The sequence below is a fragment of the Sorangium sp. So ce176 genome, from assembly GCF_051519835.1.
GTDB classification, from domain to species: Bacteria; Myxococcota_A; Polyangia; order Polyangiales; family Polyangiaceae; genus Sorangium; species Sorangium cellulosum_G.
On the sequence record NZ_CP150371.1, the window covers coordinates 2803868 to 2861538 of the forward strand.

At 71.0% G+C, this 57671-nt stretch carries 44 protein-coding genes and 2 pseudogenes (2 of these 46 running past the window's edge); 19 read left to right on the forward strand and 27 right to left on the reverse strand.

The window, feature by feature from the left end:
- A protein-coding gene (locus tag WMF42_RS10820) for an STAS domain-containing protein (RefSeq protein ID WP_437691838.1) crosses the window boundary here: on the forward strand, positions 1-434 show its 3' portion. Its footprint begins 427 nt before the window's first position; only the last 434 of its 861 coding nucleotides appear in the window; its start codon lies off the left edge, out of view; it ends in the stop codon at positions 432-434.
- Between the two features lie 202 nt (positions 435-636).
- A complete protein-coding gene (locus WMF42_RS10825) occupies positions 637-1488 on the forward strand; it encodes an STAS domain-containing protein (RefSeq protein ID WP_437691839.1) in 852 nt (283 codons plus the stop codon).
- 19 nt (positions 1489-1507) lie between these two features.
- Here WMF42_RS10825 and WMF42_RS10830 read toward each other — a convergent pair whose 3' ends face one another.
- Positions 1508-3028: a L,D-transpeptidase gene (locus WMF42_RS10830; RefSeq protein WP_437691840.1), complete on the reverse strand. Its 1521-nt coding sequence runs from the start codon at positions 3026-3028 to the stop codon at positions 1508-1510.
- Between the two features lie 232 nt (positions 3029-3260).
- On the opposite strand from WMF42_RS10830, the gene WMF42_RS10835 reads away from it, so the two are divergent.
- Genes WMF42_RS10835 through WMF42_RS10845 form a run of 3 tightly spaced genes read left to right on the forward strand, consistent with a single transcriptional unit; the run spans position 3261 to position 4485 of the window.
- Complete coding sequence (locus WMF42_RS10835; protein WP_267888043.1) at positions 3261-3392, forward strand: hypothetical protein; 132 nt, start codon at positions 3261-3263, stop codon at positions 3390-3392.
- 48 nt (positions 3393-3440) lie between these two features.
- Positions 3441-3947 carry an RNA polymerase sigma factor gene (locus WMF42_RS10840; RefSeq protein WP_437691841.1) on the forward strand — a complete coding sequence of 169 codons (507 nt, stop codon included), beginning with the start codon at positions 3441-3443 and terminating at the stop codon, positions 3945-3947.
- A complete protein-coding gene (locus WMF42_RS10845) occupies positions 3937-4485 on the forward strand; it encodes a hypothetical protein (protein WP_437691842.1) in 549 nt (182 codons plus the stop codon). Before WMF42_RS10840 ends, WMF42_RS10845 begins: the two co-directional genes overlap by 11 nt.
- Before the next feature lie 15 nt (positions 4486-4500).
- Here WMF42_RS10845 and WMF42_RS10850 read toward each other — a convergent pair whose 3' ends face one another.
- Both WMF42_RS10850 and WMF42_RS10855 read right to left on the reverse strand, forming a co-directional pair.
- On the reverse strand, positions 4501-5739 hold the full coding sequence (locus WMF42_RS10850; protein WP_437691843.1) for a CotH kinase family protein: 1239 nt from the start codon (positions 5737-5739) through the stop codon (positions 4501-4503).
- Between the two features lie 64 nt (positions 5740-5803).
- Positions 5804-6487 carry a hypothetical protein gene (locus tag WMF42_RS10855; RefSeq protein ID WP_437691844.1) on the reverse strand — a complete coding sequence of 228 codons (684 nt, stop codon included), beginning with the start codon at positions 6485-6487 and terminating at the stop codon, positions 5804-5806.
- On the opposite strand from WMF42_RS10855, the gene WMF42_RS10860 reads away from it, so the two are divergent.
- Complete coding sequence (locus tag WMF42_RS10860) at positions 6486-6818, forward strand: hypothetical protein (protein WP_437691845.1); 333 nt, start codon at positions 6486-6488, stop codon at positions 6816-6818. The genes WMF42_RS10855 and WMF42_RS10860 overlap by 2 nt on opposite strands.
- Positions 6819-6952: 134 nt before the next feature.
- Here WMF42_RS10860 and WMF42_RS10865 read toward each other — a convergent pair whose 3' ends face one another.
- The 7 genes from WMF42_RS10865 to WMF42_RS10895 form a co-directional block, all read right to left on the reverse strand.
- Positions 6953-7432, reverse strand: coding sequence for a hypothetical protein (locus WMF42_RS10865; protein ID WP_434046742.1), 480 nt, complete (start codon positions 7430-7432; stop codon positions 6953-6955).
- Positions 7429-9492 (reverse strand): PEP/pyruvate-binding domain-containing protein, encoded by a 2064-nt coding sequence (locus WMF42_RS10870; RefSeq protein ID WP_061605596.1) that lies wholly within the window; start codon positions 9490-9492, stop codon positions 7429-7431. Before WMF42_RS10870 ends, WMF42_RS10865 begins: the two co-directional genes overlap by 4 nt.
- Before the next feature lie 56 nt (positions 9493-9548).
- A complete protein-coding gene (locus WMF42_RS10875; RefSeq protein ID WP_437691846.1) occupies positions 9549-10598 on the reverse strand; it encodes a hypothetical protein in 1050 nt (349 codons plus the stop codon).
- Positions 10599-10660: 62 nt separating this feature from the next.
- Entirely contained in the window at positions 10661-11641 is a 981-nt protein-coding gene (locus tag WMF42_RS10880; protein WP_437691847.1) for a hypothetical protein, read from the reverse strand.
- A 188-nt stretch (positions 11642-11829) separates the two neighbouring features.
- On the reverse strand, positions 11830-12888 hold the full coding sequence (locus WMF42_RS10885; RefSeq protein ID WP_437691848.1) for a tetratricopeptide repeat protein: 1059 nt from the start codon (positions 12886-12888) through the stop codon (positions 11830-11832).
- A complete protein-coding gene (locus WMF42_RS10890; protein ID WP_233562493.1) occupies positions 12885-13493 on the reverse strand; it encodes an RNA polymerase sigma factor in 609 nt (202 codons plus the stop codon). The genes WMF42_RS10885 and WMF42_RS10890 overlap by 4 nt, the downstream gene beginning before the upstream one ends.
- Positions 13494-13640: 147 nt before the next feature.
- Positions 13641-15017, reverse strand: a complete 1377-nt coding sequence (locus WMF42_RS10895) for a hypothetical protein (protein ID WP_437691849.1) — start codon at positions 15015-15017, stop codon at positions 13641-13643.
- 246 nt (positions 15018-15263) lie between these two features.
- On the opposite strand from WMF42_RS10895, the gene WMF42_RS10900 reads away from it, so the two are divergent.
- Both WMF42_RS10900 and WMF42_RS10905 read left to right on the forward strand, forming a co-directional pair.
- Entirely contained in the window at positions 15264-15656 is a 393-nt protein-coding gene (locus tag WMF42_RS10900) for a DUF2809 domain-containing protein (RefSeq protein WP_437691850.1), read from the forward strand.
- Positions 15657-15770: 114 nt separating this feature from the next.
- Positions 15771-16187 carry a GFA family protein gene (locus WMF42_RS10905; RefSeq protein ID WP_437691851.1) on the forward strand — a complete coding sequence of 139 codons (417 nt, stop codon included), beginning with the start codon at positions 15771-15773 and terminating at the stop codon, positions 16185-16187.
- 69 nt (positions 16188-16256) lie between these two features.
- Here the strand turns inward: WMF42_RS10905 and trxA are convergent, their stop codons facing one another.
- Both trxA and WMF42_RS10915 read right to left on the reverse strand, forming a co-directional pair.
- Positions 16257-16667, reverse strand: coding sequence for a thioredoxin (trxA, locus tag WMF42_RS10910; RefSeq protein WP_061607770.1), 411 nt, complete (start codon positions 16665-16667; stop codon positions 16257-16259).
- 224 nt (positions 16668-16891) lie between these two features.
- Complete coding sequence (locus tag WMF42_RS10915; protein ID WP_437691852.1) at positions 16892-19483, reverse strand: DUF2169 family type VI secretion system accessory protein; 2592 nt, start codon at positions 19481-19483, stop codon at positions 16892-16894.
- Positions 19484-19842: 359 nt separating this feature from the next.
- Here WMF42_RS10915 and WMF42_RS10920 point away from each other — a divergent pair.
- From WMF42_RS10920 to WMF42_RS10935, 4 genes and pseudogenes are all read left to right on the forward strand, one after another.
- Positions 19843-20377 (forward strand): annotated as a pseudogene (locus WMF42_RS10920) (helix-turn-helix transcriptional regulator).
- Positions 20378-20425: 48 nt separating this feature from the next.
- Positions 20426-20662 (forward strand): annotated as a pseudogene (locus tag WMF42_RS10925) (hydroxylase); the annotation flags it as partial.
- A gap of 292 nt (positions 20663-20954) precedes the next feature.
- The gene (locus tag WMF42_RS10930) at positions 20955-22445 is read left to right on the forward strand and encodes a S8 family serine peptidase (RefSeq protein WP_437691853.1); all 1491 of its coding nucleotides are present in this window, start codon (positions 20955-20957) and stop codon (positions 22443-22445) included.
- A 139-nt stretch (positions 22446-22584) separates the two neighbouring features.
- On the forward strand, positions 22585-23763 hold the full coding sequence (locus WMF42_RS10935; protein WP_437691854.1) for a S8 family serine peptidase: 1179 nt from the start codon (positions 22585-22587) through the stop codon (positions 23761-23763).
- Between the two features lie 237 nt (positions 23764-24000).
- On the opposite strand, the gene WMF42_RS10940 is transcribed toward WMF42_RS10935, so the two are convergent.
- The 8 genes from WMF42_RS10940 to WMF42_RS10975 all read right to left on the reverse strand — a co-directional run bounded on the left by WMF42_RS10940 (position 24001) and on the right by WMF42_RS10975 (position 35782).
- Positions 24001-24774 (reverse strand): hypothetical protein, encoded by a 774-nt coding sequence (locus tag WMF42_RS10940; protein WP_437691855.1) that lies wholly within the window; start codon positions 24772-24774, stop codon positions 24001-24003.
- 15 nt (positions 24775-24789) lie between these two features.
- Positions 24790-25155 (reverse strand): hypothetical protein, encoded by a 366-nt coding sequence (locus WMF42_RS10945; RefSeq protein ID WP_437691856.1) that lies wholly within the window; start codon positions 25153-25155, stop codon positions 24790-24792.
- The gene (locus tag WMF42_RS10950; RefSeq protein WP_437691857.1) at positions 25152-29297 is read right to left on the reverse strand and encodes a serine/threonine-protein kinase; all 4146 of its coding nucleotides are present in this window, start codon (positions 29295-29297) and stop codon (positions 25152-25154) included. The genes WMF42_RS10945 and WMF42_RS10950 overlap by 4 nt, the downstream gene beginning before the upstream one ends.
- Positions 29298-29488: 191 nt before the next feature.
- Entirely contained in the window at positions 29489-29974 is a 486-nt protein-coding gene (locus WMF42_RS10955) for a hypothetical protein (RefSeq protein ID WP_437691858.1), read from the reverse strand.
- Positions 29975-30461: 487 nt separating this feature from the next.
- Positions 30462-32027: an AbgT family transporter gene (locus tag WMF42_RS10960; protein ID WP_437691859.1), complete on the reverse strand. Its 1566-nt coding sequence runs from the start codon at positions 32025-32027 to the stop codon at positions 30462-30464.
- A gap of 137 nt (positions 32028-32164) precedes the next feature.
- On the reverse strand, positions 32165-33298 hold the full coding sequence (gene sfnG / locus WMF42_RS10965) for a dimethylsulfone monooxygenase SfnG (RefSeq protein WP_437691860.1): 1134 nt from the start codon (positions 33296-33298) through the stop codon (positions 32165-32167).
- A 32-nt stretch (positions 33299-33330) separates the two neighbouring features.
- Positions 33331-34518: an acyl-CoA dehydrogenase family protein gene (locus WMF42_RS10970; protein ID WP_437694249.1), complete on the reverse strand. Its 1188-nt coding sequence runs from the start codon at positions 34516-34518 to the stop codon at positions 33331-33333.
- A 55-nt stretch (positions 34519-34573) separates the two neighbouring features.
- Positions 34574-35782 carry an acyl-CoA dehydrogenase family protein gene (locus WMF42_RS10975; RefSeq protein ID WP_437691861.1) on the reverse strand — a complete coding sequence of 403 codons (1209 nt, stop codon included), beginning with the start codon at positions 35780-35782 and terminating at the stop codon, positions 34574-34576.
- 363 nt (positions 35783-36145) lie between these two features.
- Here WMF42_RS10975 and ssuD point away from each other — a divergent pair, with 363 nt between their 5' ends.
- Positions 36146-37285, forward strand: coding sequence for an FMNH2-dependent alkanesulfonate monooxygenase (gene ssuD, locus WMF42_RS10980; protein WP_437691862.1), 1140 nt, complete (start codon positions 36146-36148; stop codon positions 37283-37285).
- A 146-nt stretch (positions 37286-37431) separates the two neighbouring features.
- Here ssuD and WMF42_RS10985 read toward each other — a convergent pair whose 3' ends face one another.
- Both WMF42_RS10985 and ssuE read right to left on the reverse strand, forming a co-directional pair.
- Positions 37432-38553 (reverse strand): sigma 54-interacting transcriptional regulator, encoded by a 1122-nt coding sequence (locus WMF42_RS10985; protein WP_437691863.1) that lies wholly within the window; start codon positions 38551-38553, stop codon positions 37432-37434.
- 95 nt (positions 38554-38648) lie between these two features.
- On the reverse strand, positions 38649-39215 hold the full coding sequence (gene ssuE / locus WMF42_RS10990; protein ID WP_437691864.1) for an NADPH-dependent FMN reductase: 567 nt from the start codon (positions 39213-39215) through the stop codon (positions 38649-38651).
- A 974-nt stretch (positions 39216-40189) separates the two neighbouring features.
- On the opposite strand from ssuE, the gene WMF42_RS10995 reads away from it, so the two are divergent.
- Both WMF42_RS10995 and WMF42_RS11000 read left to right on the forward strand, forming a co-directional pair.
- Entirely contained in the window at positions 40190-41185 is a 996-nt protein-coding gene (locus WMF42_RS10995) for a hypothetical protein (protein WP_437691865.1), read from the forward strand.
- 1002 nt (positions 41186-42187) lie between these two features.
- Positions 42188-45958, forward strand: a complete 3771-nt coding sequence (locus WMF42_RS11000) for an SIR2 family protein (RefSeq protein WP_437691866.1) — start codon at positions 42188-42190, stop codon at positions 45956-45958.
- A 294-nt stretch (positions 45959-46252) separates the two neighbouring features.
- Here WMF42_RS11000 and WMF42_RS11005 read toward each other — a convergent pair whose 3' ends face one another.
- The gene (locus WMF42_RS11005) at positions 46253-46843 is read right to left on the reverse strand and encodes a Uma2 family endonuclease (protein ID WP_437691867.1); all 591 of its coding nucleotides are present in this window, start codon (positions 46841-46843) and stop codon (positions 46253-46255) included.
- 517 nt (positions 46844-47360) lie between these two features.
- Positions 47361-47708 carry a hypothetical protein gene (locus WMF42_RS11010; protein ID WP_437691868.1) on the reverse strand — a complete coding sequence of 116 codons (348 nt, stop codon included), beginning with the start codon at positions 47706-47708 and terminating at the stop codon, positions 47361-47363.
- Between the two features lie 409 nt (positions 47709-48117).
- Between WMF42_RS11010 and WMF42_RS11015 the strand changes: the two genes are divergently transcribed.
- The 4 genes from WMF42_RS11015 (at position 48118) to WMF42_RS11030 (ending at position 52666) form a co-directional block, all read left to right on the forward strand.
- Positions 48118-49557, forward strand: a complete 1440-nt coding sequence (locus WMF42_RS11015) for a serine hydrolase domain-containing protein (RefSeq protein ID WP_437691869.1) — start codon at positions 48118-48120, stop codon at positions 49555-49557.
- A gap of 301 nt (positions 49558-49858) precedes the next feature.
- Entirely contained in the window at positions 49859-50827 is a 969-nt protein-coding gene (locus WMF42_RS11020; RefSeq protein WP_437694251.1) for a LysR family transcriptional regulator, read from the forward strand.
- Between the two features lie 14 nt (positions 50828-50841).
- Positions 50842-51471 carry a class I SAM-dependent methyltransferase gene (locus WMF42_RS11025; protein WP_437691870.1) on the forward strand — a complete coding sequence of 210 codons (630 nt, stop codon included), beginning with the start codon at positions 50842-50844 and terminating at the stop codon, positions 51469-51471.
- Positions 51472-51955: 484 nt separating this feature from the next.
- Positions 51956-52666, forward strand: coding sequence for a glycoside hydrolase family 11 protein (locus WMF42_RS11030; protein WP_437691871.1), 711 nt, complete (start codon positions 51956-51958; stop codon positions 52664-52666).
- 109 nt (positions 52667-52775) lie between these two features.
- Here the strand turns inward: WMF42_RS11030 and WMF42_RS11035 are convergent, their stop codons facing one another.
- The 3 genes in view from WMF42_RS11035 to WMF42_RS11045 are tightly spaced (at most 32 nt apart) and all read right to left on the reverse strand, a layout consistent with a single transcriptional unit that may run on beyond the window.
- Positions 52776-54740: a M36 family metallopeptidase gene (locus WMF42_RS11035; protein ID WP_437691872.1), complete on the reverse strand. Its 1965-nt coding sequence runs from the start codon at positions 54738-54740 to the stop codon at positions 52776-52778.
- A gap of 32 nt (positions 54741-54772) precedes the next feature.
- Complete coding sequence (locus tag WMF42_RS11040; RefSeq protein ID WP_437691873.1) at positions 54773-56689, reverse strand: S9 family peptidase; 1917 nt, start codon at positions 56687-56689, stop codon at positions 54773-54775.
- A gap of 8 nt (positions 56690-56697) precedes the next feature.
- A protein-coding gene (locus WMF42_RS11045; protein ID WP_437691874.1) for an alpha-keto acid decarboxylase family protein crosses the window boundary here: on the reverse strand, positions 56698-57671 show its 3' portion. It continues 844 nt past the right edge of the window; the window shows 974 of its 1818 coding nt (coding positions 845-1818); its start codon lies off the right edge, out of view — the gene reads right to left on this strand; it ends in the stop codon at positions 56698-56700.

Below are 57671 nucleotides of genomic sequence, written 5' to 3' on the forward strand. Positions count from 1 at the left end.
TGGAGCTGATCGAGAAGCAGCAGCGGGTCATCCGCGACCTGTCGACGCCGATCATCGAGGTATGGGACAAGGTGCTGACGCTGCCGATGGTGGGGGTGGTGGACAGCCTGCGGATCTCCGAGGTGATGGACAACCTGCTCAACGCGGTCGTGAACAAGGACGCTCGGTTCGCGATCCTCGATCTCACCGGCGTGGACGCTGTCGACACGCGGACGGCCGGGTACCTGATCGAGATGATCAACGCGATCCGTCTGCTGGGGGCGGAGGGGATCATCACGGGGATCCGGTCGAACGTGGCGCAGACGATGATCGCGCTGGGGCTCGACCTGTCCGGCGTGACGACGGTGGGCAACCTGCGCGCCGGCCTGAAGCTCTGCATGCGGCGCATGGCCGCGGCGGGCGAGGGCGGCGGCGTCGCGCCGGCGGCGAAATAGGCGATCGCACAGCTCCTCTGCCAGGGGCGGAGACCCGAGGGGCCGAGGCGTCGGGAGATGGCGAGTGTGCCGCCTGCCGCGGGGAGGCGCCAGACGGGCTCAGCCATGCTGTGGGGTATTATCCTCAGTGGGCTCACGAGATCTCCCGGCGGAGGGCGTCGAGCCCTCGACGAGCAGCACGCGCGCGCGGTAGAAGGCTTCCATGATGGGGGCAGGGAAGCCGTCGACGGGCGCGGAGATCGAGAATGAGCCCGAGGCGAAGCTCGGAGAGGCAGAGCTGCTCCTCCGGGCCCTCCTCGACAACCTGCCGGTCGCGGTGTGCAGGTACGATCGCGAGGGCATCTTCAGGTTCCACGACGGCAAGGGGCTGGAGGTCTCCGGCATCAAGCCGGGGGAGCACCTTGGCAAGAGCGTCCACGAGCTCTACGCGGGCGTGCCGGAGGCGGTGCAGGCCGTTCGGCAGGCGATCGAGGGGGAGGCGTCGCACACGGTCACCGAGGCGCACGGCGTCACCTGGGAGACATGGGTCATCCCCGTGCGCCACGGCGGGGAGCCCGGCGCTGTCAGCGTCACCCTGGACGCCACCGCGGCGAGGCTGCGAGAGCAGGAGCTCCGGAACAAGCTGGAGCTGATCGAGAAGCAGCAGCGGGTCATCCGCGACCTGTCGACGCCGATCATCGAGGTATGGGACAAGGTGCTGACGCTGCCGATGGTGGGGGTGGTGGACAGCCTGCGGATCTCCGAGGTGATGGACAACCTGCTCAACGCGGTCGTGAACAAGGACGCTCGGTTCGCGATCCTCGATCTCACCGGCGTGGACGCTGTCGACACGCGGACGGCCGGGTACCTGATCGAGATGATCAACGCGATCCGTCTGCTGGGGGCGGAGGGGATCATCACGGGGATCCGGTCGAACGTGGCGCAGACGATGGTCGCGCTGGGGCTCGACCTGTCCGGCGTGACGACGGTGGGCAACCTGCGCGCGGGCCTGAAGCTCTGCATGCGGCGCATGGCCGCGGCGGGCGAGGGCGGCGGCGCGCCGGCGGCGAAATAGGCGGTCGTACGGCCGCGGATCAGCGGTGGATCACGAGGCGGGTCGACGGGTCCTTGCGCGTGACCTGGACGGCGTACCACCCCTCGGGTACGGCCGGCTCGGTCCAGTGGAATAGCCACTTCGCGTCCACCGGCGAGAGGTTCACGCACCCACCGCTCTGCCCGTCGCCCCAGTTGTTGTGCCAGTACGCGGCGTGCAGGAGGTACTTGCTGAAGAAGTGCTGGCTCCACGGCACCTCCGCCTCGATCCAGTCGTCGGCGTCGACGTGGGGCGTGATCAGCGTCTTCGTGACCCACTTGCGGTTGATGCTGTACTGGCCGAGCGGGGTCGTCGAGGGCGGCACGAACGGCTCGGCCTCCTCGGTCCTCTCCGGATCCTCGGCCCCGTTGCGCCCGGCCGAGATCAGCGTCGCGAAGACGGGCCGGTCGCCCTCGTAGGCGATGAGCCAGCCCTCGAGCGCGGCGATCTCGATCCACGTGCTCCTCGGCCCCTCAGCCACCGCCTCGGGCGCGCCGCCGCCGAGCTGGATGGGACGCCCCCACGGGTTCCGCGATTTCCGCGGCTTCACGACCACCGCGTCGCGATCGAGCACCCAGTGCCCGTCGTCGCGGGTCTCGAGGTAGGTGCGCTTGCCGACCTGCCTCGATTTGCCCGTCAGCCCGACCCTGTCGAGGCGCTCCCACACGGCGTCCGTCTTCTCGAGCTGGTTCTCCTCGGTGAGGCGGTACTTGGGGCGCGGCTTGCGACGGAAGAACGCGATGGGGAGGCGCACCTCGGAGGTGAGGTGCACGCCCTGGAAGGTGGCGGCCTCGTACGGCTTGACCTTGTCCTTCGGCACGAACGTGAGATCGGACGCCCAGAGCCACGTCGCCCCGCCAGCCTCGACCTCCCTCGTCCACGCGACCGACGACCGCGGGCGGACCTGCATGTGCCGCTTGTCGTGCATCCCCGAGGGCCACTCCGGGGTCTCGATGCCCTCCACCTTGAAGAGGCGCTTGAGCCCGAGCGACTCGCCGTAGCGGTACGGCAACGGCTGATCCGCGAGCGGGGCGTGGGCGGCCAGCGTCTGGAGCATGGGATCGGCCGCGTCGAGCGTGGCGCGCTCGCCGTCGACGCAGACGTAGCCGCGCGGCTCGACGGCGTAGAACGCCGGGCAGTCGCCCGCGCCCCGGAGGGGCTCGGCGCTCTTCAGCCGGACCGAGCTGCCGATCGTGAGCTGGCCGATCCACTGGGACTTCGGCCGCGGGGCCGCCCGGATCATCACCTCGCGGCTCTTCGAGTACACGCGGGCGGCCGCCGCCGGCGCCGCCGGCTCCCCTGCGGCCACGGCGGGCACGGCGGCGGCGGCCGGAGCCGCCGGCGAGGGCGCCCGAGCGACAGCCGGCGCGACGGCGCCGGCCGGGCGCGCGCCCTCCGGCTCCGCGACCGCCACGCCGGCGCTCCCCGCCGGGCCGGCGCTCGATCCGGCGTCGCGTCGCGACGGCGTGCACCCGACGAGCCACAGGACGCCGAGGGCAGCGGTACACAGGCGGCCGGACATAGGCGCGTCACCCTAGCACGTTCAGCGTGTCTGGCGGAATGACCTGCAAAGCTGGAACCGGGCGTCGGGGCGCGTGCGGGCGCGAGCCGGGCACGACAGGGCTGCGACGACCGGCGCCCCGGGATTTCGATCGCCGAGGGTGTCACGCTCGGCCCTGCTCGCGCCTAGAGCCGAGGAAGGCAGGCGACGACAGCCGGCCGGACCGGAACAAGAGAAGAAAAGGAGAACGCCCATGCGTCGTTGGCTCAAGGTGACCCTGATCGCAGCCGTCCTCGGAATCCCCACGGCGGCCTACGCGGGTACGCAGCTCGCGGGCGGCTGTCCGTGCGCGGATTGCCCCTGCCCGGACTGCCCCTGCGGCTGAGGACCATCGCCGTTGGAACCGCGCGCGCGATCGCTGCTCAACGCGTCGATGAGACGCCTGGCTGACGGCGATCGCGCGGCGTTCGATCCCGTCTATACGGCCCTGTGGCCGGCGATCAGCGCGTTTTGCCGCCGCATGCTCGGGGGCGAGGCGGACGCCGAGGACGCGGCGCAGCTGGCGTGCCTCAAGGTCTTCGACCGCGCCAGCTCGTTCGATCCCGAGGCGGACGCGCTCACCTGGGCGCTCGCGATCGCGGCGTGGGAGTGCCGCACGGCGCGGCGGCGGCGGTCGCGGTCCAGGGAAGCGCCGGACGAGCTCTTCCCGTCGATCGCGGCCGACGCGCCCACGCCCGAGGACGCGGCGATCGCCCGCGATCTCGACGACGCGGCGCGCGAGGTGCTCGGCACGCTGGCCGAGGCGGATCGCGAGACGCTGCGGGCGACCGTGCTGGAGGGCGATCGCGACCCCTCGCTGTCGGGCGCGGCGTTCCGCAAGCGTCGCGAGCGCGCATTTGCCCGCCTCCGGGAGGCGTGGAGGAGGATCTATGGAACCTGAGGCGCTCGTGGGCCTGAAGGAGAGGGCCTATCGCGCGTACGAGCGCGGGAAGGCGCGACAGGCCGCCTGGGCGGCGTCCCCGACGATCGCGATCGCGCTCGTGGCGGCGCTGATGAGCGACCGTCCGCTCACCACCGCGATCATCGGCGCGGTGCTCTACGTCGCGGCGGCGCTGCTCTCCTGGCGAGGGCGGCAGCTCGGGCGGGGCGTGCTCCCGGGCGTCGCGGCGGGGCTCGTGCCGTTCGCGGCGGCGCACGCGGCGCGCGTCTACGGTCACCTGTGCACGCCGGAAGGGTGCGTGTCGATCTGCGTCCCCGCGTGCCTGGCGGGCGGCGTCGCCGCGGGCGTGCTGCTCGCGCGCGCGCTGCGCCGGTCCGAGCGGCTCGGGGCCTCGTGGGCGTCGGCGTGCGGCGTCGCCGCCCTGACGGGCGCGCTCGGCTGCGCCTGCGTCGGCTTCGGCGGCGTGGTCGCGCTCGCGGCCGGGCTGCTCGCCGGCACCGCGCCGCTCGCGCTCCGCCCCGCGCGCGGCGGCGCGTGACGTCGCCGTCTCCGATCACGGCTCGATGCGGCACCTCGCGCTGCACCCGTCGCCGCCCGTCGTGTTGCCGTCGTCGCACGTCTCGAGCCCCCCGACGTCGCCGTCGCCGCACTCGACAGCGGGATCGATCAACGTGCGGCGCAGCTTCAGGTCGTCGCGCAGGGCGTTCACGTTCGCGGTGAACTCGCTCAGGTCCGCCCGGGTCGCCTCGCCCGCGCTGGCGTTGCCGATCACCCGCGCCGCCTGATCGACGACAGCGAGCAAGGCGGCCTCGTCCCAGGCCTCGCTCGCGAGGCGGGCGAGCTCCGCGCGGAAGCGCTCGTCGAGCGCCGGGATCGCGCGGATCCGGCCCGGGAGCACGGCGACGGGCGCCGTCTCGGTGTCGAACCACGGGTCTTCCAGGATTCGATCCATCCCGTGGGGCATGAACACGAAGCGCCCGTCGATCGGGTTCTCGTAAAGATAGTAGTTGTTCGCCCTGTACGCGTAGCCGTCCCAGTGGCCCATCAGCGCCTCGAGGGCGTAGGTCGTGATGTACCGATCCAGGTCGAGGTGCCGGCTCGCCTGCGCGGCGAGCTGCTCGTCCGGCGCGCCCCGGATGACGTCGGCGAGCGCGCTGAGCTCGGCCGCGCCGTCGTCGTCCCCCCCGTCGAGCTCCACGGCGTCGATGTCCTCGACGAAGTCGCCGCAGCACGGGCCCTCGTAGAGCGCGCCCTCGTCGTTCACCTCGCCGAAATGGCGCCTCAGGAACCGCTTGTCGATCGCCTCGGTGACGACGTAGATCCCCTTGTCGACGCCGTTCAGCGTCACCACCGCGTGCACGCTGCGCGCCGAGGGCAACCCGGCGCGGGCGTGCAGCTCCTCGCCGACCTGCTCGCGCATGAACGTCGGGTCCTGCTTGGCGTTGTTCAGCAGGAGCTTCTTGAGCCCGTGCAGGTCCGCCTTCTCGTCGAACTCGTCGAACTTGAGGCTGAAGCTCGGCTTCTTCGAGAGCTCCACGAGCGCGTTGCCCTTCTGCCGGATGCCGGCGCCGGTGACGACCTCGCCGTCGTAGGTCACGGTGCACGGCACGCGCTCGTCGAGGTCCGTCGCGAGCTGGTTCAGGTGCGCGTCGTCGACAGCGATCTCGACCCTGTGGAGCACCGACCGGTCGAACACCACCGCGGATTTGGCCCCCTCGTCGACCGGACAGCCGCTCTGGCTCGCCACGACGAGGGGAAGGGAGAGGAGGGGGAGAGCGCCACGGTTTCTCATGCTTCCCGGCTTACCAGGCGGCCTCTGTCGGCGCCACGCGCGGAGGGACGCCTGCGTCAGGGCGTCAGGGCGTCAGGGCGAAGCAGTAGATCCCGCCGTAGCCGCCGCCGGATCCCACGCCGGTCGCGCCCTGCGCCGGTCCCCCCGCGTCCACGAGGTTGACGCTCGGCGAGCACCCCGCCGCGTCGTGGGCCGATATCCAGTGGGCCATGTTGAAGTCGCCCCCGCCGCCGCCGAAGTTCCTCGGCCACGAGTGGCCGAGGCGCGGCTTCCCGGAGCTCCTGTCGCCTGACGCGCTCGTCCAGTCGTTGCACGTCGCCGTCGGGCCGGACAGCCGGCCTTGCTGGTTGCTCCCGGTCATGGTGTCGTGGTTGTCGACCTTGGGCTGGCTCGGATCGGGCTGCTGGTTCGGGACGCCGTCCTCGTTCGGCAGATCATCGCCGATCGCCTCGTCCGCCCCGCTGGGACGCTCGCCGATCAGCTCGTCCTTGTTGCTGGCGACCAGCCGCCCGAGCCTGTCGTACCAGGGCCCCTCGCCGATCCGGTCGATCGCGTCGACCTGCTTGCCGTCCTCTCCTGCCGCGGCGCTCAGGAACGCGCGCCACGTCTTGCTCCCCGCGCCCGGCATGCTCTTCTCGGCGATCGTCGCGCAGATCTTGTCCGCACCGCGGAGACCGGCGCCCTGGCCCGTCTCGCCGAAGCGGAGATCGCCCCCGAAGCCGTCCTGGGAGCCCGACAGCTCCCGCATGGCCGCGAGGCTGGTCACGAAGAAGCTGAACGGCTCCGTCGTCCCGCCGCCGGTGGAGCTGCTGCTGGCTGTCGCGGAGCCGCCGCCGGAGGTCGCGGAGCCGCCGCTTGTCGCGGAGCCGCCGCTTGTCGCGGAGCCGCCGCTTGTCGCGGAGCCGCCGCTTGTCGCGGAGCCGCCGCTTGTCGCGGAGCCGCCGCCGGTGGTCGCGGCGCCGCCGGAGCTCGACGACGCGCCGGTCGCGCCGTCGCTCGAGGCGCCCAACTCCCCGCTGGAGCAGCCGAGCACGGGCGAGAACAGCGCGATGGTGAGAGGGAGCCACAGGGAGCGATAAGCGAAGGTCATGGTGTCGGTTTCCTTGTCGTGATCAAGCCAGGTTGTTCGTCGCGCCGTGTCCGGCGAGGCTCATTGGCAGGTGAGATCCCTCTGGTGGGCCTGCCCCTCTCTACACTGCGAGCTAGTGTATCATCATTCCCGGCGTACCAGGCGACCTCCGTCGGCGCCACGGGGGCTGTCGAGCGTGATCTGGAACGCCTGACCGGGGGCGAGCGCCACCGGCGTGTCGAACGCGATCGTGACAACGCGGCCCCATGCGGACACCTTCGGCGTCGGCCAGCAGTGCAGCGGGAGCGCGGAGACGAGCGGGCCCACCGCCACGATCGTGCCCGGGATCGGGTCGCCGAGCTGGCCGCGGACGCGGAGCTCGGCGGTGTCCCCTTCGCGCAGGCCGAGCGAGGCGCGCTCGGGGACGCAGGCGACAGCGCGCGCGCCCGCGCCCGCGCTCACGGGCTGCTGCAGGCGCTCGCCGGACGGGGCGACAGCGAAGCCGAAGACCCGCCCGCTCGGGCTGATGTCCAAGTGGAGCCACAGGGCGGCCCCGAGCGTGAGCGCCAGGACGATCGCGGGGCCGGCATGCTGGAGCGCGAGCGCCGCGCGCAGTCGCCTCACGGCGCCCCGGCGGCCGCCCCGCGGCCGGGGTAGGGGCGCGCTTGCTTGATGTAGAGCGTCGGCGGCTCGCCCGGGCTCGCGTCGTCGTCGTACTTGAACTCCACATCCATCGCATACCAGCCGTTGTTGCCCGACGCGGGCCCGTACGCGGGGGAGAACCGCTCATGGATGGCGTCGAGCGCCACGCCGAGCTGATGGATCTGCGCCGCCGAGAGGACCGTCTGGCCCTCCGGCATGAGGCTCGAGTGGGTGAGGTACGTGACAGGCTGGTTCGGCTGGTTGAAGAAATAGAGGAACTCGTCGTTCGTCACGCCGGCGGGCGGGGCCACGACCTCCACGTCGCCGCCCGTCTGCACGTTGGCGTAGAAGGCGGGCTGGATCCCGGTGGGGTCGAACGGGTTGTTGGTCAGGGCCACGCCGTTCGCCTCCTCGTCGGGGAAGTTGTGGTGCACGAGCAAGGCCATCCCGATGGTCCTGTGATCGATGCCGTAATAGGTGCGCTCATCGAAGGTCCGGAGCTTCCAGGCGCTCGCGTACGTCTTGCGGATGGCGTCGAGGACGTCCTCCCAGTCGGTCGGATCGCCGGTGTTCGAGTCGTAGCAGCCGGCGCACGGGAACCCGTCGAGATCCTCGCTGTTCGTGCTGGTGCGGAAGCGTATCGGGTGCCCGGCATACTCCGCCTCGATCTTCGCCTTGAGGAGCTCCTGGAGCTCGGCGTCGACGGGCGCGCTCTTCATGGCGTCGCGGAGCGTCTTCAGCCCCTTGTCGCGGACCGCCGGGTCGGTGTTGAACTGCGGATCGGCGAGCAGCGCCTCGATCTGCTCGTAGAAGCCGTTCTGCTTCATGAACAGGTCGTAGTAGTAGACCGGGATCGAGAACGCCTTCTGGATCGGGACCTCGGGGATCCTCGCCAGGATGGAGTAGTGGGCCGACTTGCCGCCGAAGGCGAGGACGGCCTTCTTGATCGCGTCCCGGAGCGGCTCGCCGTCCGGCGGATCGGGGGTCACCTCCTCGATGTCGCGCAGATCGGTGACCGTCAGATCCAGCTCGGGGAGCGTGACGGGCTCGGGCTTGTGCGCCTCCCAGAACGCCTCGGCCTCCGCCTCGGTGACCTCGCGGACGCTCCAGGACGACGGCCCCGCGGTGAGCTCGACCAGCTTGTCCTTCAGCGCGAGCAGCTCCGGGAGGTTCATCGCGTTGCGCAGCCCCATGTTGGGCGTGCGCCGGTTCTGGGAGAGCACGTTCACGTGCGAGAGCGGCGTCTGGAACTCCTCGGTGATGATCCCCTGGACGACCGAGATGTCGTTGGGCGCCTCGTCGAGGACAACGATGTCCTGGTGGGAGAGGTACTCGTCGGCGAGATCCGCCACCTTCGCGAAGTGGAGCCGCCCCATCGCCGTGCCGAGCGAGAGCGGCTGGTAGTCGATCCCGGCGTAGAGATCGCCGGTGCTGACAACGGGGATGTCGGAGGGGAGCTTCTGCGCCTCGACCGCCACGGCCTCCGACGTGGGGTGGAAGGCGAGCTTCGATCCGAAGAACGAGGCCCCCTGCACCGCCTTGAACAGGGTGGTGATCATGTCCGCAGACGCGGTGTCGTAGGGCGAGAGCTCGAGCGCCCACACGTCCGGGCCCTGGTAATGCGTCACCGCGCCGAGGACGAAGCGGCGATCCGGCGTGAAGTACTCGGTCGCGTTGAACTCGGAGAGGGGGGGGACGTACGGCAGCGCGTCGCCGGAGAGGTGCGATGACACGAAGTCGTAGTGGATCTGGTAAAGCACGCTGTTCTGGAAATACAGCGCGTCTTGATCGGCGCGATCCAGGACCACCTTGACCGAGCGCGCGCCGGGCAGGCTGGCGTCGACGGGCGCCGACGCGAGCGCCTCGAAGTCCGCTGTGCACCCCACGCGCTTCAGGAACTCCGTCGACCCGTCCTCGCTCGCACCTTGGCAGACCTCTTCGATTGCGCCGAGATCGTCGGACGAGCCGCCGCACGCGCCCGGCAGCGCCGCTGCGAGCAGGGCGAGCGCGAGGATGGACGTGATGCGATTGCGTTGAACCATGAATCCTCCTGAGACAAGCAAGCTGATCGAGGGGGGGACGCGGCGGTACGCCTGCGTCAGGGCGTCAGGGCGAAGCAGTAGATCCCGCCGTAACCGCCGCCGGATCCGACCGTGGGCACGTCGAGCTGCGGCGGCCCCATCTCCACGAGGCTCACGCCCGGCGCGCACCCCGACTCGTCGAGGGACGACATCCAGTTGGCCATGTTGAAATCGCCGCCGGGGCCGCCGGGGCCGCCGGGGCCGCCGGTGCCGCTGGTGCCGCCGGGGAAGCCGGGGAAGCCGGTGCCGCCGCCTTCTCCGAATCCTCCTCCGAAGTCCCTCGGCCACGAGTGTCCGACGCGCGGCCTCCCCTCGACGTTCCTGTCGCCCTCCGCGGACGTCCAGTCCTTGCACGTCGCGGTCGCGCTGTAGAGCTTGCCCTCGTCGTTGGTCCCCGTCAGGATATCGTGGTTGTCGACCTCGGGCTGGCTCGGATCGGGCTGGTGGTTGGGGACGCCGTCCTCGTTCGGCAGATCGTCGATGATCGCCTCGTCGGCCGCGCTGGGACGATCGTTGAGCAGCTCCGCCTTGTTGTTGGCGACCAGCCGGCCGAGCCGATCGTACCAGGGCCCCTCGCCGATCCGGTCGATCGCGTCGACTTGCTTGCCGTCCTCTCCTGCCACCGCGCTCAGGAACGCGCGCCACCCCTTGCTCCCCGCGCCCGGCATGCTCTTCTCGGCGATCGCCGCGCAGATCTTGTCCGCGCCGCGGAGACCGGCGCCCGGGCCCGTCTCGCCGAAGCGGAGATCGCCCCCGAAGCCTTCCTGCGAGCCCGACAGCTCCTGCATCGCGACGAGGCTGGTCACGAAGAAGCTGAATTTCTCGGTCGTGGCGCCGCCGCCGGTGGTTGTCGTGGCGCCGCCGCCGGTGGTTGTCGTGGCGCCGCCGCCGGTGGTTGTCGTGGCGCCGCCGCCGGTGGTTGTCGTGGCGCCGCCGCCGGTGCTCGACGACGTGCTGGTCGCTCCGTTGTTCGAGACCTCCGGGTCCGAGCCGGAGCAGCCGACGACGGGCGAGAGCAGCGCGAGGGCGAGGGGCAGCAAGGAGAGGGAGCGGTGTGCGATGGCCATGGTCTTTGGTTCCTTATTTTCTATTAAGCTGGGCTGTTCGTCGCACCGGGGGCCGGCGAGGCTCATTGGCAGGTGAGATCGGGCTGGCAGGTCTGGCCCTCGGGGCACTGCGAGGTGTCGTTGCACGAGGTGAGCCCCGCGATCACGACCGACTGCTCGATCTGGGACGAGATGACGAGATCGATCCGGCCGTGCGAGATCGTCGTGGCGCCCACGGCCCTGCGTGTGACGATGATCGTCGGGAAGCCCGCGACGCCGAGGTCGAGCAGCTGCGTGACGAGCGACGCCGGGAGGTCGAGCGAGCCGGTGTCCTCGGCGGAGCACTCGATCATCCCCTTCGTGCCCCCGTGATGGCTGATATCGAGCTTCACGTGGACCTCCGAGATGCCGGCCTGCCCCGGCGGGGCCCAGGTGAGCTGCACGTCCTGATCGGGCTCGAGGCGGATCGTGTCGTTCAGGAGCTGCATGGGGCTCACGCCCTTCGACTCCACCGTGAAGGCGCTGAAGAAATCGCCGCTCGCCTCCAGGCGAACCGTCTGTCCCTCGTCGGCGGGCGGATAACCGAGCTTCACGCCGGCGGGCGGCTGGTAGTTGTTCGCCGTGGGTTTCATGACGAAGGACGCCTCTCCCGACTCGAGGTTCAGGCCGAGCACCGTCACGTCTCCGGCGCTGTGCGCGCCCGGGTAGGCCTGGCACGTGTCGTCCTCCACGCAGACGGCGCTCCCGCCGCAGGGCTGGTCGCAGAACGGGACGCGCGGCTTGAGGAGCCGGCAGCTCCCTTCCTCGGCCGCGAGCTCCCAGATGATCTGGGAGGGCGTGGTCCCGTCGTAGATCTTGCCGAGCACCGCGGTGGTCCCGGTCGCCTCCGGCGCGCCTTCCTGCGAGGGCGCGGCAGGCGACGAGCGCACCTGAAAGGCGCCGATGAGGCGCGTGGGGTCGCCCTCCCCGGTCGCGCCGCCCGACCCCCCGGACCCGTCGGGTTGATCGGGGGCCGGGGTGTTGTCGCTCGTCGTTGTCGAGCAGCTGGCAGACAGGAGGCTCAAGACCCCGCCGAGGGCGCAGACGCGCCACTCGCCGCGGGAAAGGAATTTTACGATTCGACGATCTTTTTGCGACATCTCGGTGGCCAGGTGGTGGCCTCGCGAGATCGCGGGTCAAAATTTTTTGCGGGCGGCGCACCGGCGCGCCGCGCCGGCGATCTCGGGATCTCGGGCCTCGCGGGCCCTCGCGCTCACCCGCCGCCGAGCTCGGACAGGCGCGCGCGCAGCCGCGGCGCGTGGACGCTCGCGCCATGGCGGGCGAGGAAGTCGGCGATGGCCGCGCGCTCGTCGGCCGTGCGCCCGAGCCGGCGCAGGCACTGGATCCGCCCGACGCGGGCCTCGGCGGCGAGGGAGCCGCCGCCGCCGGCGAGGTAGCGCTCGAAATGGCCGAGCGCCGCCGCCGTCTTGCCCTGGTGGAGCGCGAGCTGCCCGAGCGACACGAGCGCCGCCCGCGCCTCGGGGCTGGACGGGTGCTGCGCGAGCAGGTCGCGGTACGCGGCGCTCGCCTCGGCGCTCTTCCCCTGCGCGAGCCGGGACTGGGCGCGCAGGAGCAGCGCCTCGGCGCTCATCGCGGGCTCCTCCGCGCGCGGCCTGGGCGGCTGCGGCGCGCGCCCCGTGACCTCGGCGGCGCCGGTGGCCGCGGGCGCGCTCTCCGGCGGGCCTGGCGGCGGCTCGCTCGCCGGCGCGCCGGTGGCCGCGGGCGCGCTCTCCGGCGGGCCTGGCGGCGGCTCGCTCGCCGGCGCGCCCGGGTCGGGCGCCGGCGCTCCCGGCGCGGACGGGGGGACGCTCGGGACCTCCTGCACCGCGCCGCCCGGATCGAGCGCCTCGCTGCGGCCCGGCGTGGGCGGGGGCGCCTGCGCGGGCCCGTCGACCAGCTCCGCCGCGAGCGCGGCAAGGAGGGTCGCCGCGGCGGCCACGCCCACGATCGACGCTGCGAACCCGCGCCGCAGCGCCGGCCGCGGCGCCGCGCGAGGCCGCGCCACGCTCGCGGGCGCGGGCTCGACCGAGGCGCGCGCGAGCACCCGCTGGAGCATGACGGCGTCGCTGAGCTCGTGGCCGTCGGCGCGCGGGTCGCCGAGCTTGCCGATCGCGGCCCACAGCGGCGCCTCGGCGCGCAGCGCGGGGTCGTCCGCCTCGGCGCGGCGGAGGAGCTCTGCGTCCCCTGCGCCGATCGGCTCGCCGCGCGCCTCGGCGGCGAGGATGGCGGGCAGGCGGTCCAGGTCGATCTCGGACTTCTGCGTACCTGTCATGCTGTCCTCTTGCGGCCGACGGCCATGTCCTGGCGCACCTGCTTGCGGAGCGCGCCGATCCCGAGGCGGAGCCTGCTCTTCACCGTGTCGGGGCTGACGTCGGTCATGCCAGCGATCTCGTCGATGGAGTAGTCGAGCGCGTGGTGCAGGATGATCACGTCGCGCTGCGCCTCGGGCAGCGCGTCGAGGTACGCGCGCGCCTCGCGCGGGAGGGCCTCGAACGGGGGCTGGTGGGGCGCCTGGGCGACCTCCTCGTCGATCGCGCTCTCCGGGGCGACCGGCGCGCCCTCCCGGCGCTGCTGCTTGACGTACCGGAGGACGGTCCGCACGGCGATGCGCCTGGCCCAGGCCTCGACGGCGGCCTCGCCGCGGTAGGTCGAGGCGCTCTCGAGGATCGCGAGCAGGGCGAGCTGCGCGGCGTCGTCCGCGTCGGCCGAGCTGCGGAGGAACGCGCGCGCGATCCGGCGCACCCGCGACATCACCTGCGTCATGAGCCAGGCCTGGGCCGCGGTGTCCCCCGCGCCGGCGCGGCGCATCCGCTCGAGGTCGAGCGGCACGGTCGTCACGGAGGCCGAGGGGGCCGCGGGGGGGAGGGGGCGCGTCATGGCGCTGGCCAGGCGCAGCTCGGGCATCGGCCCGAGGCTCGCGCGAAGCGCTCGTGAGTGCTCAGCGTCCATCGCCGTGACCTGGTGCGGCGTCTCGGCCGAACCGGGTCAATTTTCTTTCTGCGTCGGCTCACGCGGCGCGGGCGCTCACCGCCTGACCCCACCCGCCGCTGCGGGCGGCGCTGGCAGGGCGAGCCCGAGCTCCAGCCCGAGGCCCGCGACGACCCGCACCGGGTGGGGCTGGAGCGCGAGGCTCGGGTGCACGGAGCCGTCGGGCTGCGTCAGGAGGAAGTCCACGCCCAGCATCGCCTTGAGGCGAAGCCGCTCGCTGAGCGGATACCCGAGCTCCGCGACAGGCGCGACGCTGACGAGCACGTCGGTCTGGGTCTCCAGCGGCGGCAGCTCCTGGGGCGCCATCCGCGGCCATGTCGTCGGCGGCGGCCACCGGGGGTACGGGTACGGCGGGGGGTACGGGTGCCGCGGGTACGGGTACGGCGGGGGATACGGGTACGGCGGGGGCGGGTACGGCGGGGCCGCCTGCGGCTGCCGCGCGGGCGGCGTCGCGTCGCCCTGCGGGACGCGCTGGACGACATCGACGCTGGCGCGCGCCCCGAGCTGCAGGTCGATGCCGAGCGGCAGGCGCAGCCGGATCTGACCGGTGGTTGTCACCGGGTGGCGCGCGAGCTCGAACCCGGACTCCTCGTCGCCGATCGTGGTCGCGGGCATCAGCTCGTAGCCCAGGCCGACGACGGCGCCGTCCACCGGCGCCCAGGAGGCACGGAGCGCCGCGGCGCTCTGCCAGGGCGCCTCGCCGCTGAAGTTCGCGCCTGTATAACCGGCGAGGACCGCGATCGCGGGCAGCCGGACCGGCGCGCGGAGGGCCCCAGGCTGGGCCGCGGGCGGCCGCGGGCGCGGCGGCGCGGGCGCGGCGAGGGGCGCGGCGAGGGGCGCGCCCGGCGCGACGACGGGCGCAGCCGCTGGCTCGGGCGGCGCCACTGCACCCGCCTCGGCCGCGGCGACGTTCACCTCGGTCAGCGCGGCGACGTGCCCCTCGCGGAGCTCCTCGGCGACCGCGCCGGCGATGTTGGCGAGCGACTCGAGCGCCGTCGCTGTCTGTCCGGGCGCGACCGGGATGCGGCGGCCGTAGATCTGATCGCCGTCGCGCTCGACCACGTAGAGGGCGAGCTCGCCCCTCGATCCGGCGTCGACCCAGAGCACGCCCCGCGCGTCCCAGGCCTCGGCGAGCGCGCGGGCGTCGGGGAGGAGCCTTTGCAGCGCGGGCCGCGACGCGCCGGAACGGACGATCTGGAGGCGAATTCCGAGGGGACGGATGTGGGCCGCGACAAGCTCGATGGCCTGCGTGTCGATGCGGTCGGCGCCCGCGGACGCGGCGAGGACGATCACCGGCCCGCGGGCGGCGCGGGGCTCGTCCGCCGCGGCCGGGAGGGCGAGGAGCGCGCAGGCGACGGCGCTCGCGGCCGTTCGGGCAGCGCGGAGGGCGAGCGCGGACGACGCAGCCGGCACAGGCCCTGAAACTTACCAGCGTTTCCGCGGGGGCACCATCCCTACCTCCCGCCTCGGGACTGGCCCTCGTCGCTCGAGAGAGCCGTCGAAGCGGAACCGTTGTTGAAGCAGGCGAGGAGTTTTCCTCTCTGTCTGTCCGCCGTCGTGGGGGTCGAGGGCGGTTTGCGCGCTGGTCCCGTCGACGAGGAGCGCACCCGTCTCCACGGTCGCGCTCGCTTCAAGCGGACGGCGCTGTAGGCTGCGCGAATGCCGGAAGCCGCGCGCAAGCGCATCCTGCTGGTCCTCCTCATCGTGGCAGTCGTTCCCGTCGGCCTCCTCGCGCGGTTCCACGGCGGCCCGGCCTGGCTGCGCAACAGCGCGGGTGCGGTGCTCTACGAGGTCGTGTGGATCGCCGCGGCGCAATTCGCGTGGATCTCCGCCCGTACCCACCGGCTGGCGCTCGCGGTGCTCGCCGCCACGTGCGCGATCGAGCTGCTGCAGCTCAGCGACGCGCCCTGGCTGTGGGCCGCGCGCAGCACCGTGCCGGGGCGGCTCCTGCTCGGCGGAAATGGCGGGTTCGACCCGATGGACTTTCCGCTGTATGGCCTCGGCTGCGCCCTCGGGTATGCGCTCTGCCGGCCGCTCCGGGCCTCGCCATGAGCCACCGCATCGCAGCGGCGGCGAGGCGCGGGGTCGCGATGTGCGCGGTTGCGACGTGCGCCGGGAGGGGCCAGGCTGGCGCTCGCACAATCCAGGAGAACGGAGGCGACGTCCATGACCGAGGCTCACCACACCGGCGGCTGCCTGTGCGGCGCGATCCGCTACCGCGCGCGCGGCGCGCCCTCGAGCACCAACCTCTGCTACTGCAGCCAGTGCCGGCGACAGAGCGGCTCACCCATGCCGGCGTTCGCCACCTTCGCTGACGAGCGCTTCGAGCTGCTCTCCGGCTCGCCGGCGACCTATCGCTCCTCCAGCATCGCTGTCCGCCAGTTCTGCTCGACCTGCGGATCCGCGCTGTTCTGGCGCCGCGACGGGGCGCGGGAGATCGATATCTTCCTGGGCTCGATGGACAGGCCCAGCGATCTGCCGCCCCCGTCCTTCCAGATCTGGACCGCGCACCGCGTCCCCTGGCTGCCGCCCATCCAGGGGGCCGCCGACTACCGCGGGAGCAAGACGGGCAGCCAGAGCTGACACCGCGCCTCCGCGCCCCCGGAAGGCCCCGGGGGCGGGCGCCTCGGCGAGCCCTGGCGCCGGCGCTCCTCAGGCGCCCTCGCCGCCCTCGCCGCCCTGGCCACCGCCGGCCGTCCGTTTGGCCTCTTCCTCGGCGATCTTGGTGCGCACCTCGTCCATGTCGAGCGAGCGCACCTTCTCGATCACCTGATCGAGCGCCGACGCCGGCAGCGAGCCTGCCTGCGCGAAGAGGAGGACCTTCTCGCGAAAGATGAAGAGCGTCGGGATGGATCGGATGTTGAACGCCTGGGCCAGATCCTGCTGCTCGTCGGTGTTGATCTTCGCGAACACGAGGTCCGGGTGCTTCTCGGAGGCCTTCTCGAAGACGGGCGCGAAGACCCGGCATGGGCCGCACCAGGGCGCCCACCAGTCGATGAGGACGATGTCGTTCGAGTCGACCGTCTGCTCGAAGTTCGCCGTGCTGAGCTCTGTGGTACTCATCCGCGGAGCATAGCCTCGAAGCCCACCCCTGTCGCCGAGGCGCCGGCCCGGGAATTCAAGGCTGAGTCCGCCCTGCCTCGAGCGGCTCCATCGAGAGCGGGCGCGCCGGGCGGAGTGCGATGTGCGGCCGTCCCGAGCTGCGGCCGCGTCGGGTGAAGGTTCTCGAGGCTCCTCGGCGGAATGAGGTCGCCCTGGCGGTCAATCGAGAGCCGCGTCCTCCAGCGTCAATCCTGTGAAGAAAGGTGAAGCTCGTCGTCAGGAGGTGCGGTCTCGACCAGGGAGCGCAAGATGGCGCCGCCCGACCTCGCGTTGGCGAGCGTGACGCCATGGACGTTGGCGCCCGTGAGGTCCGCTTCGCGCAGGTCGGCGCCGTCGACGTTGGCGCCCGTGAGCCGCGCTCCCTTGAGCTTCGCGGCGTGCAGGATGGCGCCGGCGAGGTTGGCGCGCGCGAAGCTCGATCGCGGGATGTCCGCCTTGCTCCCGTTGATGCCGGCGAGGCTCGCCCTGTCGAAGACGGCCTCGGTGAGGCGCGCTCGCCGCAGGTCGGCGCCGTCCAGCGACGCGCCGTCGAAGCGCGCGTTGGCGCCTCGGGTCGAGGTGAGGTCCGCGCCGTCGAGGATCGCCGAGCAGAGCTGCGCGTCGTCCAGCGTGGCGCGGGAGAGATCGGCGCGCGTCAGGTCGGCCGCGTGGAGGCGCGCGGCTGTCAGGTCCGCGCCGCTCAGGTTGGCACTCGCCAGGCGCGCCGAGGCGAAGTTGCACCGGGCGAGCGAGGCGCCGGCGAGGTTCATGCGCTCGAGCGAGGCGCCGCTCCAGTCGATGCCCTCGAGGTCAGCGCCCGCGAGCTCCAGGTCGTGGAGCGGCTGGCCGCTCTTCAGGCGGGCGATCACCTCCGCGCGCAGGCCGCGGGCCGCCGGCTCGTCGGTGGGCGGCGCGTCGGAGGGGGTGGCGGCGCTCGCGGGGGCGCGACTCGGGGGCGCCGGAACGAGCGCTTCTGCGGCGAGCGAGCGCGGGCCCTCTGCGGCAGGGTCGGTGTCGTCGAGCGTCGCAGGCGGGGGCACCGTCGCAGGCGGGGGCACCGTCGCAGGCGGCGGCTGCGCGGCAGCGCCTGTGTCATCGCGCGGCGCGGGCGGCGGCGGCACCGTCGCAGGCGGCTGCACGACAGGGTGCGTCTCGTCGAGCCCGGCGAGCGGGGGTGGCAGCACCGGGGGGAGCGGCTCGGACGAGGAGGCATCGGCCCCGGCGCGCGCAAAGGGCATCGCGAACGGCACCGATCCAGGCGGCGGCTCGGGGCGCGGCGGCGGCTCGGGGGCGGGCAAGAAGGGCAGGGGAGGCGCCGGGGCCAGCGGCGCCGCCTGCTGCGTGACGGCGCTCCAGTGCGGCTCCTGGGGCTCCTGGTGCGGCTCCCGGCGCTGCACGAAGGGCAGGGCAGGCGTCGCGTGGAGCTGCGGCACCTGCTGCGTGACAGCGCTCCAGTGCGGCTCCTGGGGCTCCTGGTGCGGCTCCTGGCGCTGCACGAAGGGCAGGGCAGGCGTCGCGTGGAGCCGCGTCACCTGCTGCGTGACGACGCTCCAGTGCCCGGCCGGGATCTCCACGCCCGGGTCGACAGGCGCGCTCGCCGCGTCGGCGATCACGACAGGGGCGAGCGGCCGAGCGACGCCCGGCGCGAGCCCGCCATGCACGGCCGCGGTGCCAGGCTCGCCCTCGATCGCAGCGCGCGTGTCGCTCTGGGTCGCTGGCTCGTGCCCGGTGAGCCCCGGCGCTGGAGCCGAGGGAGGCGGCCCCTGCGCTGACGTCGAGGGAGGCGGCCCCTGCGCAGACGTCGAGGAAGGGGGCGGAGCAGGGGCTGCCGCCGAGGGCCAGAGGAGGGGCCACCCCGGCAGCTCGACGCCCGCGACAACGCGCAAGCGCGCCGGCGCGTCGTCGGGCAGCAGCGCGACGTTTCCGCGCCAGATCACCGAGCAGAGCAGGCGGTCCGCGTCGATTGTCAGCGTGTCCGCGACGAGCTCGATCGGCTGCGCGTGCTCCTCCCCTCCCGCCCCGGTCCGATAGAGCCGCGCGAGCCCGCGCGCCGAGGGCAGGCTGGACCGGATCCACGGACAGCGGGGGTGCAGCCCCTGGAGGAGAATCCACTCGTCGCCGCGGAGGAACTCGATCTGCTGGTCCGCCGGAGCGGCGTGGAAATAGCGAAAGTCGAAGCTGCCATCCAGCTCCGGGGCCGGAGGCTCGATCGCCCGATCGCGCGCGAGGAGGCCGCTCCTCGGGGCCCAGTGCCTCGCGATCGGCCCGAAGCCCGCCGGCCTCGCGGGATCGGCCGGATCGACGATGTTCGGCAGCGCCGCCCCGGCGCCCACGCCGACAGGGTTCGCGTCGATGTGCGGCCCGCCGTACGCGCGCTCGTACACGAGCGGCATGAGGCTGAAAGGACGCGGGCTCGGGGCCTCGCGCGTCCAGTCGCCGTGGACGTGGAGCACCTTGTCGAGGAGCCAGCGATCCTCGCGGAAGAGCGCGATCCGCACCGACAGCGCCGCCGCGGTCGTGCCCGCGGGCGCGGCCGCGTGCCCGCGCAGCAGGACCCCTGCGCTCGGCAGGTAAGGCGCTGTCTCACACGCCTCCTCCAGGCTGCCGCACCCGTCTCGCGGCCGATCGGCGCAGACCAGCTCCGCCGGGGCGGCGAGCTCCGCGCTCCGGTCGGGGACGAGCGCGAACGTGGCCTTGACGATGACAGTGAGCCGCTCTGCGCCCTGCATGCGCCACAGCACGGCCCCGCAAGAGGCCGGCGTCAGCGCGACGACGGGGAGAGGCCAGGGCGTTCGCACGGCGTAACCTCGACTGGCCCGCGCGCCTTCACCGCCGCGGAGGGCTCTCGACGGCCGACGATACGCGGCGCGCCCCGCGGACGCAAGCGCGCGAGTCGACGGTGAGGGCGACTCGCATCGAGACCCTCGAACACTGCGCCATGACGCTGTGACCATCTTCCAGCGAGCAACGCATGTAGGGCGCTCGCGGGCGCGGTGTGAAGACCCGCAATGGACGAGACCGCCGCGAGCGTCGATGTCGCGTCGTGGGCAGTGCGCGCCGGGAATCCCAGCCACGGAGGCGCATCGGGCCTACGTTGTTGATCTCTCTCCTCTGTGCCTCTCGACACGGGCCGCTCGGCCTGCGATCGTCGCCGGCGATGGACAGGACCGAGCGCCTCTTCGCGCTCATGGCCGCGCTCCGGCGCCACCGGCGCCCGGTCACCGCGGCGCAGCTCGCGGAGGAGCAGGGCGTCTCGGTGCGCACGATCTACCGCGACGTGCAGACGCTGATCCGGCTCGGCGCGCCGATCGACGGCGAGGCGGGCGTCGGCTACGTCCTGCGGCCCGGCTTCTTCCTGCCTCCGCTGATGTTCACCGCGGAGGAGCTCGAGGCGCTCGTCCTCGGCGCGCGCTGGGTCGGCTCCGATGCGAAGGGAGCGCGCGCTCGCGATGCGCTATCGGAGCGAGTCGGGGAGCAGCACCGAGCGCGACGTCTGGCCTGTGCAGATCGCGTACTACGAGGGCAAGCAGATCATCGCGGCGTGGTGCTGCCTGCGCGCGTCGTTCCGGCACTTCCGCGCCGAGCGCATCGCCAGCCTCGCGCTCACCGCGCGGCCCTACGGCAAGCCCCGCCGGACGCTGACGAAGGAGTGGCGTCAGGCCTGGGAGCGCGAGGGCGGCGCGCCGGCGTGAGGCCGGCCAGGGCGCGGCGCGATCGCGTCGCGCGCGCTGCTGCCACGGGTTGTCGCCGCAGCAGGCCGCGAGATCAAGCTCGTCGAGCTGACGGAGCAGCAGGCGCGGGAGCGGTGGGCGGCGGCAGGGTTCTCGCCGGAGGCCATCGAGTTCTTCGTCGAGGTCTACGGGAACACGCCGAAGATCGGCACCACCGTCGTCCCGACGGTCGAGCAGGTGACAGGGCGGCCGGCCCGCACGTTCGCGCAATGGGCGGCGGAGCACGCGGCGGCGTTCGCGGCGTAGGGTGAGCAGCTCTCTCGAGTCCAGCCCTCTCCGCGAAAGGAGAGAGGCTGGACATCCCAGCGCTGGACTGCGCGGAGTCCGCTGAAACCGACGTGCGGGTCCAGCGCTGGATTGCGCGGAGTCCGCTGAAACCAACGTGCCCGCGCTCAGCGCTGGATTGTGCGGAGTCCGCTCTGAGCGGCTCGGACGGTCAGCTTGCCGTGGTCAGAGGTCGACTTCATAGACTCACGCGGAGCCCCGTGATGGGGTTTCCGTGCTGCCGGACTGTCGATTCACCCTGGAGAAGCGAGCCATGAAAGACATCCATCCTCCGAGAGATGAGCTCAGGACCACGGGCCGCAAGCTCGTCGTCCTCAGCCCGACCGTGAACATCGCCGCCATGGCGAGCGCGCTGGAAGCCGTCGGCATGGAGGTGGTCATGGCCTCCCAGTACGGCGGCGCCGTGCCGCCGGACAAGATGCTCACGGCCGACGCGGTCGTGTTCGACAGGCTCCAGACGATGGTCGTCGCCGACCCGTCACCGGCGGCCCTCGCCGTCATGGCCGAGCTCCAGGCGCGGGGCGTCATCCTCTCCGTGGAGGACGAGGGGTACGTTCACGCCATCTCCGCGCCCGCCCTGCAGTCCTCGCAGCGAGAGTACCTCGATGGCTATCGGGCCGGCGTGAACGGGCTCATCGATCATCTCCTCTCCGGCGGCGCGCCTGCGGCAACAGAGGGGCACACGGGCGTCCCCTCCGGGCGCGGCGAGTCCTCGGGCGGCGTCCGCGAGGAGAGGCAGGGCCGGGGGCGCCACGAACCAGGGACCAGGCCGCTCGATCAGGGGAGCGTGACATGGGGTCTCGACGCGATCGGCATCGAGGCCTCCCCGTTCACGGGGCGCGGGGTCCGGGTCGCCGTCCTCGATACGGGGCTCGATCTGAACCATCCGGACTTCAGGGGTCGGAAGGTCGTCCATCTGTCCTTCGTGCCCGGAGAGACGGTCCAGGACCAGGCCGGTCACGGCACCCACACGGCCGGCACCGCCTGTGGGCCGCATGCCTCGGCGCAGGGGCCGCGCTACGGCGTCGCGTACGAGGCCGACCTGTACATTGGCAAGGTCCTGTCCAACCAGGGCTCCGGCGCGGATGGCTGGATCATGAACGGGATCAACTGGGCCCTCGTGAACGGGTGCCGGGTCATCTCGATGTCCCTCGGCAGCCAGCGGCCTCCCGTGGAGGCGTACCGGGCGGCCGGCGAGCGCGCGCTGAACCAGGGCGCGATCATCGTCGCGGCCGCGGGCAACGCCAGCCATCGCTCCCGGGGCGACATCCAGTATACCGGCGCGCCGGCGAACTCCGGGACGATCCTCTCGGTCGCGGCGCTCGACAGCAGCCTGCGGGTCGCGGATTTCTCGAACGGCGGCAAGATCGATATCGCGGCGCCAGGCGTCGGCGTGCACTCCTCGTGGCCGCTGCCGCAGGGCTACAACACCATCAGCGGCACCAGCATGGCGACCCCGCACGTGGCGGGCGTCCTCGCGCTGCTCATGCAGGCGGATCCGCACGCGAGCGCCCCGGATATCTGGCGGCGCCTGCAGAGGATGGGGCGCAGGCTCAACGCGCCCGCCTCGGACGTCGGCTTTGGCCTGGTGCAGGCGCCGGTGTCCGCGAGGACGGAGCAGGAGGAGCCGATCGGGAAGCAGAAGGCGTCGGCCCGCTCCTCGCCGCCCGCGCAGAGCGAGGGCCCCATCGTGGAGAGGGGTGGAGTCCAGATCCCCTCGCCGCGAGAGTCCGACACCCGGTAATCCATCCAGAACACGAGCCCACCTCGGGCCGAGGCGGCCGTCATGGCGAGTCCAGGCGGGAGGCGCCCGCCGGCGGGCGCCTTCTGCCATGACCGCGCCATCGCGCTCGCCCATGCCACGCAACAGGGAGAAGCGAGCCATGAAAGACATCCATCCTCCGAGAGATGAGCACAGGACCACGGGCCGCAAGCTCGTCGTGCTCAGCCCAACCGTGAACATTCCCGCCATGACGAGCGCGCTCTCGGCGGTCGGCATGGACGTGGTGGTGGCCTCCGAGCGCGGCGGCGCCGTGCCGCCGGAGACGATGGCCACGGCCGACGCGATCGTGTTCGACAGGCTGCACATGATGGTCGTCGCCGAGCCCTCGGTGGCGGCCCTCGCTGTCATGAACGAGCTCCAGGCGCGGGGCATCCTCCTTTCCGTGGAGGACGAGGGGTTCGTTTACCCGCTCTCAGCGCCCGGGCCGGCCGGGCAGGGGGACGCGACCTGGGGTCTCGGCGCGATCGGCGTCGAACAGTCCCCGTTCGCCGGGCGCGGGATCCGGGTCGCCATCCTCGCGGCGGGCTTCGATCCGAGCCATCCGGACTTCCAGGGCCGGAAGGTCGTCCACCGGTCCTTCGTGCCGGGCGAGACGGCGCAGGACGCTAGCGGCGTCGGCACCCACGCGGCCGGCATCGCCTGCGGGCCGCGGACTCCATCGCAGGGGCCGCGCTACGGCGTCGCGCACGAGGCCGAGCTCTACATCGCCAAGGTCCTTTCCGACCAGGGCTCCGGCGCGGACGGCTGGATCATGAACGGGATCCACTGGGCCCTCGAGAACGGGTGTCGTGTCCTCTTGCTGCCCCTCGGGAGCGCGCGGCCCCCCGTGGAGGCGTACCGGGCGATCGGCGAGCGCGCCCTGGCGCAAGGCGCGATCCTCGTCGGCGTGGCGGGCCATGGCAGCCATCGGGCCCGAGGCGATATCCAGCCTACCGGCTCGCCGGCGAACGTCGTGACGATCCTCGCGGTCGGGGCGGTCGACAGCAGCCTCCAGGTCGCGGATTTCTCGAATGGCGGCAAGATCGACGTCGTGGGGCCGGGCGTCGACGTGCTGTCCTCATGGCCGCTGCCGCGAGCCTACAATACCCTCAGCGGCACCAGCGCGGCGGCGGCGCACGTGGCGGGCGTCCTCGCGCTGCTCATGGAGGCCGATCCGCACGCGAGCGCCCTGGAGATCTGGCGGCGCATGCTGGCGACGGCGCGCCAGCTCAACGCGCCAGCCTCGGATGTCGGCTCCGGCCTCGTGCAAGCGCCGGTGTCCGCGACGACGGCGCCGTGAAGGCCATCTCCAGCCAGAGCGCCGATCAGCTTGAAACGCCCACGAATGAAGAGATTTGAACCACAGAGGGCACAGAGGGCACAGAGGGGAGAGAAGATAGAAATTTCTTTATCTCTTCTCTTCCCTCTGTGCCCTCTGTGCCTCTGTGGTTCGTTTTTTTTCTCAGGGTTTCAACGTGTTCGGTGTCATCGACACGACGCTCCCCCTCGCCGCCTGTCACAGCGCGCTGGACCCGCGTCACGCCGGCGGCAAGACACGTACGGGATAGGCCAGCGTCACCTTCGGACCGCGCTCGGCCTGGATGTCGACCAGGAGCGCCCAGCGGATCTCGTTGCTCGCCGCGAGGAAGGAGTGCATCGCCTGCTCGGGCAGGTCCGCCGTGATCTCCTGGCACCAGGCGCTCCCACGCTCGATGTCGAGGTCCTCCGCCAGGAGCAGCACCCGCTCCGAGAGGAGGTGCGTCTCGGACTGGGGGTCGGAGCCGCTCTGGTACTGGACCCGCTCCTCGCAGACGAGCGTGACGCGCGCGCAGCGCACGCGCCGCCGCCCGCGCAGGACAAGGCGGGCGCGCAGCGGGGCCCCGAGGACCAGCGGCTCCTCCGCGAGCTCGATGGCGAGGTCCCGGCTCACGAGCCGGACGTGGCCGACAAGGAACCACCAGACCATCCAGGCGCCGACGGCAAGGCCGAGCGCCGCGAGCAGCGATACGCGCCCACGCTCCTCCAGCGAGATGGCCAGAGCGTAGAGCGAGACGGCGGCGATGACGATCGCCACCTTGGCGCGAGGGCTCATCGGGCCGACGGGCGCCGTGTCGGGCAGGAGCCGCACGGGCAGGTGCGCGCCCGGCGCCGTGCGCACGTCGGGCAGCGGCAGCCGATCGAGCACGGCGCGGTAGCGCTCGAGGGGGCCGCCGGAGCCGCCGCTCCGGTAAGGACCGCGGGCGGCGAGCGGCGCGGCGGGCTCGGTGGAGGGGGATCTCTTCGAGCGACGGAGGGCGGCGAGCAGCTTCATCGGGGGGCGGGGACCTCAGCGCACGGTGATGGGCTGGTCATAGATAAGATCGTCCTTCATGAGCCCGGCGGAGCACCGCACCCGGACCAGCCAGCGAATCTCGATCAGGTCGCCGCTGTAGCTGCGCGGCAGGAGCGGCAGCCGCGCCCGGAACGAGAAGCCCTCCGCGGGCGCCTCCTGCTGGCCCTCGGTGAGCACCTCGGCGTGCGCGACGCCCGTGTCGGTGCTGCCCCTGCCCTCGGTCAGCCAGAGGACCGACAGCTCGACCCGGGGCACCGGGCGGCCCGGGAGCGTTGTGAGGCGCACGACCCCGGCGAGCTCCTCGCCGGCCTCGTACGACGCGCGGCCCCCGGCGAGGTCGATGGTGGCGCAGGCGCTCACGGCGCGCCCCCGGCGGGCGCGATCGCCGCGCCGTCGCGCTCGCCCAGCCACGCGCGGGCGAGGGCGAGGGTGCGCGCGTGCTCGGGCACGTTCTCCAGGAAGCCCGCCCGCCACGCGGGGTTCGCGATCCGCGACGTGCGATCCAGCAGCCGCTCGCGGGCGGTCGCGATCGCGACGCGGGCCTCCCCGTGCGCGCCGCACGCCTCGAGGGCCTCCGCCCGCACCAGGTCGATCTGCGACTCGCCCTCCTCGAGGTGGCCCTGCGCGGCGATGATCGGGGCGGCGAGCTCCGCGGCCCGGTTCGCCACCTCGAGCGCCTCGGCGGCGCGCCCCGCGGCGAGCAGCACCCCCGCCAGGACGCCCGTCGCGCACGGGATGAGCGGCGGGACGTCGGCGAGCAGCTCGCAGCCGCGGCGCGCCACGGCCTCGGCCCGATCGAGGTCCCCCGCGACCCGGAACACCTCCGCGAGGTAGACGTAGGTGCCGCCCTCCATGCGCCGGTCGCCTGCCGCCACGAACGACTGGAGCGCCTCGTCGAGCAGCGCCCGCGCCTCGTCGATCTCGCCGAGCTGGAGGAGCGTGCGGCCGAGGTTCTCCTTCGCGAAGGCCGCCATGAACAGCAGGCCGAGCCGCCCCGTGTCGGCCAGCGCGGCGCGGAGCTGGCGCGCGGCGTCGGCGTAGGCGCCGAGCTCGTTGCAGAAATGACCGGCGTTGATGCGCGCCCCGCAGGCGCCGCGCACGTCGCCCGCCGCCTCGAAGCAGCGCACCGCCGCCTCGCAGAGCTCCCCGGCGGCGCCGACGTCCCCGGCCAGAATAGCGCGGTGCGTGCGCAGCCGCAGGATGGGCGCGCTGACGGTCGGGTCGTGCTGGAAGCGCCCGAACGACGCGTCGATGCGCGACGTCAGCGCGTCCGTCTCCTCGCACTGGCCCTGCATGTAGAGCAGCATCAGCGCCGTCTGCGCCATGACGCTGAGCTCGGGCCCGGTCACCGCCGCGGCCGACCACCGCGCGCACAGCGTCCTGGAGAGCGCGACGACGGCGTCCCCGCGCCCCACGTGGTGGGAGGCCCAGAGCGCGACGCCCGCCGCGCGGCACCACGACGCGCTCCCCTCGGTCAGCGCCTGCATCGCCCTCGTCGCGTGCAGCTCGGCCGCCGCGCTCTCGCCCCGGAAGCGGTGCGCCTCCGCCTGGACGGCCTCGACCTCCCCGAGCGCCTCGCCGGCCGCGCCGCACGCGACCGCTCGCTCGGCGCGCTCGATCACCGCCACGTAGTCGTTGCCGCCGAGCGCCTGCTCGGCCGCCCGCCGGTAGCCGCCGATCGCGCGCTCGAGGTCGCCGCCGCGCTCGAAGTGCGTGGCGAGGACCATGGCGTCGGTCTCGCCGGCGTCGGCGAGCCACGCGCCCGCGAGGCGGTGGCCGAGCTGCCGGTCCCCCTCGGTCAGCATCTCGTAGGCCGCGTCGCGCACGAGCGCGTGCCGGAAGGCGTACGCCACCTCGCCCTGGAACGTCGACTCGTGCAGGCGCGTGACGAGCTCGCTCCGCGCGAGCTCCGCCAGGCAGGCGTCGAGGTGCGCCTCGTCCGCCTCGGCCCCGAGCAGCGCGCCCGCAGCGCCGCGCCAGAACACGCTCCCGAACACGCTGCCCGCGCGCAGCACCCGCCGCGCGTCCGGCGCGAGCCCCTCCAGGCGCGACTGCATCATCGCGAGCACCGTCTCGGGGACGCCGCCGCCGTGGCCCTCGGCCTCGGCGCGCACGAGCTCCTCGAGGAAGAACGCGTTGCCCCCGGCGCGGTCGACGATCTGCGCGACGACCGCGGCGTCGACCGCGCCGAGCGCCTCGCCGACGAGCTTCTCGCACGTGCGGCGCGACAGCCCGACGAGCCGCAGATCCGTCAGCGCGCGCTTGCTCCAGAGGTCCGGGAAGGACTCGCGCACCTCGGGGCGCGCGAGCGCGAGCACCATCAGCCGCTCGCCCTCGAGGAGCCGGAGCGCCGCGTCGACGTACTCGACCGTCGGCCGGTCGCCCCAGTGAAGGTCCTCCAGCACGAGCAGGACCGGCCGCGCCCGGCACTCGGCGCGCGCGAGCTCCACCCACGCGGCCTGCATCTGGTCGCCCATGACCTTCGCGTCCTGCCGCGCCGCCCGGAGCAGCACGCTCGCCTCCGACGGGAAGGGCGTGCCCGCCATCTCGCCAAGGAACTCCGTGACGGCCTGCCGCAGCGGCTGCGCCACGTGCTCCGCCACGCGCGCCGCGAGCTTGCGCTGCCGCGCCTCGAGCGGCTCGCCGTCGAGCAGCCGCGCCGCGCGCCGGACGACCTGGCCGAGCATGCCGAACGGCGCGCCCATCCGCATCGGGTCGCCGCGCGCGATCCAGAGCTCGAGCGGCTCGCCGCGCGCGGCCAGGCGCCGCGCGAGCTCGTGGCGCAGGCGCGATTTGCCGACCCCCGCGTCCGCCGTGACCAGCACCGCGCGGGCCTCCGACTCGGCGACGCACTCGTCGAACGTCGACTGCAAGAGGAGCAGCTCGCGCTCCCGCCCCGCGCACCGCGTCGGCCTGCCGAGCAGCTTGCGGGCCTCGTCCGCGGGCTCGAGCTCGCCGATGAGCGCGAGCGTCGCGCGGTCGAGCGAGACCTCGAAGCGATCGCCCAGGAGGTCCGCCGTCATCCGGTCGAGGAGGACGGGGGACGCGGCCTCCGCGCAGCCGGGCGCGCCGGCGGCCGCGCGATCGGACAGCGTGCGCGGGGACAGGGTGCGGGCGGCCGCGCGATCGGCCAGCGTGGCGGCGGCCCTCCGATCGGCCGGCGCGCGATCGGCCGCGCCGTCGGCCAGCGTGGCGGCGGCCTTGGGATCGTACAGCGCGCCGGCGGCCGCGCGCGCGCTCGTGCTCCCCGCGAGCAGCGCGCTCGCGCGATCGATGACCTGGCCCATCGGCTGCGTCTTCTCGAGCTCGTCCCACCCGGTCGAGAGCGCCACGTGCGTGCCGGGCAGGAGGTCGCGCAGGGCCATGGCGCAGCGGGCCGCGTTCACGGCGAGGTCGGTCGGCGAGCCCGCGGCGGTGATCACGGCCGCGAGGGAGCCGTCCCGCAGCAGCTCGAGCTGCGCGCCGTGCCGGGCGGCGACCTGCCGGAGCGCGTGCGACGTCCTGTAGAGCGTGCTGAGCCGCGGGGCGTTGCTGATCGAGGCGGTCGCGGCGTGCGAGTCGGCGCTGGCGGGCGCGCGGTCGGCCGTGCCGGGCGCGTGCGCGAGGATGACGCTGACGAGGCGCCGCTCGCGGCGCGTCAGGCCGGGCACCGAGGCGGGCGGGCGCGAGGACGACTCGGCGATGAACGTCGCGAGCGCGCGCAGCTCGTCGAGCGCCTCCCTCGCGTCGGGGCGCCTGTCCGGCTGCTTGACGAGCAGCCGCGCCACGAAGGCGTCGAGCTCCGCGGGCAACCCGGGCGCGAGCGCGCTCAGCCGCGGGGGCTCCTCGAAGACCACCCTGGCCAGCATGGCGAGCGGGTGCGCCGCGGCGAAGGGCGGCCGGCCCGCCAGGCAGGCGAACAGGACGCACCCGAGCGCGTAGACGTCCGCGCGGGCGTCGACCTCGCCCTCGCCGATCACCTGCTCCGGCGCCATGAACGACGGCGTGCCCACCGTCGCCCCGGTGCGCGTCAGCGCCGTCGTCGCGTCGGCGAGCCGCGCTAGGCCGAGGTCGACGATCGTGGCCCGCTCGATCTCGCCGCCCGGCAGGAAGATGTTCTGGGGCTTGATGTCGCGGTGGATGATGCCCTGCGCGTGCGCGAACGCGAGCCCCTCGGCCACGCGGATCAGCGCCTTGATCGCGGCCGCCGGCTCCAGCCGGCCGCGGGCGAGCCGCGCCGCGAGGTCCTCGCCCTCGAGCCACTCCATGGCGAGGTAGAGCTCCCCGTCCGGCGTCTGCCCGTGCGCGATGTAGCGGACGATGCACGGGTGCGCGAGGGCGGCCAGCGCGCGCGCCTCGCGGGCGAACCGGCTGCGCTTGTCGTCTGTCGGCTCCCGGAGGACCTTGATGGCCACCGGCGCGCCGCTCTCGACGTCGCGCGCCCGGTAGACGGTGCCGAGGCCGCCCTTCCCCGCCTGCCGCTCGATGAGATAACGCGCCCCCAGCCTCTCCCCCGGCGTCATGGCGCCGAGTATCTCACGGAACCCGCGCGCGTCCGTGAGCGACGAGCTGAGCCGGAGCGCACGAGGTAGGTCCTCGTCGCATGGCCGGGGCTGAGCGCGCCTGCGGGCCGGACCGATCGAGCTCTTGCCCGCGCGCAACTCCTGCGTTCGCGCGAGGGGCGGTCGCGGGCCCCCGTCGGCCGGGGGGTCGCTCAGCTGCGTTCCGCGTCGCCGCCCGCCGTGCTCTCGCCTGCGGCGCGGGCCTCGCGGAAGGCCGCGTCGTGGCGCCACGCCTCCCGCGCGGCCTCGCCGTCGCTCAGGCCGTGCGCCACCCCGGCCGCGGCGATCGCGCTCCGGAAGCGCGCGCCGGCGCGACGGTACTCGATCAACACAAGGATCAGGCAGAGCGCGACGAACAGCACCGTGCCGGCGCTCGGCGACGGCTGCGACCAGGCGAGCCAGCCGATGGCCACAGCGAGCAGCGCGCTGCAGAGCCCCCACGACTCGCCGCGCTCGCCGCGCACGTCCTCCGCGGCGCGGGCCAGCGCGCTCGCCGCTGCGGGTGGCGGCTCGGCCGCCTTCTCGGAAGGCCCCGGCGCCGTTGTGCCACGAACGACCGGCGCGCCGCCGCGTGCCATGAGCGGTCCCGACGACGCGCCGCTACAGCTCCCTGACGCGCCGAGATGTGTTGAGCTCATACAAGCCCCTTTCTGGGTTCGCCGTCCGACCCTACACTCCCGCTGGCTTGCACGCCGCGCGCCATCGCTGGATCCTGCGCGTGGACGTCATTCCGAGGACCGCGGCAGAATCGTTCGCGCAGCGGTCGCGCCGGACACGCAATCGATGCGCCCCGATCAAACCTCGGCGTTACAGCGGCGAACTCGGCAGGTGTGCTCACGACCCCTGTGATCCTGCGCACAGGTCACTGTCGCATGTCGCATGTCCGGCGCCGTCGACTCGTGAGGAAGGCCACCTTGCTGAGCGCGTCGCTTCCAGTGCGGCTGGCGCATCGTCTGCGCCTGACGCGCAGTCCGTGCGCCGATCCTTCTCACCGGGCGGCGCTGCGCGGGGAGGAGGACCGGCGCTTGCCGGGCGGGGGCGGCGGGGGCGGCGGGGGCGCAGACACGTGCCCCGCGCGGTCCGCGAGGACGGGGCGCGCCAAGCAAACCGCGCGCCGCGGGGCCGTCACGGGTAGGCGTACGGCGCGTCGAGCCCGAGCGGGAAGCCGAGCTGCCAGTAAGCGAGCAGAAAGAGGCTCCACGCGACGAGGAATGTGATGGAGTAGGGGATCATCAGCGCCATGAGCGTGCCGATACCGGTGCTCTTCACGTACCTCTGGCAGAAGACCACCACGAGGGGGAAGTACACCATGAGCGGCGTGACGATGTTCGTTGTCGAGTCGCCGACGCGGTAGGCCGCCTGGGTGAGCTCCGGCGAGATGCCGAGCGACATGAGCATGGGCACGAAGATCGGGGCGAGCAGCGCCCATTTCGCGGACGCGGAGCCGATCAGCAGGTTCACCATCGCGGTGAGGAGGATGATGCCCACGATGGTCACCGTGCTCGGGAGCGCCAGGGCCTGCAGCCCCGCGGCGCCCTTGAGCGCCAGGAGCGCGCCCAGGTTCGACTTGTTGAACAGATAGATGAACTGCGCGGCGAAGAAGGCCATCACCAGGTAATAGGCCATCGTGCTCATCGTCTTGCTCATCCCGCCGATCACGTCGCGGTGGCTCGTGAAGGTGCCGGACGCATAGCCATAGACGAGCCCCGGGACGAGGAAGAAGAGGAAGATGAGCGGCACGATCGCGCTCATCAGGGGCGCGGCGCTGACCGTGAGCTGGCCGGTCGGCGCGCGCAGCGGCGACGACGGCGGCGCGCAGGCGGCGACGAGCAGGGCGACGCAGAGCGCCATCGCCCCGAGGCCTGCCCAGAGCGCGCGCGCCTCGCGGGGCGTGAGGTCCGCCATGCGCCGGTCCTGCTCCGGGGCGGCGTCGACGGGTATCCGGGCGACGCGCGGCTCGATCACCCTGTCGGTGATGTACCAGCCGAGGCCGATGATCAGCAGCGACGAGGCGCTGCAGAAGAACCAGTTGCAGAGCGGGTTGACCGTGCGCTTCGGGTCGAGGATGCCGGCGCCGGCCTGCGTCAGGCCCTGCAGCAGCGGGTCGAGGCTGGAGGGGATGAAGTTGGCGCTGAAGCCGCCCGCGACCCCCGCGAACGCGGCGGAGATGCCGGCGAGCGGGTGCCGGCCTGCCGCCTGGAAGATGACCGCGCCGAGCGGGATGACGAGCACGTAGCCCGCGTCGGCCGCCGTGTGGCTGACGATGGCGACGAGGATCAGCATCGGCGTGAGCAGCGCTCTCGGCGTGATCGTGAGGAGCTTCTTCAGTCCGGCGTTGATGAACCCCGAGTGCTCGGCGATGCCGACCCCGAGCAGGGCCACGAGCACGACGCCGAGCGGGTGGAAGCCCGTGAAGGTCGGGACCATGCTCGAGAGGAACTCGGTGATGGCCTTGCCCGAGAGCTGGCTCTGGACCTGGAGCGGCTGCTTCGTCCGCGGGTCGATCTCGCTGAACTGGAGCGGCGCGAGGGCCGCGGACACGACCATGACCGCGGCGGCGAGCAGGACGAAGAGCACGGCCGGATCGGGGAGCCTGTTGCCGGCCCGCTCGAGGGCGTCGAGGGCGCGCGCAGCCCGGCCGCGCCGCGCTCCGGGCGCGGGCGAGGGGAGCTCGGGTTGATTGCTGGACATACGCTCATCGTAAGCCGAACGCGCGCGGAGCGGCGCGGCCGGGGAGCTTCACGCGCGCGATTTCGGGGGTGGGGTTGGTGTGGAGGGTCGATGGTCGTCGAGCGCCGCGCGCGGCTCCGGCGCCCGCGCGGGCGGCCTCAGGCCGCCTTGCGGGCCTCGTCGGCCTCGAGCTCGCGGACGATCGGGAGGACCTTCTTCCCGAACTGCTCCACCTCCTCGAGGTAATGCAGGAACCCGGTCAGCACGAGATCGACCCCGGCCGCCTGATAGGCGACGATCCGCCGCGCGATCTGCTCGGGCGTGCCGACGAGGCCTGTGCGGAACCCGTCGTTGTACTGCACGAGGTCCTCGAAGCTGGAGCTGGCCCACATGCCCTCGCGCTCGGGCGACGCCCGGCCGGCCTGCCGCACGGCGTCGCCGAAGCCGTTCACCGCCTCCACGTCCGCGTGAGCGATGATGTCGCGCAGGACCTGCCGCGCCTCCTCCTCCGTGTCGCGGGCGATGACGAAGGCGTTCAGGCCGAACTTCACCCGGCGCCCCGCGCGCGCGGCGAGCTCGCTGATCTCGGTCACCTGGGCGCGGGCGCCCTCGATGGAGTTGCCGTTCATGAAGTACCAGTCCGACACGCGCGCGGCCATCTGCCGCGCCGCCTTCGAGTTCCCTCCCTGGAAGATCTCGGGGTGCGGCTTCTGCGACGGCTTCGGCTTCAGCGTGAAGTCGTTGATCCGGTAGAAGTCGCCCCGCAGCGAGAAGTGGTCCTCGGTCCAGATGCCCCGGAGCGCCCGGATGAACTCCTCCGAGCGCCTGTATCGCTCGTCGTGCTCGAGCCACGGCTCGCCGAGCGCCGTGAACTCCCCCTTGAACCAGCCGCTCACGACGTTGACGGCGAACCGCCCGCCCGACAGATCGTCGGCCGTCGCGCCGAGCTTCGCGAGCACCCCGGGGTGCCACAGCCCCGGGTGGACGGCCGCGATCACCCGGAGCCGCTCTGTCGCGAGCAGCAGCGCGAGGCTGAACGACGTCGACTCGTGCTGGTACTCGGCGCCGTAGCTCGCCATGTAGCGGACCTGGCTGAGCGCGTACTCGAAGCCGCTGTCCTCCGCGAGCCGCGCGAGCTTCCTGTTGTAGTCGATACCCCAGTGCGTCCGCTGCTCGATCTTGCTCACCACGAGGCCGCCGCTGACGTTCGGCACCCAGTACGCGAACTTCACCGGGGCGCGCCCGGCGGGCGCGATCGACGTGGGCGGCGTGATGCTTTCGTTGTTGCTCATGATCTGGTTCTTCCCTCTGTGCCCGCGCGGGCTCACTCCCCGCCGGCCTCGAAGAGCTCGAGCGGCAATCCGACGAGCGACTTGCCGATCCACTCGCGCGCGATGTTGTTGGACGGCCCCATGGCGATCGCCGCGCGCGCGTCGCGGAAGGCGCGCTCGAGCGGGCCGCGGCGGTAGCCGTAGCCGCCGCTCACGTCGAGCGCGACGCGCGCCACCTTGTTGGCCACCTCCGCGGCGTGGACCTTGAACTCGGTGAGCGGCATGAGCAGCTCGCCCTGGGGCTTGCCCGCGGCCTGGAGCGCGTCGAGCTGCTCGGCCAGCGTCGCCTGCCAGGGGCGGAGGCTCTCGACGAGGACCTTGGCCTCCCCGAGCTGCTGGCGCAGGACCTGGTAGTCGGCGAGGCGCCGATCGACGTCGCGGTGCACCGTGCCGAGCGCGTACTCGGTCACGGACGCGAGCGCGCCCCGCGCGACCCCGTGCCACGCGGCGCCGAGCCCGATGAGGTACACCGGCGAGACGCCGTGATAGATGATGTCCTTGCCCTGGCCCTCCGCGCCGAGCCGGTCGCGGCGCGGCACAGGCACGTTCGTGTAGCGGATCGGCCCGCTGTGGTTGCCGTGCACCCCGAGGGCGTCCCAGCGGCCCGCCTCGATGCCCGGCCGCGTCCCGTCGACGATGAAGAAGGTGATGTCGGTCGGCCCCTTCGCGCCCGGCGTGCGCGTCTGGAGGACGTAGTAATCGGCCTTCCCGGCGCTGGTCGTGAACGATTTGTCGGCGGAGATCAGGTAATCGTCCCCGTCGCGCTTCGCCTCGCTGAAATTGAACCACCAGTGGCCGCCCGACGCCTTCTCGCTCGTCGAGTAGGTGCCGACGAGCCCGCGCCGCGCGGGCCTGAGCCACCGCTCCTTCTGGTCGTCGCTACCATAGAGCGCGATCGTCTGCGCCGCCCCGGTGTGCATGACATAGACGAGCGCTGTCGACGCGCAGGCGCGCCCGATCTCCTCGGCCGCGACCGCGAACGCCCCGTGGCCCAGCCCGAGCCCGCCGAGCTCCTCGGGCAGGAGCACTCCATTCCACCCCTCGCGCGCGAGCGCGTCGAGGTTCTCGCGCGGGAAGATCCCCTCGCGATCGACCCGATCGGCGTTCGGCGCGATCGCGGCGGCGACGATCGCCCTCACGCTCTCGCGGATCGCAGCTTCATCTCGTCTGGCCATCTCCATCTCCTCGCAGCGGCGCACGCGCGCCGATCGCTCTTGCCTCGTCCCCGCGCTCCACTCAGGAGTAGAAGCTCGGCTCCGGGATCGCGCCGTTCAGCGCGTAGGCGCCGAGCTCGCGCGATTTGTGATCGACAGGGTCGTGGAGCGTGTGTGTGCGCAGGTTCCGCCAGAACCGGTCCATCCCGGCGCCGGCGGTCGTCGCGCTCGCCCCCATGACCTCGAACATGCCATTCGTGATCTCCAGCCCCGCGCGCGACGTCGCCACCTTCGCCGAGGCGATCGCGATCGCGCACGCGCCGCGCTGCTCGGGGCTGAGCCGGTCGCCCTCCTCCCACGCCGCCTGGAACGCCGCCCCGGCGCGGTCGGCGAGCAGCCGCGCGGCCTCGAGCCCGAGCCACATGTCGCCGTACCGGAGGAGGACATAGGGATCCTCGGTCGCCGGCGTCCCCTTGGCCGCGACCGAGGGCCGCCGCCGCGCGCGCGTGTACCGTCGCGCCTCCTCGAGGGCCCCTTCGGCGATGCCGAGGTACACGTTCACGAGCACGAGCTGGGCGAGGCAGGGGCGCAGCGAGGCGAACGTCGAGCCGAGCGGCCCCGGCGTCGTGAGGAGCTCGTCGGCCCGCACCTCGACGTCGTCGAGCTCGACGGTGCCGCTGTCGGTTTGCCGCTGCCCCATGTTGTCCCAGTCGCCGAGCACCCGGATCCCTGGCCGCCCTGTCGGGACGGCGGCGACAACGAGCCTCGACGTCGCTTCGTCGATCGCCGACACGATGAGCATGTCCGAGTCGCTCGCCCCGGAGCAGAAGCTCTTCGCGCCGCGCACGACGAGGGCGTCGCCGCGGCGCACGAGGCGCGCGCGCGTGTCGAGCGGGTTCAGCGCGTTCCCCCAGAACCAGCGCTTCGCGACGGTGTCCGCCTGGAGCCGGCTCGCCTGGTCCGCGCTCCCGAACAGCCTCAGCGTCGCGAGCATCAGGTGGTGAAAGCCGAACACGTGGGCGATGGCGCTGTCGGCGCGCGCGATGCGCCGGACCGCCTCGAGCACGACCGGCCAGGGCGCTCCCCAGCCGCCCAGGTCCGCCGGCGCCGAGAGCGCCAGGAGCCCGCTCCGCCGCAGCCGATCGCGCTCCTCCCTGGGGGTGCCGCCCCGCCTGTCCCGCTCCACGGCCGTCGCGGCGAAGGCCCGCGAGAGCTCGTCGGCGATCTCCAGCGCGCTGCTCGGCGCCGGGGGCGCCTGTCCATTGCTTACGTGAGCCGCTTCGCCCTGCATGCCTCGGCCTCGATCGACATGCGACGTCGCGGCGCCGCGCGTGCGTGGCACGTCGCTGGCACGTGTCGTCGGCACGTGTCGTTGGACCGCGCGGTTGGGCACGACTCATGCCATGGCCATCCCCTCGCGTTGCCCGTGCAGATTGGCTGAGCGGGGCGAGGGGGCTCGTCGGGCCGCTGCTGCTCCAGCAGCAACGGCTGCGCGCGCGGTGCTGCTGGAGCAGCAGCGGCGGCCCTGCGCGCGGGGGGATCCTGGTCGCGGCGGCCTGCGCTCGCGCGCGGATCCATCGATTCACGGCTGCGGCGCGGGGCGTGCTTACGGGCCTCCGGCCCGGCCATGCACGGGCGAGGAGCCCATCTGTCCATGAACGTCCTCTGGTTTCTCCCGACGCACGGCGACGGCCGTTATCTCGGCACCGCCGAGGGGGCGCGCCCTGTCTCGCTCTCGTACCTCCGCCAGATCGCGCAGGCCGCCGACGACCTCGGCTACCACGGCGTGCTGCTCCCCACGGGGAGGTCGTGCGAGGACGCCTGGGCGATCGCGTCGGCCATGATCCCGCTCACGCAGCGGCTGCGGTTCCTTGTCGCGCTGCGGCCGGGCATCGTCTCGCCGACGTGGGCGGCCCGCATGGCGTCCACTGTCGATCGCCTGTCGGGCGGCCGGCTGCTCCTCAACGTGGTGACGGGCGGCGACCCCGCGGAGTCCGAGGGCGACGGCGTCTTCCTCGGGCACGACGAGCGGTATGCGGTGACCGACGAGTTCCTCACGATCTGGCGCCGCGTCATGGCCGGCGAGACGGTCGACTTCGAGGGCAAGCACCTGCGCGTCAAGGGGGCAAAGCTCCTCTATCCGCCGATCCAGGCGCCGCACCCGCCGCTCTACATCGGCGGCTCGTCGCCCGCGGCGCACGCGCTGGCGGCGCGCCACCACGACGTGTACCTGACCTGGGGCGAGCCGCCGGCCGCGGTGGCCGAGAAGATCGCGGACGTGCGCCGCCGCGCGGCGGCCGAGGGGCGCGAGGTGCGCTTCGGGATCCGGCTGCACGTCATCGTCCGCGAGACGGCCGAGGCGGCGTGGGCGGCGGCGAACGACCTGATTCGCCACCTCGACGACCGCGCCATCGCCGCGGCGCAGCAGGCCTTTTCGCGCTTCGACTCCGAGGGCCAGCGGCGCATGGCGGCGCTGCACAACGGGCGACGCGACGCGCTCGAGATAAGCCCCAACCTCTGGGCCGGCGTCGGGCTCGTGCGCGGCGGCGCCGGCACCGCGCTCGTCGGGGATCCGGAGACGGTCGCGCGGCGCATGCGAGAGTACACGGAGCTCGGGATCGAGACGTTCATCCTGTCCGGCTACCCGCACCTGGAGGAGGCCTATCGCGTCGCCGAGCTGCTCTTCCCGCGGCTCTCCATCGGCCAGAAGGGGTCCGACGTCCGCCCGAACCTCACCGGCCCGTTCGGCGAGGTGATCGCCAACGACATCCTCCCTCAGCGGTCGCAGAGCTGAGCCGCAGCAGCAGCGACGAGCCGGCCCTTTTCAGCAGAGAAATTGAACAGGGAGGCGGGGAGGCGGGGAGTATTTGAATGTTTCCCTCCCCGCCTCCCCGCCTCCCTGTTATTTTTTTTTCTCCTCGAAGAATTCAAGGGGATACCTCAGGACTGGAGCGCCTGGGGCGCCTTCACCGCCGCGCGCGCCTCTCCGATCCTCGAGAGCGATGCTGGGGGCTCCGTGCTGGGCGGCGTCCCGATCTCGCCGAACTGCAAGAGGCGCGTGCGCACGAGCTCGCGGCTGACGCCGAGCCGGGTCGCCGTCTGCCCCAGGTTGCGCTCGCAGCGGCGGTACGTCGCGCGGATCACGATCTCCTCGACGCGCTCGTGCGCGTTGGGACAGCCGCTCTCGAAGAGGGCGGCGATGGTTGTCTCGAGCGTGGCCATCAGCGCGTCGACGGTGCTCGGGGCACCCGGCAGCGCGGGGGCCCTCGGCTGGAGGCTCGTGAACCGGAGATCGTCCCTCGTCACGCGGCCAGCGCGGCAGACGAGCGACGCCTGGTGAATGACCTGCTCGAGCTCGCGGATGTTGCCAGGCCACGTGTGCGCGAGCAGCAGCTCCACAGCGGACGACGCGAGCGCGCACGGCGCGGCCCCGAGACGCCGCGCGCACAGCCCGGCGAAATAGCGCGCGAGCGGCAGGATGTCGCCTGGCCGCTCGCGCAGGGGCGGCACGGCGATGTGCGCGCCGTTCAGCCTGGCGAGCAGGTCCTCTCGGAACCCGCCGGCGGCGACAACGCTCTCGAGCGGCACGCTCGTCGCGGCGATGACGCGCGCGTCGGCCGCCGCCCTCCGCGGGCTGGCCCGGATGACCTCGCGCTCCTGGAGCGCGCGCAGCAGCCGGGCCTGCGCGCCGGGCGGGAGGTCTCCGACCTCATCGAGGTAGAGCGTGCCGCCCTGGGCCGCCTCGATCAGGCCGCGCTTCCGCGCGCCGGCGCCCTGCTCGTGGCCAAAGAGCTCGCTCTCCGCGAGCGAGGGCGACAGCGCTCCGCAGCTCACGGCGAGGAACGGCCGGCCGCGGCGCCCGCCGAGCTCGTGCAGGTGCCGCGCGAGGATCTCCTTGCCGGTCCCTGTCTCGCCGCTGATGAGCGCGGCCGCGTCGCTCGCCGCGGCCTGCTTCACGCGCTGGAGGAGCTGGTGCGACCTGGGGTCCTCGAAGACGAGCGCCCTGGCGCGCTCGGTCGGGGGCATCGTCAATCCCTGGGCGGGGAGGGTGAGCAAGCGCATGGGGTTGACCTCGGCGCGCCAGCGGGCTTCCTGGCGCAAGTACTGCAATGCACGTGCAAAGAAGCGAAGGGCGCCCCCTCCTCCCCGGCCGGACCTCAGGCGGCTACCTCGCGCGCCGGGAGCGCGAGGCCTTCGCGGATCACGCTGTCGATGAAGGGCCTCACGACCTCTTCCAGCTTGTTCCCGAGCTCGTCGTCGATCTCGAGCAGCCCGTCCTCGCCGAGGCGCAGCGCCTTGTCGAGGAGGAACAGCCCTGCGAGCACGTGCCGCGCGCCGAGCGACTGCAGGACCGGCCGCAGCCCGTAGTCGATGGAGAGCACGTGCGCGATCGTCCCGCCCGTCGCGAGCGGCAAGACGGCCTTCCCTGCGAGCCCGAACTGCGGCAAGAGGTCGAGCAGCGCCTTGAGCACGCCCGTGTACGCGGCCTTGTAGATGGGCGTCGCGATGACGACCCCGGCCGCCTCGGCGATCACCCGCGTCGCCTCCGCGATGGCGGGCGAATCGACCCTCCCGAAGAGGAGATCCTCGGCGGGAAGGTCACGAACATGGACGGTGGTGACGCGAAACCCTTCACGCCCGAGCCGCGCCGCGACGCGGGCCGCGAGCGCCGCCGTCTTCGACCGCGGGGAGACGCTTCCTGTGATGATGGCAATGTTGGACATGGGCGCGACATAACAGGACCAGCGCGCTTTGTCCATTATAACGGATGATTCATCCGTGATGGGAGACGTGGCCCGGCGGACCGGCGCCGGGCCGCTTGCGGCGCGGCTGTCCTGCGCGCGATCGCCGTCACCCACATGTCCCTCCATGGTGCGGACCGGCCGTGGGCAGTTGTGTGTTGCTGGTCCGAGCTGCTCCGTGCGGGTCGATCATGCCACCTGTCCAGTGGATGCCCTGAGCGTGCGGTTCCTTCATGCAATCGTCAGCGTCGGAGCGTTCTCGTCGCATCCTGGAGGCGCCCTCACCAAACTCCGCTGCAATCGTCGGCGAGAGCGGGACCGCGATCTCTGTGAGGTATCCCCGCCAGGCCCTGGCTTCCGGGTCGTGCAAGCCGGGGCCGACACGGCGCGGGTAAGGCTGCCGCGCAGCGATCGAGGCACCGGGAACGGTCCGGACAGGGCAGCGGCGCAGCCCTCGGGGCACCGGAAACGGTCCGGGTAAGGCTGCCGCGCAGCCCTCGGGGCACCGGGAACGGTCCGGGCAGGGCAGCGGCGCAGCCCTCGGGGCACCGGAAACGGTCCGGGTAAGGCTGGCGCGCAGCCCTCGAGGCACCGGAAACGGTGGGGGCAGGGCAGCGGCGCAGCCCTCGAGGCACCGGAAACGGTCCGGGTAAGGCTGCCGCGCAGCCATTGAGGCACCGGAAACGGTCCGGGTAAGGCTGCCGCGCAGCCCTCGGGCACCGGAAACGGTCCGGGCAGGGCAGCCGAGTTGCCCGGGCGCGGGCTCGCGACATCCGGCGGCCTGTCGTCAGGATCCTGCCAGGCGCGTTGACGCATCGAGACCGATCGTTATGCCTGGCCGGAACGTCCGGCGCGCGCCGGGCGCTCACAACAACGTCCATCGCGGGGGGTGGAGGGCGTGTCCTTTCCTGTCCTCCACGGCTCGGCGATGGGGACAAGCGAGAGGTAATCCCCTCATGGCGAAATCGTCTTCCGTCAAGAAAAAGCCCGCTCCCAGGAAGCCCTCGGAGCCCTCGACCCCGCCTCAGGCGGCGGCGGCGTTCGACAAGGCGCTGCCCGAGATCGAGGCGCTGAGCCCGGACCGGCTCATCCCCCTGAACCTCGACGTTCCCCGCGTGGTCTCCCAGGTGCTCGGCGTGCTTCCTGGCCTCCGCGCGCTGCGCGCCGACATCGCGGAGCACCTGCCGACGTTCGATATCGCGCGGCTCGACCGGCTCGAGACCTACGCGCTCGCCGCCTGGTACGCGCACCTTCTATGGCTGTCGAGCGGAGGCGCCGAGAACGCGCTGAAGCCGCTCCTCGCCGAGGCGACCCCGCTGCGCGAGAACCTGCTGGGCGACGCCGAGGCGCTCGCTCGCCGCGGCCTGCTCGACGCGGCGACGGTGGCGGACATTCGAGCGGGGCAGGGGCACATCGACGTCGCCAACGACCTCGTGGCGCTCTCGGCGCTGTTGAGCGCGAGCTGGTCGGAGATCGCCGGCAAGACGGCGGCGACCGAGGAGGAGGTGAAGCGCGCCGGGGAGATCGGGCCGCAGCTGCTCGCCGCCCTCGGCGTGCGGGAGCACGGCAAGGGCCCCGGGCCGACCGAGGCCGCGGACAAGCGGGCTCGCGCGTTCGCGCTGCTCGTCCATGCCTACGACCAGGTCCGCCGCGCCGTCGCCTTCCTGCGCTGGGACGAGGAGGACGCCGACGTGATCGCCCCGTCGCTCTACAAGGGGCGCACAGGCCGGGCGACGTCGTCCACCGACACCGCGGCGGCGCCGGCCGACGAGGCGCCGGCTGGGCCGACGGCGTCGCCCGGCACGCCGGCGCTGGTCACGCCGGCGGGTACGGCCGCGGCGCCGGCTCCCGGCGCCGCGCCGGCCGGGATGGCGGCCCCGCCGGCTCCCGGCGCCGCACCGGCTGGCCCGGCGGCCGCGCCGGCTCCCGGCGCCGCGCCTTCTGTCAGCTAGTTCCGCCCGCCCGAAGTCCGGGATGGCCGGACTTCTGCGCCGCTTCGCGGCGGCTTCGAGCGGGCGGCCCTGGCTCTCTGCCTCGGGGCTCCGCCCCGCTCCGCACCCCGGCAGCTGCCTCGCGGCCGCCCTGGTTCCCCGCGTCAGAAATCCCTGGTGGGACTGTCCCGCGGGGGCGAACCGTCGCGATGCGTCGCATTCCCGGGAATTTGGGGACAGCGTGACGGCGGATTGCACTGCCTCGGAGCGCATGGGCCCAACCCGGGCCCAAATGTCAAGCCCCGGACCTCGGGAGCTCGGGCTGGCCGAACCGTCTCCTAGGGCGGCCGTGGTCGCCTCGCTCGCCGGTACTCTGAGCCGCGCCGTCGCCCTCGGGGATGAGGTGGCGGCCCGGGTCGTTCACGAGGCGATCCGTCGGCTGCTCGAGTTGCGGGTGGCACCGGAGGGGTGAGTAAGCTCGCGCCGACAGTAGCTCGCCGCAACGGGACGGCCTGTCTCAGCTCTGCCGGGAACGCGGCTGCCTTGATCGCCGTGCTCCCGCGCATGGGACAGCGCAGCCAGTTGTACGCCGCTGGGCGGAGGGGCAGCTTTCCGCTGCGGATTCGCTGGCCCACAACACCGGCAGCAGGGCGCGGGCGCCGTCGCCCACGGGGGTGTCGAGGACCGGGGCCTGCTGGAGCTGCTCTGGATCCGAAAGGCGCTCGGGACCGAGCGAACCGTGCGAAGCGACGGAAACACCGGAACATTTGACGATGGTTCCGCTCCGTTGCCTCCGGCAGTTGACCATTCAGGAGCTTCTATTGGTCATTCGATAGGCGCTGGCGGACCCGCTGCAGACGGGCCCGTCGAGGGCGCGCTAAATGCGCCCCGGTCGCCGCGATCCGATCTCTCCTCGCTCGCATTAGGGAGGGCTCCGCCTGGCCATCGCGGCCGGCGGCATGGCGGGCTGGATCGCGGAGCGGACTCGGGTACGATGCCGTAGTTGAGCGGAAGGAGCTGGGCGTGAGGGCATACATCAAGGAGATCGTCGCGAAGCAGGTGTCCAAGCTTTTCTACGAACCCGACGCCGAGACGGTGCTTTCCTGGTGGATCGCGAATGAGGGCCGAAGGCCCGTAGTCGTCGTGGGGGCGGGTTTCACGCGAAACGCGGTGGTCACGGCGACGGGCATGGCGGTCGCAAGCGAGCACGTCCCCCTCTGGGCTGACATCTCGCGACGCTTCGCCGAAGATCTGCGGATCGAGGACGCGAGCGGCATCGATGCGCTCGCGCTGGCGGAGCTTCATCGCGACGGTCTCGGCGACCGGAGGTTCTACGATCTCCTGCGCGACATGCTCAAAGATGACGAACTGTCGCCGGGCAAGGCCCACGAGGCGCTGTTCAAGTTCGACGTCGAGGCGATCGTTACCACAAATTTCCTTGACACGCTGCTGGACCGTGATTCTCGTCGGTGCTCGCCGATCTTCGAGGACATCGACGTGGCCAGAGGCCCTCGTCGGATCCAGGTGCTGTACCTTCACGGGCACCGGACGTGCCCGAGCACGTGGGTGCTCTCGCGGTCGCAGTACGAGGACCTCCCCACCACGCGCCCGGTGCTCCTCGCCCGTGTGCGCCAGCTCCTCTCTCAACATCCAGTGCTCACGGTCGGCTTCAGCTTGACGGACCCGGACTTCCATCAGGTCTATCGCCAGCTCAGCCTGGACATGAAGAGCAAGCATCCCATGGGGCTGGCGTTGCTCGGGCCGTCCAGCGATGCGGAACGGAGATCCGAGCAGGAGTCAGCGCAGCGCCTTCATTGGATGAAGCTCGGGATGCGGATCGCGCGGTTCAAGGACTGGAACGACCTGGGCGATAAGTTTGCGGACTTTTTTAGCACGCTAAATCGCATCACGACCGATCAGCTCAAAGACCACATGCCGCATGGGCGCCCTTTCTTATCTCGTATGGAATTCGCCAGAAGTGCGATCGAGGATCCTGACGTCGCGAAATACGTTGAAACCTACCGCGGGTGGGAAAATGACGTCTGGCGCCACTGCATCGACCTGGAGTTCGACCGTCGCGAGCACGACTATGTCAAGGAGAAGATTCAGGAATACACCGATGCTCAATTCGGCGGGCGGGCTGCGCGGCAGGCGGAGATCCGCGTCAGCATCGAAGAGGGTGGTCCATCAAAAACTGAGGACAAGGAACCCAAGTTCAAGACGGCCTGCTTCGAGGGGCGCGTACGCAAGCGTTGGAAGTTGGCGTGGCTCGCCGATGAATGGCTCACGACGCGTAAGACAACGGCGGAGCTCTTCGCAGGCTGGCTTTACTACCGCGTGCAGAACGAGCTTTGGGAGCAACATGATTGGCGAGCAGACGATGCGGATCTCGACATCGCCGAACTGCTCGCTGTGGTGTGGCTTGCAATAGATGAACGGGCCGAGGAGCCTGGGGGAAAGCCGCACCGGAAGCGAGCTATTAATCAGATGCGCGCTGCGCATCGCCTCTTAGTAAAGTATGGCGCAGGCGACAGGGCTGCTCGCGTCAAGACAGATATTGAGGCACTGGGCGGATCGCCGGAGAAAGCGAACGAAGAACAACGGGGGACCGCACGCATGGAGGCGGCATTCCGCAGCATGATGAACGGCGACTATGTCGCGGCTGTCAACGAATACGATAAGGCGTTCAGCGAGGCCAACCGAACGGAGGATCCCTTGCTTCCGTGGCTGGCCGCGTGGGGCCGGAGCAGAGCGTACCAATCCTTCATTCATAGAGCAGATCACTACAGTAAGATTACCGACGAGGATCGTCGGATCGCCAAGGAATACTCGCGCGCCGAGAAGGAATTGAGCGAGGACACGGCTGTGCATCAATGGAAGGAGGAGGCAAAACGACGCATCGCCGAACTGCGAAAGAGTACTATTGAGCAGCTGCGATCTGACGCGCGTGACAAGGGGTACGAGCGGCGGGGCATGTCGTTTAGCTCGACTCTCCACTTCGCATGGCGAATGTTCCGCGACCTTGAGGACAAGTTTGCTCCGCCCAGACTACAAGAGCAATATCTGATGCCTCTGCTCGAACATGGCTTTGGCGATCTACCGGAGGAGCTTCGCTATCGATTGCGTTTCGGTATCGACAAGACCCAGGATTGGCTTCGTGAGGTGCTGAACAGGGGAGGAGAATCGCTCACGGAGCAGCGAAGGCGCGATCGAGCGATTGTACAGGTCTGGCGCGACGCCTGGCGCCAGAAAGACGCGACGAAGGTGACACTCGTCGCGTGCGTCGAAGCGCTGAAGCCGTTGCTGACGGTGTTGGATGCTGATGATGCCGACCTGCCACTCGAGTTGCTGCGTAGAGCCGAGGCACTTGGCTCCTCGGTGAATCATCATCGCGGATGGCAGGCTATCGGCCATGAGCTGGCAAGGGCTTGGTGTGAATATGCATCCAGTTGCCGCGACACGACGTCGTACAAGGCATTCCGCAGGTTCGCAGAGGAGACGGACGACCACTTCGCTGCCGATCAGATCCAGCGACGCATGGACGAACTCCCCTGGTATCCGTGGCTCGTTCTCGAAGTCGCGACCCCCGCCGAGCTCGTGGCGTGGTTGTGTCGGGATGTCCCTACGGGCGAAAACGGGGAGCACTGGTCATGGGGAAATGTGCAAGGGATTGGTGCTGCCATCGTTCGCGTGGTCGCCAATGCCCAGGACGCCACCGAGGCGCTTCCGGCAGAATCTTGGGATCTCGTCGCTAAGTGGTGCGACGCGGTCGTGAAGCGCGAGAGGGAGCGAGCAGGCGATATTGGATGGATTGGACCCATCGTCGAGATTGTTGCAATTCGACGGAGCCGAATAGACAGCGCGGGTAACGATGGTGCGTGGAACGACGTCGAGCAGCATGCCCGTGAAACGCTGGCCGCGATGTGGAAACGGGTTGCGGCCCAATCCGGCGAGCAGTCTAATTCATCCATTGTAGTGTCCGTGGCCTTCTGTCTTGCGCTGGTCCTCACAGAGGAGGGGTTCGATGAGACATGGACCGACCTCGTCGAGCAAATCTGGACCTGGATCATCGACCATTGGGAGAAGGTAAAAAGCTACTTGACATATAACCCATTTAAGTCTTCCGGGCTTATCTGGTTCCTGTCCACGTTCATCGAGCGAGATCTGGGTGGCCGTCGCGCAGAGGCCAGCAAGAGGCTCCTCGAGCTGTGGTCGGTGTCCACCTCAGTTCCGCGCCCGATCTACCGCATCCTCGACCCCGCATACTGGCCGGGCGACACATGGATCCAGCTCGTGGGCAAGCTCCGCGAAGGCGTAGGCGGGGCCCGGGGCGAGTTCTCGGCGAGCTGGCGAATCGCGATCTCCTCCCTGATCCGCAGCGCCCTCGTACACCGCACGGGGCCCCTTTCCGACGACCTCCAGTTCCTCGTCGAGCATGTGCTCGTCCTCGTCGCCAACGAGGAGGCCTCCGTAGCTAATCATGCAGCTTATACCGCGGTCTACTACGCCGAGCTCTGCACCGAGACGGACAGCCGTCGGCTGGACCTAGCAGCCAGTACACTCGAGGCCATGGCCAAAGACGTGCGCTTGCTGGTGCGGCAAGGCGCTGCGTATGGGGCCGCACGCCTGCGAAAGACCGCGAGGAGCCAGCGTATCCGAGATCTGGCCGAGCGCTTGCATGGCGAATTCGAAAGAGATTTGTACCTGCTTATCCGGACGCAGCTGCGAATCGGCGCCGCGGAGGCCGCAGCGAAGAGGCGGGCGGCGGCTGAGCAGCCGCCCCCGGCGGTGTGAGGGTGAGCGCCGCGGTGCTGTGACCACCGAGCGAGTGGAGACCATGGGTCCGTTGACGCGGTTCGTCGTCTGCAGCGAGCGACGCGGCGGCTACAGGCGACTCGTTGGGCCCTCCCTGGGCCACGGCCGAGTACAGCTCAGCGGCGAATCAGACGGAAACTGTCAAAATTGCTGAGCTTTCACCTGGTTCCTTCGAAGACGATGTCTTGGCGTCCTCGGTGGAGGCGTTCGCCGAGGGCATTCGCGCCTCGGACCGGCTCGTCGCGGAGGACGCGAAGCGGGACCGCGCGAGCGCTACTTCGTCCAGAGTACGGAGAGGTCGAGCTCGATCGCTTCGAAGGGCGCGATGCGAACCCGAGCCGCGTCGCGGTGAACCTGGCCGCGCTCCCACTCGCGTGCGGGGCCGAGCGAGAAGACCTCGAGCGTCCGGTGGATAGGATCGACCAGCCAGGCGTGTTGTACGCCCTCGCGTGCGTAGATGGGCATCTTCTCGTCCCGGTCCACCCTCTCCGTCGAGGAGCTCAGGACTTCGCAGATCCAGTCCGGGGCGAGCGGGAAGTAGGCCGTCTCGGGCAGCTCCGGCATGCGTTCGATACGCCAGCCGGCGAGGTCGGGCACGACCGCGTCGAGCTCGCCAGGCGAAGCTGGGTCCGGGAAGTGGATCTCCGGTTCGACCAGGATCTGCCAACCGCCCGGTCCGCCGTCGCCCAGGTCGAACGGGCTACCGAGCTTGGCGCCGAGCCGAGAGGCAACGCGCGCATGCCGCGGCGCCGGCCGGGGCATGACGTGCAGCACGCCCCGGATGAGCTCTGCCACCTTGTTCGGCGGGACCGCCTCGAGGTCGGCGTACGTGGCGCGGCGGGGCTTCTCGGCGGGCTGGCCCATGAGCGAAGCCTGCCCGGAGGCGCGCGGTGGAGCAAGACCCCACTCACCGCGCAAAGCCAGAGCAGGCCGAAGAACCCGGGCTCCGCCCGATCGCCCGCGCTCTCGGGTGGGCCGCGGCAGGCGCGGCCGTGACGGCGGCCGTGCAGCTCGCCCTGACGCCGCCGCCGCGCTGGGCTCACCGCTTCGGGGCGGCGCTGCGCGAGCTGGCTGCGCCCCTTCGAGGAGCGGTAACCCTCGGCAGGAGAGCTGAGCGCGCTCGATGCTTGTGCCGAGGCAGCGCTGCGTGGAGGGCGGTTCGTGCGGCTCGATCAGGATGGGGAGCACGACACGGACGCCGGCGAGGCCGGGTTCGAGGCGAAGCAGCGGGGACCGTTCACGGCGGAGTTCGACGGGTTCAATGTGCAAGCTGCGGTACGAATCGAGGGCCACGGCGGCGTGGGCGCGGCGGCGCGCGCCACCGGACTGGCGATCAGCTCGTCACTTCGTAACTCTCGCCATCATGGCGGCGCCACCGACCTCATTCGGTATCCCACCCGCAGCGTAGGAAATGGCGCTGCTGCCGGAAGATCAATACCGCGTGCCTTCCGCGGATGCCGAGATGAAACGGCCGCCTGTCAGCGTCCGCGCGCTCGCGAAGCGCAAGCACTTGCTGTCCCGCCATGCGCCAAAACGTCGGCTCCAGGTAGGCTGGGTCTGGTTCGTCCTGCTCCGAGTAGGCGATCGCGACGAACTCGCCCTCGCCGCTGTAGTTGACGATCAGTGTGACGCGCGTATTCGAACAATGAATGCTGTACGTCGCTTGAGCGAGACGCGGCCAAGCCAGTACTCCGACAGCGACGAGCAGCGCGCTGAGCAGCCGATTCACTCGTCGCGGCCGGCAAGCTCCGTGCCTCGGGCCGGTGACGGCGTTTCACGCGCGCCGACGGTTCGCGTGTGTGTGAGCAGCCAGCCGCTGTGGCAAAGTAAACACCCGTCCGCCGCGCGAGGCGGGACTCACTTCCTCGACGTTGGCACAGAGGGGCGGCGCATCGCTGTGGGACCGTACGCTGATCTACGTCGCCACCGAGTTCGGGCGCGCCGGACAAGGGGCGGCAGACCAGCGAGGCGGAGATCTTCAGCGGGATCCTCGATGTGATGCGCGTCGACACCTCTGGCAGCGGGCTGCCTGACCGCGTTGCGAGGTTGAGCTCGCGACCCCGCGACGCTCCAGGCCCGGTGGTGAAGGCGTTCACAAACCCTCCACCATGGCGCCCACCTGCGGCTATGGTCTCGGGATGTCGCCTCAGCGTGCGCTGCTGCCGCGATCGACCCCGGCCGCCTCGGGAGTGTCGTCTCGTTCGATCGCCGCGATGCTGGACCGCCTCGAGGACCGCTCCGTCGAGTGCCACTCCGTCATGGTCGTGCACCGCGGGCACGTCGTCGCCGAAGGGTGGTGGGCGCCGTACTCGGCCGAGCGCCGGCACCTTCTCTACTCGCTGACCAAGTCGTTCACGTCGATCGCCGTGGGGCTCGCGATCGCCGACGGGCTGCTCGACCTGGGCGACCGGGTGGTGGACGTCCTGCCCGACCACGTCCCCTCCGATGTCTCCGAGCAGGGGCGCCGCATCACCGTTCACCACCTGCTGTCGATGACGGCTGGGCACGACACGGACAGCCTCACCGAGGCCTGGAGGCTGGAACCCCACGACCTCGTGAAGGGCTTCTTGCGCGTGCCGTTCGACGCACCCGAGGGAACGCGGCACACCTACGACAACGCCACCACCTACATCCTGGCCCGGATGGTGGAGCGCGTCACCGGCGTCGGGCTCCCGGAGTTGCTCGACGAGCGCCTCTTCAAGCCGATGGGAATCGAGGACGCCGAGTGGGACCGCGTCGCGAGCGGTGCCGCCTTCGGGTTCCACGGTCTGCACCTGCGGACCGAAGCCGTCGCCGCCTTCGGCGAGCTGCTGCTGCGCGGCGGTCTCTGGAACGGGCAGCAGCTCGTCCCACGCGCGTGGGTGCAGCTCGCGACCAGCCGGCAGATCGACGGCCGGCACCAGGCGGAGGGAGACGACGGCCCCGACTTCCTCTGCGGCTACGGCTACCAGCTCTGGATGTCGCGCCACGGCTATCACGGCAAGGGCGCATTCGGCCAGCACTGCGTGGTCGTCCCGTCGCACGACCTGGTGATCGCCGTGACCGGCGCCCACCAGGCCGTCGAGCACGCTCAGGGCGTGCTCGACGCCTTCTGGGAGTGCCTGCTCCCTGGCGTCGGCCATCCGGACGGCTCGCACGACGACGAGCTCCTCGCCGACCGGCTGGGAGGGCTGTCCCTCGCGCAGGTACGGGGTTCGGCGGGCCCGCAGCGGTCCGTCACGGCGAGGCTCGACGCCTCTGCCGAGAGCTCGGCCCTGCCCGACGGAACCACGGTGGTCGTCGATCCGACCGACGCCGGGTGGCTCCTGCGACTCGGGTCGCTCCTCGACCTCGAGGTGGGCCACGGTGCCTGGCGGGAGAGCTCGCCGCTCGGCCGGCCCGTCGTCGCGTCTGGTGCCTGGCAGGGCAGGACGTTCGTCGCCGAGCTCCACGTCATCACCAGCCCGCACCGGGTCCGGGTGGCGGTCGACGCCGACGCGGGGACCGCGACGGCCACCTGGGTCACGCTGCCCCTGACCACCTCCGACCTGGAGCTGCACCTGCGCTCGCCGCTGATGACACGGCCCGACGTCGCCTAGAGCGACAAACGGATTGAAACCGCCTGAAAGGAGCGGAAAATTGAATCGCCAAGACGCCATGGCGCCAAGATCTTGTTCTCGTCTTGGCGTCCTTGGCGCGCTTGGCGGTTCATTTCTCGTTCGATCAACGTGATCGGTCTTCTAGGGTCGTCGACCTGCCTGGTTCACATGGTTTCCTCCTCGACTGGGCGTTCTTCTTGACGCGCGCCTCGGCCGCCACGTCGACCCGCAGCGCCTCGGCGCCCTCGGTCACGGCGGCTCGTGTCTGCATCTGTATCTGTCGCGCGCACGCGTGAGGGGTATGCTGGCGGGCATCGTGGACTGGGATGACGTGCGCCATTTTCTCGCGCTCGCCCGGACGGGCTCCGTTCGCGCGGCGGGCTCGATGCTGGGCGTGAGCCACTCGACCGTGGCGCGGCGGGTCGAAGCCCTCGAGACGCGGCTCGGCGTGAAGCTGTTCGACCGGCACCGCGATGGGTACCTGCTGACGGACGCGGGCAACGAGATGGTCTCGGGGGCGGAGCGCGTCGAGCGGGAGATGGCCGCGCTGGAGCGCGGCCTCGCCGGGCAAGACGCGCGGCTCGAGGGGCCCGTGCGGGTGACATGCACCGACCCCTTCATCGCGAAGATCCTCCTCCGCGCCCTGGCCGGCCTCTGCGAGCAGCATCCCGGCATCGAGCTCGAGCTGGATGCCGATGCCAAGAACCTGGATCTGTCGAAGCGCGAGGCCGACATCGCGGTGCGCGCTCTCTCTCCGAGCGCGTCCCCGCCGGAGCACCTGATCGGGCGGCGGCTCGCCCCCATCACCCTCTGCAACTACGTCGCGACCGCGCACGCTGCCCAGCTCGACCCCGAGCGCGGCGCGCGCCCCGCGCGCTGGATCGGATCCAACCTGCGCAAGATCGCCGAGGAGCTCGTCGCGTCGTCGAGCTATCCCGAGGTTCCGATCTGGGGCACGTTCGAGTCGATGGCGATCATGATGGAGGCCGCACACGCCGGCCTCGGCTTCGTGATGCTACCCACGTACGTCGGCGATCCGGAGCCAGGGCTCCAGCGCCTCGCGAAGCCGGACCTGCGCTACGTCGGCGACTTCTGGCTCCTCAGCCACCGCGACCTCCGGGACAACGCGCGCCTGCGCGCCGCGCGCGAGGGCATCACCGCGGCGATGACAGAGCGCGCAGCGCTGTTCCGCGGCGAGGCCGAGGGGTGGCGCGAAACTGCGCCCCTGCGTCACGAACTTGCACCGGACGCAGACGCGCCGCGTGCATAGAATCGTCGACCACGATGAGCAACGACGCCAAGTTCTGGGACGGCATCGCCGAGAAGTACGCCGCCAAGCCGGTGGGGAACGTCACGGCCTTCGAGCGCAAGAAGGCCATCACCCGCGAGCACCTGCGCCCGAGCTCGACAGTCCTCGAGATCGGCTGCGGCACTGGCTCGCTCGCCCTGGAGATGTCGCCGTTCGCCGGCCACATCCACGCGATGGACGTCTCGTCCGAGATGATCCGCATCGCCAACCAGAAGAAGCAGGTCCAAGGCGTGACCAATGTCACCTTTCGCCAGGGCACGCTCGACGGACGTGCTCCGTATGAGCCCGAGCACTTCGACAGCGCCTGGGCCTACTCCATCCTCCACCTCGTCCCCGATCGGAGGCGCACCCTCAAGACAATCTTCGACCTCCTCAAGCCCGGCGGCTCGTTCATCTCGTCCAACGTCTGCCTCGGCAGCACCTGGGTACCTTACGGCGCGATCATCACGGTGCTGCGCTGGTTCGGGAAGGCGCCGGTCGTCCATGTCTACGATCGCGAGACGATCCTCCGCGAGATGCGCGAGGTAGGGTTCGTCGAGATCGAGGAGAGGGAGGTTGGTGCTGGGGGGATGGTTGCGTTCGTCGTGACGAAGAAGCCGGGGTAGCGCGCAGCTCGCTGCGACCGAAGATCATGCGATCTGGTTGCCGGCGACACGCGCCGGTGCGCACCATGCCGCGGCGAGGGAGGCGCTGCTGCGTCACGTGCTGCGACCCCCGATCGCAAACGAGCGCGTCGAGCCGCAGCAGGACGGCGTGGTGCGGCTGTCGCTCAAGCGCGCCTTCGCTGACGGGACTGTCGCGGTGGACGTCTTTCGATCTGCCCCGCTACACTTCCTCGCGCTGCCATCCGGCTTGGCATACCAGCGGCCATCGGCCTTGACCGCGTCCACGTGCCGCTGCCCGTGCGGCGTCGCCCCGCGGCCGTCAAGCGGGCGATGTGATAGCGGTTGATCTGGCTCCAGACACCATCGTCACTCTGTATCTGGTAATATCGCACCTTCTTGATGGCCATGCCCGGTTGCGATGGATAATCGGCTTGACGCAACTGCCAGTCTCGAACAATAGACAGGCCAAGAAAGGCGATACACCATGAACAACATCACCCGGCTCGGCATGTGCTCCGCCCTTGGGCTCCTACTGACCAACTGCGTCATGGATGGCGCAGAAATGGACATGGCCGAGACCGATCTGACCACCGATCAAAGCGCTCTCACGATAAACACGAATCAAACCGGCACGGACGGCCGATGGTACACGTTCTGGAAAGATGGCGGGTCGGTCAGCATGAATTTGAACGGCGGCGGAAACTACGCTGTCAACTGGGCAAACGGCAACTATAATTTCGTTGGCGGCAAGGGCTGGAGCACCGGGTCGTCGAGCAGGAACGTCGGCTACAATGCCGGCGTCTGGTCGACGGGCAGCAGCAATGCATATCTGACTCTCTATGGGTGGACGACAAACCCACTCGTGGAGTACTACGTCGTTGACAGCTGGGGCAGCTGGAGACCGCCGGGTGGAGCGTCGGCGGGCACAGTCACCACGGACGGGGGCACCTACGACCTGTACAGGATGCAGCGAGTCAACGCACCCTCCATCATAGGCAATGCGACGTTCTATCAGTACTGGAGTGTCCGAAGGACGAAGAGGCCCACCGGGACCAACAGCACCATCACGTTCTCCAATCACGTGAATGCCTGGGCGTCGAAGGGGTGGAACCTTGGCGCTCACAATTACCAGGTGATGGCGACAGAGGTGTTCAACCCCTCGAGCAGCGGCAGCTCCAACTTGACGGTGTGGTAGGATCAACAGGCCGCATGCGCCGAGAAGTGGAGAACTTTCGCTGATCGCGTGCCCTCCTGCGCGCGGAAGAAGTGGATCGGCGGGCGCCACCTTCCTGACGGGGTGAGGCTCACTGCTCCTCGGGTACGGAGAAGTCAGGCCTGATCCCGGTGAGCGAGGCCCCGTTGCTCCGCGCGTTCGGGCCCATGCCGAACCTCGCGAAGGTGGCCCACACCGCCTTGCGGAGCGCGCGGAACTGCGCTCCGTCGGGCGAATCGACGGTCGATCTCAGGGCGTCGAGCTCCAGCAGGATGCCGTCCCGCGCGTCGAGGAAGCTCGGGTTACCACGCGTGAGCGGCAGACCGCCGTACACGATCTGCCAGCAGAGCGCGTATCCACGCTCCTTGTCGCCGAGCACGCTGACGATGGCGCGGTTCAACTGCATCAGCGTCGCGCACCAGATCTCCCCCACGTTGTGCTCTTCGCGGTAGCGCCCGGTGCCCAGCTTCCCGAAGTGGTCCGGGAAATTCTCATCGTAGGGGAGCTGGCGGATGCCGCGCCCGTTGTTGACGAGCCAGCTCCCCACGGTCGTGCGCTCGGTCCCGGTGCTGTAGTTCTGGATGCTGAGACCGAAGTAGTCGCCCCACCCCTCGCCCATGCCCCGACTCTGCGGCTGCTCGAGCTGCAGCTCGGATCGTTCGCCGCCGACGAGTCGGTTGGTGACACCGTGGACGTACTCGTGGAACACGACATCCGCATCGAGCGCTGTGTGCCGGCCCGTCTCGGGCAAGATACCCAGGTGCATCTGCGGGCTCTGGCCGTCGATGGCGGGCTGGATATACGCCGTACCAGACAGCCGTCCACGGTGAACCTGGGCGACGAGCGGATCACCGGCGAGGCCGACTGACGCCTCATTCTTCCGCTGAAAGTTGCCGGCCTTCTCGTCGAAGCCGAGCAGGTAGAAGAAGTCGTGCATGTAATTGCAGAAGTAGAAGGCGTTGACGATCCACTGCTCCTCCCCCTCGGGGCTCTCCGGCGCGAACACGAGGCCCTCTGCGGTGCGCCTGCCGAGAACCGGGCGCCTTTCGCTGGATAGCACGACGGTGCTGTTCCCGACCGTGCTGTTCCCCTCGACCCAGGGCGACGGGAAGCTCGTTATCGACGGAAGGCCGAGGTGGTGCATCGGGTAGGCCTTCTCCGGCAGCGGGACCTCCAGGTCGACGGGCGTGAAATCTCGGGGGTTCCACCGGAACACCCGCATCCGGACGCCCGCGGACAAGGACTTCTCCTGACAATAGAGGATGTCGAGCTTGTCGTCGTCAGCGCCCACGATGATCGCGTACTGCCCGCCGTGCTCTGGCATGGTGAAGACGAGCTTCCAGCCGAGTCGCACCCTGGGCCCCTGATAGAAGAGCACCAGGTGCGCCGGGATGTCGTCGGCAAAAAGCCCCTTGTCGAGGACGAAGGGCCGTGATGCCAGGGGAAACGACGAGATGACCGTCGGCTGGAAGGCCGCAGGATCGATGTGCACCTCCGGGATGGGCTGGCCGAACTGATCCTTGCGCTGCTCTGGCTGCTCGGCGTCGCTCTGCGCGAGGTGGCGGACGGCCGCCGCAGCGGCCTCGAGGACATCGACCTTCGGGTCGACATCGACATCCTTGGGGAGGCCGACGACATCGCCCGCGGCGTCCCGCATCGCGTCGTCCTTGCCGAAGCGCACGACCTGGAACATGCCGAAGACGGGCACGCCGCGGTACTCCTGCTGCATGTGGACCGCCTTCATTCCGCCGCGCGTCTTCTGCACCCTGGAATCGACGCTGAAGCGCGGCGGCGCCTCGCCGGCGAAGCTCACCAGCCCGATCATCGTCTCCATCATGACGAGCGAGCGCGCGACGTACGACGTCCCGCCTGGCTGCGTGCCAAGGAACTCGATCACGGTGGGCATGCCGGTCATGGCGTTGACGCGGCTCATCTTTATGCCCGTCCCTTCGGGCATGTAGGGCCCCACCTGCGCGGCGATCCGACCGAGCTCGAAGAGGCGCGCCTCCGTCGCACGGTCATGGTTGAAATCACGTGTATCGATGAGCTTTACCATCTTGAACCTCCCCATTTCCCGCCCTGGCGCGTTCAGAAGGTCAACTTCACTCCGAAGACAGTCGCGGCGTAGAAGTAGAGCTCCGCGTCGAGGGAGCGCTGGATGTTCGACGCCTGCCGGAAGCCATGCTGCTCGCCGGAGAAGAGCAAGTATCCGACCGGGATCCGCTTGCTGCGCAGCGCCTCGACCAGCATCTCGGCCTGGTTCGGAGGGACGACGCGATCCTCGTCTCCCTGGAAGAAGATCACGGGCACATCGATGCCGTCGGCGTGCTCGATGGGCGACCGCTCACGGTAGGTGGCGCGCTCCGCCGGGTAGGGCCCGATGAGCGAGTCGAGGTAATGAGACTCGAACTTGTGGGTATCACGCACCAGCGCCTCGGCGTCGCTGACGCCGTAGTAGCTCGCGCCTCCAGCGAAGAGGCCACGCGTGGCGAGCGCCATGAGCGTCGTGTAGCCGCCGGCGCTCCCGCCGGCGATGACCACCCGCCGCCCGTCCACCTCGCCCCGCATAACCAGGCTCCGCGCGCCGTTGACGCTATCGTCGACATCGACGATGCCCCAGCGCCGGTTGAGGCGATCCCGGTAGGCGCGCCCGTAGCCGGTGCTGCCCCCATAATTGACGTCGAGGACGGCGACGCCGCGGCTGGTCCAGTATTGGATGCGCAGGTTGAGCGAGGTCGAGGCGGCCGACGTGGGCCCCCCATGGCACAGGACGAGGAGCGGCGGCTTCTCTTCTTCGCCCGGGGAGACGGGGTAGTCGGGGTTGAACGGCGGGTAATAGAACCCGTACGCGGTCTCCCCTCCCTCGGTCGGAAAGGCGACCATCTCGGGCATGCTGAAATAGCGGCGCAGCCCGGGATCATCGGCGATCTCGGTCGAGGTGCGGAGGGTGACCGACTCGGCAGCTACCGGATCCACGAGCAGGACGGAGTGAGGGAGGGTGGGCGACCCTGCCAGGCAGACAACGCGACCTCCGTAGGCGCGCACATCGCCGTACTCCGTGAGCGGGAGCTCGATGGGAGCGAGCGCGCCCGAGGCGGGATCGAGCAGGGCGAGCCGATCCACGCCAAGCTCGGTGTAGGTACAGACCAGCCGCCCCGACGAGAGGAAGGCGTACGTCGACAGCCCGAAGCTCCACTGCGCCCGGCCGAACTCGGCGTCCTTCGGGCAGAGCGCGACAGACTCGCCTCGATCGTAGCGATAGAGGTTCCACCACCCGCTGCGGTCGGAGACGAAATGGAGAACCCCCTCGGTCGACCATTCGGGCTGAAAGATGGACTCCTCCGGTCCGCCGGCTACCCGCGTCGCCTTCGCGAGGGCCCCGTCGGCTCCGATCTCCGCCACCCACAGCTCGTTCCCGATCCAGGGCATGTTCGGGTGACACCAGGTCAGGAAGGCGATGTGCCGTCCGTCCGGCGATAACCGCGGCGAGGAGTAGAAGTCGTTCCCGCCGGCGAGGACGCGGCCTGGTCCGCCCGTCGCGAGATCGATCGCGACGAGGGTGTTGACCGGCGCGGCGTCACCCGCGCTGTGGTCCTCGCGCACGCCGATCCACGCGTTGCGCGCGGCGTCGACGAGGCCGTCGGCGTAGCGCAGATCGCCCTCGGGCGTGAGCGGCTCCGGCGCCTCGCCGGGCCGCTGTCTGTAGAGGCGCTGATCGGCGAAGTTGGAGAAATAGACGGTGCCCCGGTGGACGGTCGCCGCGCCGCCGCCGTACTCGTGGACGCGCGTCCTCACGTTGAACGGAGGCGGCGTGACGTCGACCGCCTGGCCGTCGGCGCCGCGGCGGACGAGGACGTTGCGACCTCCCTCGCGGGCTCTCCCCTCGACCCAGTAGATATCCCCGCTGTCGACCATCACGTTGGCGAGCGAGGTGGACCCCGCGGCGATGAGCTGGGAGCTCACCGGAGATCGCCAGGAACCATAGGGAAACGGGGTCGTCGTCATTGGAGACCTCAATCGAACCCTGCAGGAGAAAAAGCTCCGGCGGGGCCTTCTCCGAGCTCGGTGCTCCCGCCTGGCCGCACGCTCCTGGCGATCTCTCTGGGCAGATCGCGCGGATCGATCTGGACGGCGACGAGCGCCGGCACGTCGTCGAGCTTTGCGACCTCCCCGAGGGCCGCGCCGAGCTCCGCCATCGTCCCGACCTGGAAGCCTCTGGCCCCGAAGGCCGACGCGAGGCTCACGTAATCCCAGCGGGACAGCTCGTTGAAGAAGGCCGGCGGCGCGTGCGGGCCCTTGAAGAACTCCTTGTTCACGAGCAGCTGCTCGATGGCATAGAGGGTGTTGTCGAACACGAAGACGACGGCGGGGATCCGCTGCCGCTTGAGCGTGGAGAGCGCCTGAGCCACCATCTGGAAGCCGCCGTCGCCGGTGAGCACGATGGGCCGCGCAGCGCGGACCGCCGCGCCGGCGCCGACCACGGCTCCCACGGAGTAGCCAATGGATAGCCAGCCTGATTGGGTGATGAAGCTGGATCTCCTGGTGACCAGGAGCTCCGCGGACGGGAACAGACCAAGGCTCGTGTCGGCGAGCACGAGCGTGGAGTCATCCACGAAGAGGCTGAGTCGGTCGAAGAACGAGTCCCACGTGATCTTCTGCTCTTCGAGCGACGCGCCGCGCTCTACCTCGCGAGACGCGGCCTCGCGCCGAGCCTCCCATTTCGTGACCCGCTGGGCCTCTTCGAAGCCTGCGGGCGGCGTGTGCTGCGCCGGGTTGATGAGGGTGTGGCCTCCGTCCCGGAGCGCCGAGAGCAGCTTGTGAACGAAGCGATCGAGCGGCACGCGGGGATAGACAGCGCGGCCGACGCGGACCGCGCCGCCCGCGGCGAGGATCATCCGGTCGTAGGTCTTCGCGACGATCGCGCCGTAGAAGTCGGTGAGGATGGTCCCCAGGGCGAAGAGGCAATCGCTGCCTTCGACGACCTTGA

Bases quoted from the DNA above. Each gene is read 5' to 3' on its own strand.
- WMF42_RS10825 (WP_437691839.1), top strand. From the start codon at position 637: ATGATGGGGGCAGGGAAGCCGTCGACGGGCGCGGAGATCGAGAATGAG.
- WMF42_RS10830 (WP_437691840.1), bottom strand. From the start codon at position 3,028: ATGTCCGGCCGCCTGTGTACCGCTGCCCTCGGCGTCCTGTGGCTCGTC.
- WMF42_RS10835 (WP_267888043.1), top strand. From the start codon at position 3,261: ATGCGTCGTTGGCTCAAGGTGACCCTGATCGCAGCCGTCCTCGGAATC.
- WMF42_RS10840 (WP_437691841.1), top strand. From the start codon at position 3,441: ATGAGACGCCTGGCTGACGGCGATCGCGCGGCGTTCGATCCCGTCTAT.
- WMF42_RS10845 (WP_437691842.1), top strand. From the start codon at position 3,937: ATGGAACCTGAGGCGCTCGTGGGCCTGAAGGAGAGGGCCTATCGCGCG.
- WMF42_RS10850 (WP_437691843.1), bottom strand. From the start codon at position 5,739: ATGAGAAACCGTGGCGCTCTCCCCCTCCTCTCCCTTCCCCTCGTCGTG.
- WMF42_RS10860 (WP_437691845.1), top strand. From the start codon at position 6,486: ATGGCCGCGAGGCTGGTCACGAAGAAGCTGAACGGCTCCGTCGTCCCG.
- WMF42_RS10855 (WP_437691844.1), bottom strand. From the start codon at position 6,487: ATGCGGGAGCTGTCGGGCTCCCAGGACGGCTTCGGGGGCGATCTCCGC.
- WMF42_RS10870 (WP_061605596.1), bottom strand. From the start codon at position 9,492: ATGGTTCAACGCAATCGCATCACGTCCATCCTCGCGCTCGCCCTGCTC.
- WMF42_RS10875 (WP_437691846.1), bottom strand. From the start codon at position 10,598: ATGGCCATCGCACACCGCTCCCTCTCCTTGCTGCCCCTCGCCCTCGCG.
- WMF42_RS10885 (WP_437691848.1), bottom strand. From the start codon at position 12,888: ATGACAGGTACGCAGAAGTCCGAGATCGACCTGGACCGCCTGCCCGCC.
- WMF42_RS10890 (WP_233562493.1), bottom strand. From the start codon at position 13,493: ATGACGCGCCCCCTCCCCCCCGCGGCCCCCTCGGCCTCCGTGACGACC.
- WMF42_RS10900 (WP_437691850.1), top strand. From the start codon at position 15,264: ATGCCGGAAGCCGCGCGCAAGCGCATCCTGCTGGTCCTCCTCATCGTG.
- WMF42_RS10905 (WP_437691851.1), top strand. From the start codon at position 15,771: ATGACCGAGGCTCACCACACCGGCGGCTGCCTGTGCGGCGCGATCCGC.
- trxA (WP_061607770.1), bottom strand. From the start codon at position 16,667: ATGAGTACCACAGAGCTCAGCACGGCGAACTTCGAGCAGACGGTCGAC.
- WMF42_RS10930 (WP_437691853.1), top strand. From the start codon at position 20,955: ATGAAAGACATCCATCCTCCGAGAGATGAGCTCAGGACCACGGGCCGC.
- WMF42_RS10935 (WP_437691854.1), top strand. From the start codon at position 22,585: ATGAAAGACATCCATCCTCCGAGAGATGAGCACAGGACCACGGGCCGC.
- WMF42_RS10940 (WP_437691855.1), bottom strand. From the start codon at position 24,774: ATGAAGCTGCTCGCCGCCCTCCGTCGCTCGAAGAGATCCCCCTCCACC.
- WMF42_RS10950 (WP_437691857.1), bottom strand. From the start codon at position 29,297: ATGACGCCGGGGGAGAGGCTGGGGGCGCGTTATCTCATCGAGCGGCAG.
- WMF42_RS10955 (WP_437691858.1), bottom strand. From the start codon at position 29,974: ATGAGCTCAACACATCTCGGCGCGTCAGGGAGCTGTAGCGGCGCGTCG.
- WMF42_RS10960 (WP_437691859.1), bottom strand. From the start codon at position 32,027: ATGTCCAGCAATCAACCCGAGCTCCCCTCGCCCGCGCCCGGAGCGCGG.
- sfnG (WP_437691860.1), bottom strand. From the start codon at position 33,298: ATGAGCAACAACGAAAGCATCACGCCGCCCACGTCGATCGCGCCCGCC.
- WMF42_RS10970 (WP_437694249.1), bottom strand. From the start codon at position 34,518: ATGGAGATGGCCAGACGAGATGAAGCTGCGATCCGCGAGAGCGTGAGG.
- WMF42_RS10975 (WP_437691861.1), bottom strand. From the start codon at position 35,782: ATGCAGGGCGAAGCGGCTCACGTAAGCAATGGACAGGCGCCCCCGGCG.
- ssuD (WP_437691862.1), top strand. From the start codon at position 36,146: ATGAACGTCCTCTGGTTTCTCCCGACGCACGGCGACGGCCGTTATCTC.
- WMF42_RS10985 (WP_437691863.1), bottom strand. From the start codon at position 38,553: ATGCGCTTGCTCACCCTCCCCGCCCAGGGATTGACGATGCCCCCGACC.
- ssuE (WP_437691864.1), bottom strand. From the start codon at position 39,215: ATGTCCAACATTGCCATCATCACAGGAAGCGTCTCCCCGCGGTCGAAG.
- WMF42_RS10995 (WP_437691865.1), top strand. From the start codon at position 40,190: ATGGCGAAATCGTCTTCCGTCAAGAAAAAGCCCGCTCCCAGGAAGCCC.
- WMF42_RS11005 (WP_437691867.1), bottom strand. From the start codon at position 46,843: ATGGGCCAGCCCGCCGAGAAGCCCCGCCGCGCCACGTACGCCGACCTC.
- WMF42_RS11015 (WP_437691869.1), top strand. From the start codon at position 48,118: ATGTCGCCTCAGCGTGCGCTGCTGCCGCGATCGACCCCGGCCGCCTCG.
- WMF42_RS11020 (WP_437694251.1), top strand. From the start codon at position 49,859: ATGCTGGCGGGCATCGTGGACTGGGATGACGTGCGCCATTTTCTCGCG.
- WMF42_RS11025 (WP_437691870.1), top strand. From the start codon at position 50,842: ATGAGCAACGACGCCAAGTTCTGGGACGGCATCGCCGAGAAGTACGCC.
- WMF42_RS11030 (WP_437691871.1), top strand. From the start codon at position 51,956: ATGAACAACATCACCCGGCTCGGCATGTGCTCCGCCCTTGGGCTCCTA.
- WMF42_RS11035 (WP_437691872.1), bottom strand. From the start codon at position 54,740: ATGGTAAAGCTCATCGATACACGTGATTTCAACCATGACCGTGCGACG.
- WMF42_RS11040 (WP_437691873.1), bottom strand. From the start codon at position 56,689: ATGACGACGACCCCGTTTCCCTATGGTTCCTGGCGATCTCCGGTGAGC.